The organism is Corynebacterium sp. UMB4614 (assembly GCF_030217065.1).
Lineage (GTDB): Bacteria > Actinomycetota > Actinomycetes > Mycobacteriales > Mycobacteriaceae > Corynebacterium.
In genome coordinates, this window is sequence record NZ_JASONC010000004.1 from 57,672 (window position 1) to 115,342 (window position 57,671).

Here is a 57,671-nt window from a genome sequence, read left to right on the forward strand (position 1 = left end):
ACACCGTGCCCTCGCGCCCAGCGTGGCGGAACTAGTCCTTCTTCTCCTGCAGGGCAGCCGCGAGGCGTGCAACCTGGGACGCAGGAGCGTTGAACAGTCCAGCAGCCTTTGCCAAGGAACCCTGGAGAGCACCGGCCAGCTTGGCCAGGGTGGTCTCGCGGTTGTCCAGGTCGGCGATAGCCATGACCTGCTCAGCGGACAGCGAAGCGCCGTCCATGTTCCCGCCCTTGACGACGAAAGCATCGTGATCCTTGCCGAAATCCTTCATGGCCTTAGCCGCGTCAACAGCCTCGCCCTTGATGAAAGCAACAGCGGTAGGACCAGTCAGCAGGGATTCGTCAATCTCAACGCCGGCTTCCTTAGCAGCCAGCTTGAGCAGGGTGTTCTTGGCGACGGAGTAGGTGACATCCTGACCCAGCGCGCGACGCAGCTCGGTGGTCTCAACCACGGACAGACCGCGGTATTCGGTCAGCACGGTGGCGTCTGCTTCCTCGAAGCGTGCCTTGAGCTCCTGCAGCGCTGCAGTGTTCTTTGGATTAGCCATACTCTCGCCTCCTTCCTGATGTTCTGGTGTACGTGTGTACGTGCACCGGCGATCGAAACGAAGGAAACACTTTCACAACGACAAAGCGCCCCGTACCCGCAGGGGGCAACGGGGCGCTTCTGGAACCGCAGCTCACTGGCGTAAACCTAGCGGCGCGATACAAAACGTCTCGTGTTACCTGCGTGGGCCGTCATCATGACGATGATCCTTCAACCCGGGAGCGCTCGCACGAGCTTGCTGATCAGATCAGCACGGCTGGAAAGCGTTTTCCCAAGTGACCGACGGTCTTCGGTGAAACTTTGAAACATATCAAAACTTCGCCTGACAGCTTAACGCCCAGCAGCCGAAAGACCAAATCGGCCTAGGCGGCATCGCGGTACTGATCCGCCTGCTCCCCACGGCGCTTCATCTCGTGCCAATACTGACGTGCTGCTTGCTGGGACCGCTGGCTCCACGCACCATCCCAGTCGTGCTCCCCGGTCCCATCGGCAGCCTCGTCGTAATCCTCATTGCGGGAATACAGCCGCTGCCGTTCGCGCGCCCCGTGGGTCAACCGCCGAACCGCGGAGTCCGAATTGAAACTCGACCCCAAGGCCCCGGCGGTCACGCCCATGGATGCAGCGAGCCAGGAAATCCTGGCATACGTCCCCACGGTGACCGGCTCGCCCAAAACCTTCGTCATGAAGTCCGGGGCAATGATCGCACCGGCGCCAGCAAAAATAATGAGGAAAAGGATGGCATACATCCCCAGAACCGCGACCGCGAGGGTGAGAAGCGTCGAACCGTTGTACAGCGCAATGACCCGCTTGAAGGACTGTGCACTGGGCTTATCCCAGAGGCTGTTATCCAGCAGTAGCCACAGAATCATCGCTAGCACCGCGACAATATTGACCACCGCCAGGCGGGTCACGGTGAGGTAATCCGCCATTTCCCAGATCGAGCTATAGAAGATGCCGAAGGCGCCGACCCCAATGCCCGCAGCCAGCGCACCGGACAGCGCACCGATCGAGCGACGCGGTTGATTCGTCGCGATCATGCCGAGCATCGTCTTGAGCTTGCTCTTTCCCTCCCTCACCGACTGCTCCCTTTCGCCCTGGGAGGACGCCAGGTAGTCGCGGTATTCCCCAATCACGCGCGCTATTTCCTGGGCCAGTCCGTCGCGGGCGCCGAGCATCCCGAGCGTGGGGTAGCTGATCACCGCCACATCCTGATTCGGATAAAGCTCACTTCTCAACACGGTGGCACCACTAAAGCGCGGCAGCTCGGTGACGAGCAGCTGCAAATCCGCGGGGCTCCTGCCGCTCGGAACATCCGGCGCGATCAGGGAGCGGTTGGGATCCATGAGCAGCAGTTCGGTGTCGAGGTTAAAGCTGCAATCCACTGGCAAGTCCGCGCTATCAAGAACCTTCGACACTTGGGCAGACACCAGCCCAGGGTCCGCGACGATGCGCACTGAAAGCTGGGAAGTTTTATCGCTTGGGGTGGACTCTGAGATCTGGTGGCCTTCCATAGTCATTACTCCCCAGGCTAGGTCAGAATCGACGCGCCAGCGATGTGGAGCTCGCGGCCAGGGGCAGCTGATACGCTCAAGTCCTTAACCCCTGGCGTCGCGGCTATCACCTTGCTCTCCGCACTCACCCAGAATGTCGCCGCTCGGGGATAACAACGAAGGAAAAGCATGGCACCATTCGACACCGCCGATACGTCCCCAGAGGGCGACGCTGAAAAGCAGACCGGGAGCCAGGAAGAACAGATCCCGGCCTTCATCTCCCAGCCCGACCGGCTGGACAAGTGGATCTGGGTTTACCTGATAGCTGCGACGATCTTCGGCTTCGCGATGATCCCGCTGCGAGTGTGGCTGCTCAACAACCCCGTGCCCTACGCGCTCATGGTGGGCGGCTATACCTCCTCGATCGTGGGCGGGGCAGAGTCCACCACCGGTGGAATCTCGGCGGTCGCCATCGTGCTGATGACCCTGGTCGGTGCGCTGAAGACCGTCCCCCTGTGGTGGCTGGTCGGCAACAAGTGGGGCCTGGAGTACCTGCGTATGTCGGTCGCCCACTCCCCCAGGCTGCAACGCTGGACCGCGCGACTGGAAAACGCGCGCCCCGGCGTGCTGGGAGCTGCGATCGTGCTCTCCTACATCCCCTTCGTGCCCACCATTGTCATCGCCAACCTGCTGGCCGGCATCCGGCGAATGGGATTCTGGACGGTGTTGGGACTCAACGCCTTCGGCGTGCTGGTCACCAACGCCTTCTTCGCCTACCTAGGCGTAACCTACGGCGAACAGGTGATCTCCATCGTGGAGCAGGTCAACCGCTACGCCATGTGGATCACGATCGCGCTGCTGGTGTTCATGTTCTGGAGCATCTCGAAGCAGAACAAGAAGGCTGCCTAAACCCAGCGCTTCTGCGGCGGGCACCATCCCCCGGCGACCGGCGCGCTTGCGCAACGCATAGAGGCCCGGCCCCTGAATGGGGCCGAGCCTCTTTACGGTCTTAAGCTACTGCTCCAGCTTGCCGGTGGGGGTGCTGCCACCGGTCTGGATCTCGATGAGACGCACCGCGATCGCCTTCAGGTCTTCGGGCAGGCTCCGGTTCGCGACGAAGGGCTCCAACTCGATCCAGTCGAAGCGCGACGGCGGGCGCCGCACCTCGTTTTCGATCAGCGAGGTGAGTTGCTCCTTGCGCGTACGGTCCGCGGTGGATGCCCAGCGGTCACCCAGATCCCCGTTCATGGAGATCCCCATCGCTGATTCGATATACGAGCGCGCGGCATTGAAGGCTTGCTTGTTTCGCCGCTGGTAGTCAGACAGCTGGGCTTCGAAATGCTGATTCCATCCGTCGACGCGAGCCTGATTCTCCGCCACCTGCTTATTGACGGCCGCGACGTACGCATCGTCCACGGCTTCGGCCTTGCCTTCCCGCCGGTAGGCCCAGAAAACGATCGCGCCTGCGCCGAGAACACCACTGAGCAGGCTCCCGGCGATCACGATTTTGGGGCCGGTGTTCATAGTCTTGTTGATCTTTTCCAGGGACTGGCAGAAGCCATCGAAGTCGAGGTCCCCGACGTTCACTCCCTCTGCCTGTGCACGCAGTTCGCCAGGGTTGCAGGAGTAATTCTTACCGCCCGACGCGGCGAGTTCTTCGTCCAGGAACCGGAAATCCTTTTCCTCTGCTTGCTCGATCGCCTCGGGGCCAATCTGCTCGAACATGTTCTGCTTCAGCGATTGGCCTTCGGACTCCGCACGCCAGGACATCGCACCGAGGAGGATCGCGCCGACCCCGATGATGCCGACGAAGAACATGATCCCGGCGAGGATCCACACCAGGAAGCTCGGCGGCACGAAGGGCGTCTTCGGCTTCGGCGGCAGATCCTGGATCTCTGGTGGCTGCTCCACCACAGGGGGAGCCACGAAGACCCCGGTGCGCAACGCATCGTCCGCCCAATCCGACTTCTTCCACCGCGGGTAGTCCGCGATGATGCCCGCGAAACGATCGGCCAGCACCTGAAGCCACATGCGGCTGATATTGGAGTAATCGTCCAGGTGCTTCACCGCCTGCGGGCGGTACTTGTAGAAGTAATCGGCCCCCACGCCATCGCGCCAGTTCGCGAACGTCCCGTGCTTGATGTCGTCGAGGTCAGTGTGCAGCTGGTCCCCGATGCTGGTGATCGTCTGGTCCAGCTGGTAGAAGCCCTGCACCACTTCCCGGTGCTGTGCAGCGCTCTGCCGAATGGCCTCCTGCTGCAGCGCGATGGATTCCCTCTGGTTGGCCAGCGACTTGCCGAGCAGGCCGTGGGTCTTCTTCGCATCCGCGTGGGCGACGATCGCGGCCGTCGCGTTAATCATGTTGCCCAGGCGCTGCTGGGAAACCATCTCGCGCTGCATCGCGGTGGACTGGTTCACCGCACTCGTCATGTCGGCATAACGGCGCGACATTTATTCTCTCGTTGTGATGGCTCGCTCCTTAAAAACTTTCCTCGACCAGCGATGCGGTGGAAACCAGTTTTAATCAGGAGCATTTTAACAAGCGCTCAGGGTCCCCTCCCCCGCTCCCTCGCGTTTTACCCCCACAACGCAAAGCTGCCCCGACCCTTGCGGGATCGGGGCAGCTACGTCAGTGACGCTGGGGCTTAAGCCTCAGCCTCGTCTGCGTAGTTCTTCTGGATGGTCTCGTCGACCGGGACACCCGGACCATTGGTGGAGGACAGGGTGACCTTCTTGATGTACTTACCCTTCGAGGAGGACGGCTTGATGCGCAGCAGCTCGTCAATCAGGGCACCGTAGTTCTCGGCCAGCTTCTTCTCGTCGAAGGAAGCCTTACCGATCAGGGCGTGCAGGTTGGACGCCTTGTCCACGCGGAAGGAGATCTTGCCACCCTTGATCTCGGAGACAGCCTTAGCAACGTCGGTGGTGACGGTGCCGGTCTTCGGGTTCGGCATCAGACCACGTGGGCCCAGCACGCGAGCAACGCGGCCAACCTTAGCCATCTGGTCCGGGGTAGCGATCGCAGCGTCGAAGTCGGTCCAGCCGCCCTGGATCTTCTCGATCAGCTCAGCGGAGCCAACGAAGTCTGCGCCTGCCTCCTCGGCAGCGGTAGCGTTCGGGCCCTCGGCGAAGACGACCACGCGGACGTCCTTACCGGTGCCGTTCGGCAGTGCGACGGTGCCGCGGACCAGCTGGTCAGCCTTGCGCGGGTCAACGCCCAGGCGGATCGCAACGTCGATGGTTGCGTCGTAGTTCTTGGAGGACGTCGCCTTGGCCAGCTTCGCAGCCTGCAGCGGGGTGTACTTGTTATCGCGATCGACCTTAGCGGCCGCTTCGCGGTAAGCCTTAGAAACCTTGCTCATGAAAATTCCAATCTGGGTTTAGGTGTTGGAGTTGTGGTCTAGTGGGTCAGCAAGCGACCCTGCCACGCGATGAAACCCCGGCGGCAAACCCACCGGGGTGGCGCACTTAAGCGGACGGGCGACCCTCGACGTCGATACCCATCGAGCGAGCGGTACCGGCGATGATGGCCGCGCCAGCCTCGATGTCGTTCGCGTTCAGGTCCGGCTCCTTGGTCTTTGCAATTTCCTTGCACTGATCCCAGGTGACCTTACCGACCTTGTCGGTGTGCGGGACGCCGGAGCCCTTCTGCAGGCCAGCGGCCTTCAGCAGCAGCTTGGAAGCCGGCGGGGTCTTCAGCTTGAAGTCGAAGGAGCGGTCCTCGTAGACCGTGATCTCGACCGGCACGATGTTGCCGCGCTGGGACTCGGTTGCAGCGTTGTAGGCCTTGGTGAACTCAACGATGTTCACACCGTGAGCACCCAGTGCCGGACCAACCGGCGGAGCTGGGGTTGCTGCACCAGCCTGGATCTGCAGCTTGATGAGCGCCTGGACCTTCTTCTTCTTGGCCATCGCTATACCTCTTTCTGTTATCAGGAAGCGGGCGTACCGCTCCCCGACCGGATGCCGGTTCTTAGCCAGCCACCGGAGATGAATAGTTCCACTGCCACCCGGGCACGCCGAAGGCGCGCCACTGAATAGCAGACAGAGTTACATTAATCGAGCTTCGCGACCTGATCAAATTCCAGCTCAACCGGGGTCTCACGGCCGAAGATGGAGACCATTGCCTTGAGGCGATTCTGGACGGTATCGATCTCGGAGATGGTCGCGGCAACGGATGCGAACGGGCCGGAGAGGATGGTGACGGACTCGCCCACCTCGTAGTCCACCTCGACGGTCTCGGAGGCCGGCTTCGGCGGGACAGCCACGCCGGTCGCGGAGACGTCGACGTCGGCAGCGTCCTGGCCCTGGTCCTCCGCCGCAGCGGTTGCGGTCTCCGGTGGCAGCAGGAACTTCGCGACCTCGCGGATCTTCACCGGGGTCGGCTTGCCTTCGTTACCCACGAAGGAGGTCACACCCGGGGTGTCGCGGACGACGGACCAGGAGGCGTCGTCAAGCTCGATGCGGACGAGGACGTAGCCCGGCAGCAGCTTGCGCTTGACCTGCTTGCGCTTGCCGTCCTTCAGCTCGGTGACTTCCTCGATCGGGACGACGACCTCGTGGATCTGCTCGTCCACGCCCAGGGTCTGGGCGCGCATCTCGAGGTTGGTCTTCACCTTGTTCTCGTAGCCGGAGTAGCACTGGATGATGTACCACTCGCCCGGCAGCTTCTTCAGGGCGCGCATGAACTCGCGCAGGCGGGTCTTGTAGGCCTCCATCGCGGCCTCTTCGGCGGTCTTCTCCGGCTGCTCAGCCTCGGAAGCCTCCGGGGCGGCCTCGGTGCCCTCCGCCAGCTCCGCGGCGGTGTCCTCTGCCGCGTCGCCCAGGGCTGCCGCGGCCTGGTCGGCCTCGGACTCCTTGTGGGCTGCGACTTCCTGGTGGATGTCCTCCTGTGCAGCGGCGGCGAGGTCCGCTGCGCTGAGGTTCTTATCTGCGCTCATGTGATGCTCCTTGTCGGGTGAGCCTGGGTCGTTTTAGGCACGATCGGCAATAAAAATCCGCCCCTACCGTTGGTCGGCGAGGCGGGATGTTTTCTGTTGACGAGTTTAGCACGCGGGCAGGATTTATGGCCATGAGCAGGCCGGTGCGGCGAGAGGAGACGCAAAAAAGCCCTCCACGAGGGAGGGCTTGGAGCATACCGCTGTGCTTGGGGGAACCAGCTAAAGCTAGACGCCGAAGACCCAGCGAACACCGAGGCCAGTGACGTAGTCCACGCCAGCAACCAGAGCGGTCATCAGGACGAGGAAGACCAGCACGACGATGGAGTAGGTCACCATCTCGCGGCCGGTCGGCCAGATGACCTTGCGCATCTCGGAGATCACGCCGCGGATGTAGTCCGCGATGGCAGTGAAGGGGTTGCTCCGGGTTTCGACAACCTCGGGGGTGGTCGAAGCGCTGGTCGCGCGAGCCGTGGTGGCCTGGCCAGCGACCTGGCGCTTACCGCTGGGGCGCATGGAGCCTCCGGAAGCGTTCGCTCCGGAGCCTTCGGCCCTGTTGCTATCTTCGCTCACGTGGTTACTCCTTCGGGCGCCCGCGGGGGCGGGCGTACTTTGCAGGGGTGACAGGACTTGAACCCGCAACCTACGGTTTTGGAGACCGTTGCTCTACCAATTGAGCTACACCCCTAAAACTGTGGCAACGCCGGGTTGATGGCCGCGATTTTACCCGCAGACAACGCACCATGCGTGCAACACGGGAGTAGCCTAGCAACTTTCCATTCAGTTAGACAACTTGCCACGTTTTCCGCAGCACTCCACCACTCGAAGTGGGGTGAACACGGGAGGCTGGGCGCGCAATAGCCTCACCCGGTGGCCTCGCTCCCCGGTGGGACATGCTCAGGGCTGGCATGACTTGCGGCAGGACCACCCGGTGAACCCACTCCCCTGTGGGACGCGGCGAGCCAAGGCGGCGGTGAGGGCGGTGGCGTCGTCAATAAAAAAATAGACCCCGCGGAAAAACCACGGGGTCCTGAAATAGTAGCGGTGCCGGGACTCGATCCCGGGACCTCACGATTATGAGTCGTGCGCTCTAACCAGCTGAGCTACACCGCCACAGCCACTTACACGACCAGCCACGGCCAGCGTAAACAGGTCACGTGACGGCCACATAAAATGACAGAGCCCCCTGACGGAATCGAACCGTCGACCTTTTCCTTACCATGGAAACGCTCTGCCGACTGAGCTAAGGGGGCGCAACTTAAATCGACCGAACCTAGCGAAGTAATTCGCTGTGGCCCGTTGATCGAAGCCTGAAGTAGCATAACCAGTTTCCAATAAGAAGCACAAATCTGCACGTCGTCGCTGGTTTCCGCGGTCGGTATGGCTGCGTCTTGGGTGGCATTAGGCGGTGGATCGCGCGATTGCCTCTTCCGCTGGGCGGGCCAGCTGTTTTATAGTTTCTAGTTGCGCCGTTATCGGGTATTAAGGGGCGTCCTGGGGTTTTAATTCAGGCGCTTTCCGGATGATGCACCGTCCGGCGCATGGCACACCCCTCACGGGGCAAGGAGGTTCGAGTCCTCTCACCATTTTATTCCGCGCCGCCCGGGAGCCCTTCGCTTGCGGCCTGCGGCCCGGCCCCGACGAGCGCCTGCGAGCGTTCCGACGCGCCGACGCCCCGCCGTCTGCGAATCCCACGCGGCGCGGAATTTTCAACTTCACGTTCGCCTGCACCTTGCATGCTGGCGATTCAGGTGGTGACACATGTTTTTCAATCGCAACCGCGACTTTGGCTCCTGGATGGAGTACGTCGAGGCCGACGCGCCGCTGTCGTGGCGACCATCCTTCCCACGCAGCCCGATCCCGCTGCCCGGGCACGTTGTGCTGCGCTCCCGCGACGGCGAGGTGACCGCGCTGTCCCGTCCGGGGTTTGCGCTGCCCACCGACCGTTTCGCGCAGGTTGATCAGCGTCGCCGCCAGCTTTCCTTCGCCCCGCAGCGGATCCCCACCGCCGAGGGGCAGGACGTCACCCTGACCTTCGTGCTGACCGTGCGGGTCAGTGATCCGGTGGCTTTCCTCACCGCCGCTGATGAGCCGGATCGGGAGGTCTACCTGGCCGCCCAAATCGCCCTGCGAGAACTGGTGGCGACGAAGCCGCTAGCCGAGTTCATCGGGCAGCGCATCGACCTCTCCCCCGTCGCGGAGGCTGCGCGGGAGGCCGGCGCGGCGGTCGGTGTTGAGGTGCTGGGCGATGTTCACCTCAAGGACCTCTCCCTGCCGCACGGCGTGGCCGAGGCACTGAGCCAGGCGGAGGTGGATAAGCTCACCGCAGCTAGCGAGCTGGAGCGGGCACGCACCGAGGTGAAGATCACCCGCGCTCGCATGGGCACGGCGAAGGTGCTGGAGCAGAACCCGCTGCTGGCGAAGATCCGTCTGCTGGAGGCCCTGCCGCCGGGCACCACCCTGGAGCTGCGCGACCGGTCACTGGAGTCGCCCGATCAGCCCCGGGAACCACGGGACCGGGGCGAGCTCGACAGCTAGCTGCCCCTAGCTGCTCGCGGGGACCGCCCCGCTATCCCGTATCCCGGTGAATTCTTCTCGCCCCAAAAGAAAAAGGAGCCGAGCCCCATGTGGGACTCGGCTGCCGATTCAGCAGGTTTTAGTGCTGCCCCTCGGCGAACTCCTCAACCAGCTTCGCGTTGAAGGCCTCAAGGTCGGCCGGAGTGCGGGAAGAGACCAGGCCGTTGTCCACGTGGACCTCCTCATCGACCCACGTTGCCCCAGCGTTCTGAAGGTCAGTCTTCAACGACGGGTACGAGGTCAGGGTGCGGCCGCGGAGGACGTCCGCGTCGGTCAGAATCCACGCACCGTGGCAGATCACCGCCAGCGGCTTTCCAGCCTCGACGTGCTTCTTCACGATCTCGACCGCTGCCTCGTCCATGCGCAGTTGGTCGGCGTTTCCGGTACCGCCCGGAAGGATAATCCCGTCGAACTCAGCGTCACGGGAATTCTCGGTCGAGGCATCTGCCTCGGCGGTAGAACCGTTCTTGCCCTCAATCTTCTCGCCACCAGGGCTGAGGACAGTCACTGCGCCGCCTGCCTGGCGGACAGCCTCAATCGGGGAGCTGAACTCACTGTCCTCGAACCCATTCGTCGCGAGAACACCAATGCGCTTGCCATCTAGCTTTGCCATGTCTGCTCCTTTCTCAAGAACGTATGCCCCCATGGTGCCAGCGAAACCCGGCGAGCAACACCCTCACTTCCCCGAACACCAGGGCACCCTGGCGAGGAAATCTAGAGCGCGAAGGCAGAAATTCCAGATTGAACCACCCCATGACATCTACGTTTGTATCATCTAGGGTGATACATACGTAGTTCATATGTCACCTGAGTGAGGGAGGTAGGCGTTATGTCATCGACTAAAACTCTCGAGCTGCTCGAATCCCTAGCCGCAGACCAGTGGGGCATCATCACCACGGCCCAAGCCAAAAGCGAAGGAATTAGCCGCCTACAGCTGAGCCGACTCTCCGAACGAGGTGTACTCACGCGCACTCGGCAGGGCCTCTACCACCTCCCCTCCGCATCATTTGGCCCCCTCACCGATATTCGCGAAGCCTGGGTAGCGCTTCGCCCTAGCTTCTTCCCCGGGGAGCGACTGAGCGAAGAAAATGACGTGTTTGTCTCTCACGAATCAGCAGCGATCATCCATCAAATTGGTGACCTCATCCCTCACAAGCACACATTTTCTACGCGCGCGCGAAAGCAAACGCGACATGAGGACATTCTGATCTACAACTATCGCAACGCGAACGAGGAGGACGTCCTCCTCGTCGATGGTCTACCCGTAACGTCGATAGAACGCACCATCGCAGACCTTGCCGACGAGAAGATTGAGTTCAACTACCTCGCAGTCATCGTGACGGATGCCTTAAGAAAAGAAGGTGTTCGCATAGCAGCATTGGCTGAATGCCTCGACGCAAGCGCACCTGCCTATGGCTATGCGAATGGCCAAGCGTTCATTGAGGCGTGCCAGGCGGAAGCCCGGTCAGATGAAGATCGTGAAGAAATTGCGCACCGCTTTGCAACCAGCCTCGCTGTCGACCTGGGGTTCAAGGGAATCTCAACCACGCTCGCCGAGACACTTGAAGCCTTGAACAAGAGAGCAGGCTCCCTCGCCGGCGGCTCCGTTCTTCAAGAGGCACACGCCACGCAGACTGAACAGATCAATAAACAAATCAGGAAGGTTTTCCTCCAGTACCCCGGTATTGCGAATCTTCTCCCCTCAGCCGACCTACCGCCTAGCAATCCCGCCGCAAAAGCACTCAGGGAGCTTGACTTGACGGCATCTGCGATAACTCCTAAAGCTCAGGCAACACCCGAGACAGAGGGCCACCAAGAGTCGAAAGGGGCACAGCAGCGATGAATCAACCGCTCACCACGAGGGAGGCCCGAAATCTCCAGAAGAGCCTCAACATGCGCATTTCCAACGAAGCGAAGACCCAGGGCAGATCGAGGGACAGTATCCGGTTCCAGCTGGTTTTCGAAAGCATGCTCAGGCTCATCTTCCGCAATCCTTCCCCTGGGTGGACGCTCAAGGGAGGGACCGCACTTCTCATGCGTAACGGGAAGGGGCGCTTCACCAGGGATCTGGATCTGGCGCGTTCAAAACGCTGGGACTCCGGCGAAGAACTCACTAACGACCTGAAAGAACTCGTCCAGGGCACAAATGGCGACCCCTTCACCTTCGAAGTGAAAGATATCCACTCTCGAGACAACACGGCCCGTGGAGAGTACGCCACCCCGACCGCCACTGTATCGATCGAAGCTCGACTCGGAACACTACAGTTTCACACCTTTAAAATTGATGTATCCCTCTCGCGCCACACACAGGCACCACCTGAGCACGTTGAGGTAGATCCCCTACTCAATACGTTGCAGCAGGACAGGCTCTACGAATCCTTCACCGTCCTCGTCACACCTATCGAAGCGCATCTAGCCGACAAGATCTGTGCGATGCGGGAAACCCACCGCGGCAGATCCGGGGAACGCCAACGCAAAATGCTCGAGTGGTACCTGCACTCGAAAACGCAACTGCCTGACGACCCACTAAAGATCGCCAGGCAGTGCAATTACGGACAAGATCAACTCGCCAAAGTCAACGACCTTGTCCCAGAAGACCACAACAAAGCCGACCACGAAACAGGACGACCAGCCTTCTACGACAACGCTATCCCAACCGAATACCAACACAACATAGGAATCCGGAAAGGGCCCATGAGATAAAAAGGGCCCACCCGGCGACACGCCGAGCAGACACACTTTTTGCTACTTAACCCCGAATCAGCGCCACACCCCACCAACGCAAAAACTCCGCCAGGGTTTTCCCTGACGGAGTTCGTCTGTGCCAGATGTTGGATTTGAACCAACGAAGGCATAAGCCGGCGGATTTACAGTCCGCTTCCTTTGGCCGCTCGGACAATCTGGCGTACACCATCTGGTGCGCTCAATACCCTACTACGCACCTCGAAGATTCCCTAAACGCGCTGCTCAGGCCAGGTATTGACGTCCTTAAAAGGAAGGCGGAACAACCGGGAAACGGTGGGTAACCGCCCAACCGCAACCGAACTAGCCCAGCCGGTCCAGAGAGAAGGCCAGCAGGTGGCGCAGCGCCTCCGTGACCTCGTTGGCCGGCAGCTTCGCCAGCTCAGCCTCAGCCAAGCCGCGGTAGTGCTCCACGTCCCGCTCCGCGAGCTCACGGCCGTTGGAACGCTGGATAAGCTCCAGGCACTCCTCAACCACCGCATCGTCGGTCACCGGGCCGGTCAGCAGCTCGCGCAGGCGCGCGCCGACCTCGTCCTCCTGACGCATCGCGTGCAGCACCGGCAGGGTGAACACGCCCTCCCGCAGATCCGTGCCCGGCGTCTTGCCGGACTCCTCCGGATCGGCCCAGATGTCGATGATGTCGTCCACGATCTGGAAGATCTGCCCCATGTGGCGGCCGAACTGCGCCAGCGCGTCCACGTGCTCCTGCTCCGCGCCGGAATGCAGCGCGCCCAGGTAACCCGCGGAGGCGATCAGCACGCCGGTCTTCTCCTGGATGACCTTCATGTAGTGCTCGATCGCATCCTCGCCATCAGCCGCACCCACGGTCTCGCGCATCTGGCCGGTGACCAGCTCGCCGAAGGTGTCCGCGAAGTGGCGAACCGTCTGGGAACCCAGCCCGGAGAGGATCTCCGAGGCCACCGCGAACAGGTAATCGCCGGCGAGGATCGCCATCGAGTTGCCCCAGCGCGCATTCGCGGACTCCGCACCACGGCGGCGGTCGGCCTCGTCCATGACGTCGTCGTGGTAGAGCGTCGCGAGATGCGTCAGCTCCACGACCACGGCGGCGTCGCGCACCTCGCGGGCCGTCGGGTTCTTGCCGTACTGCGCGGCGAGCAGCGCAAACACCACGCGAAAGCGCTTGCCGCCAGCCAGCGCGAGGTGGCTGATCTTATCAGTGATGAAGCTCTCGCCCTGGCTGAGGCGCCAGCGCAGGAAGTCCTCCGCCTCCTGCAGCCCCGCCGTGATGCGGTCGTTGAGCTCGGCATTCCCCAAGTCCGGAGCTACCGGCCTGGCGTTGTCGCGTACTGCCATGTCCCTGCGTCTGCCTCGATCTAGATTGTGATTGTGCGTGAGCTATAGCTAGCCATTCGATAGGTTAGCCGATCTACTCGGGCGCGTAGTAATGGATTCACCCCTCGCCGCGCGGGATTGCTTCCGCGGTGCAGGTTTTCCGGTCGCCGCGTTGCTCGCGGTGGGTCCTCCGGTTCTTTTTAGGACGTCACCCCGGCTAGCCTTGAGCCTCATGAGCCCCTCTTCTTCCACCACGCATGATTCGGCGACGCGAGGCGAGTCCGCCGCCCCGCAACGGGTACCGCAAGATCAGCTGCGCGCCGAGGTGCTGATCATCGGCGGCGGCCCGGCGGGTGCTGCGGCGGCGTACCACGCCGCCCGGGCGGGCTGGGACACCCTGGTGATCGATATGGCGGACCACGCCACCCAGCCGCGCGATAAGACCTGTGGGGACGGCCTGACCCCACGCGCCGTCGGCGCCCTGGAGGCGATGGGGGCAGGCCACCTGCTGGATGGCCACCCACGGATCAAAGGCCTGAAGCTGCACGGCTTCGGCGGGTCGATCACCGCGCCGTGGCCGAAGCACGAGAAGTTCCCGGCCCGTGGGTCCGCGATCCCGCGTAGTGATTTCGACGCCGCCCTGCTGCGCCACGCCATCGACGCCGGGGCTCGCTTCCACGGCGGGCTCAAGGCCGTGGGGGTCTCGGAAGACGGGCAGACCGTGACCTGCCAGGCCGTCGGTTCGCGCGCTGGAAAGGCGGCGGGGACCAACCGCGAGGTACAGAGTACGGAGATCCGCACGGAGTTCCTCGTCCTCGCCGAGGGCGTGCGCTCCACCATCGCCCGGCAGCTGGGCGTGCAGTGGGAACGCGGCATCGTCCACGGCATCGCCGCCCGCAGCTACGTGGAAACCCCGCACGCCGATGAGCCGTGGATCCACTCCCACCTGGAGCTGCGGGACCACGAGGGCACCGCGCAGCCCGGCTACGGCTGGATCTTCCCCCTCGGCACCCCCACGACTGGCGGGCAGGCGGGCAACGGGGCTGACCCCTCCCCGACCCCGCAGGTGAACCTGGGCTGCGGGGCGCTGACCACCACGCAACGTCCCGCGAAGGTGAACACCAAGAAGCTGCTCGTCCACTACGCAGACCAGGTGCGCGAGGAGTGGGAACTCGGCACCCCGCAGCGCATCACCAGCGCCCTGCTGCCGATGGGCGGGGCCGTCACGCGGGTGGCAGGCCGGAACTGGGCGGTCATCGGTGACTCCGCAGCCCTGGTCAACCCACTGAACGGCGAGGGCATCGACTACGGGCTGGAATCCGCCCGCTTCCTCGTGGAGCTGCTGGACGACGCCCGCCGCAACCCCGACGGCCTGCGCTACGCCTGGCCCGCCCGGCTGCGCCAGGAGTACGGCGACGCCTTCGCCCTGGCCCGCCGCCTCGGCATGCTACTCACCATGCCTGGCCTGCTGGCCGCCATCGGCCCGGTGGGCATGCGCGGGCCTTTGGCGCACACGGTGATGAACTCCGCAGCCCGGCTGATGGGCAACCTCGTCACCCCGCAGGACCGGGACCTGACGGCGAAGCTGTGGCTCGGCGCGGGCAAGCTATCCCGCGGGGTGGATAAACTCCTCGCCGCGGATTCGCGGCCCCTCTTCGGCCGCCAATAACCCGGAGAGCACGAAAGCCCACGGTTTCCCGTGGGCTTTCGTTGTCTCCGGCGCAAAAACGCCAACGAGCTAGTCCAGCGGCTTGGTCCCGCTGTGCAGCGCAACGATGCCGCCGGTGAGGTTCTGCCAGCCGACGTTCTCCCATCCATTGGCACGGATCTCGCGGGCCAGCTCCTCCTGATCCGGCCACGCGCGGATGGATTCTGCGAGGTAGACATAAGACTCCGGATTGGAGCTGACCACCTTCGCCACCGCGGGCAGCGCGCGCATCAGGTACTCCTTGTACACGGTCGCGAAACCGGGGATGACCGGCGTCGAAAACTCCGCGATCGCGAGCTTGCCACCCGGCTTCGTCACCCGGGCCATCTCCCGCAACCCGGCGCGGAAGTCCACCAGATTACGCAGACCGTAACTGATCGTCACAGCGTCGAAAGTATTATCCGCGAACGGCAGATTCAGGCCATCGGCGCAGATCATCGGCACGTCCCGGTGCGAACCCGCCCGCAGCATCCCCAGCGAGAAGTCCGCGGCCACGCAGTACGCGCCGGACTCCGCCAGCTCCTCGGTGGACACGCCCGTGCCCGCGGCAAGGTCCAGCACCTTATCCCCCGGCGCGAGATCCAGGCGGCGGCGCGTGCGCTTACGCCACAGCCGGTCCTGGCCGAAGCTCAGCACCGTATTCGTGATGTCGTAGTTCTTCCCCACGGCATCGAACATCGTGGCCACTTCGCGCGGATCTTTTTCCAGACTTGCCCTAGACATAAATTCTCATGCTACCCGGCGCACCGGCCAGCACCATCACGCAGTAATGGCCTGCTGGTAGTAGCCCATCAGCTGCTCGCACAGCGCGGGCCAGGTCTTGCCCTGCACACGGGTCAGCGCTGCGGCGGCGAACTGTTCGAGCGCGCCCTCCGCGATGATGTTCCCCACGGCTCCGGGCAGCTGCTCGGCGAAGCGTTCCGGGTCGAGCAGGAAGCCACTCACCCCGTCCTCGACGAGGTCCACCGGCCCGCCGGCCCGTGGCGCGACCACCGGCAGGCCCGAGGCCTGCGCCTCCTGGATCGCCTGGCAGAAGGTCTCGAAGCGCCCCGGGTGGACGAACACGTCCAGGGACGCGAAGGCCACGGCCAGCTCCTCCCCATAGAGCGCGCCGGTGAACACCGCGGTCGGCATGAGCTTTTCCAGCTCCTCGCGTTCCGGCCCGTCGCCGACGATCACCAGCTGCACGTCTTCACGGTCGTTTAAGGACGCCAGGTTCGCCACATCCTTCTCCGCGGCCAGGCGGCCCACGAAGCCCACCAGCTTGCGTGGCTCGGCTGGGGCGGCGGTGCTGCGCTTGGCCTGGCCTTCCTCCCACCACTGGCCGCGCAGCTCCGCGCTGCGCTTGGCGGGATGGAAGCGCTGCGTATCCACGCCCCGGCCCCAGTGGTGCACCCGCTGCACGCCGTGGTCGCGCAGCTGCTCGATCGTCGGCGAGCTCGGCGCGAGGGTCAGGCAAGAGTTGTTGTGCATCGCGCGCACCCAGCGCCAGGACATGTTCAGCAGGAAGGTGAGCTTGTAGTGCTCCGTGAAGCCAGGCACGTCCGTCTGATAGACCGCCACCTGTGGCACCTTCAGCGCCTTCGCGGCGAATACGCCCGCCCCGCCGAGGACGAATGGGCTGGCCAGGTGCACCACATCCGGCTGGAACTGCTTCAGCAGCTTATAGACCCTCGGCAGGGGCACGCCGATGGGCAGGGAGTTGATGGGCGGGAGGTTCACCGCGGGCACCCGGTGGATCGGAAAGCCCGCATAGGTATCGCCGGGACCTGGTTCGCTGGTGCTGGTTACGGACGCATCCCCGGCGGGAGCATCACCGGCCGGTGGTTGCCAGCCCGGCGGGCGCGGCGCGATGACCATCGCATCGTGCCCTTCCCGCCGCAGGTGCTCCAGCACCCGCAACACCGAATTGGAAACCCCATTGACGATGGGGATGAAGCTCTCCGCGATGATCGCAACTCTCATTGTTCTCCCTGCTGCGCCTTCCATGAGTTTTCCCGCCACCGGACCAGCAGCCACAGACCCCCGCTCAGCACCATCGCCACGACGAGCGAGGAGAGCGCAGGTATCCAGGTCAAGGTCCAGCCACGGCCTTGCACCTTCACATTGCGGGGCTCGGACTTCTGATACTCCACCCGCACCCGCTGGCCCGCCTCCAGGCCGATCGGGTACAGCAAGCCCCGGTCCGGCTGGTGGTAGACCCCGTACTCGTCCGGGAAGCGCACGGTGGTCCGCAGTACCCCGACGTTGACGACGTCCGCCGTGGCGAACGCCTGGTCCCGACCGATGCGGTAGTCGTTCAGCGCGGCGGTCGCCACCATCCCCAGGCAGACGGCCGCAGCGAAGGCCGTAAAGGCCGCGACGAGTTGTTTGCCGCGCCGGAAGCGGGTCGGGGTCGGCTGCTCAGCGGCCGGTTCCTTCCCCACCGCTGACTGTTCCGTGGCCTGCTCGGTGGCCTGCTCGGCGGCCACGGGCTGCTCTACGTTCGCCGGACCCGCCGCGCCCGTTGGCGCGGCCTCCTGCTCGCGGTCCACCGGCTTACTCACCCGGGGTCACCTTGCCCCGGATCAACTTCTCCAGCGCCACGCGCGCACCCCGGTCCACGAAGGCCTCCACAACCAGCACCCCGCCGCCCCGGCGACCCGGCACCAGGCCCAGCTTCTCGCCGGCTTCGCCGTCCAGGTCGTCGTGTTCCAGCGCGTCCAGCACCTCGGCGAACTCCGCCGGGTTGTGCACCCCCACCCAGTCCACGCCAGCGGACTCGCACAGCCCAGCCAGCTTCGCGCCCGTGCCGGTGCCGAAGACCCGCTCGAAGGCCGGGGTGCCGTCGTCGAAGCTCCGCAGGCTATCCCCACCCGGCTCGAGGGTCTCGAAGATCGCGCCGCCGTCGTCGTTGGCGACCACAATCACCAGGTTTTCCGGGCTGGGCTCGTCCGGACCAAAGTGCAGCCCGTTGACGTCATGAAGAAAGGAAAGGTCCCCCAGCAGGGCAAACGTCCGCGGGGCGCGGATCGCCGTCGGATCGGCGGAGGCATGCGCCAGGGCCGTACCCACCGCGGTGGACACCAGGCCGTCGATGCCCGCGGCACCACGGTTCGCGACCGTGCGCACCCCGTCGAAGGGCAGGCCCACCCGGGCAATATCGCGGATCGGCGAAGAAGCGCCGACGAACAGCGCGTCCCCGTCGCGCAGGGAATCCGCCAGCACCGCGGCCACGTGCAGCCCAGTGAACGCCCCGTCCTCGGTGGCCTGAGCGATGCCGTCGCGCACCGCCTCCGCACCCAGCTCGGAGACACCGCGGCAGACCTGCAGCCAGGACTGCGGCGACTCGCCGGTCACGCGCACCGTGCTCGCAACCCGGTCGGCGGTCAGCGCCACGTCGGTGGGCTGTTCGACCTCGGTGAGCACGGTGATGGAAATGTCTTCACTGGCCAGCAGCTGGGTCACCGGGCGGTGCAGGGTCGGCCGACCAAGCACGATGACCTGCTCCGGTCGCGTGGCCGCGGAATACTCCCCGTGGGAAACCAGGCCGGTGGTGAACATCGCGGCCGCCGCCGGGTGCACCGGGAAGTCCGGGGCGGGGCTGGTGGGCTCGGCCAGAACGGGCAGGTCACCGAGCTCCTCCAGCTGCTCGCGGGCCCACGCCCGATCGCTGACCGAACCCGCGATGATGAGGGTCCGCTTGGACGCGTCCACCGTCACCTCACCGTAGGGCAGGCGCGCGGCCTGCTTCGGTAGGACGTAGGTTCGGGCCGGCGCGGTCGGCTGCTCGGCCGCCGTTGCGCGGGCGGGCCCCTCGGCGAGCTGGCGGGCCAGGAGGGTCAGCTGGGTGCTGGACTCCGGGACCAGTGGTTCCCGCAGCGGGATGTCGAGGTGCGCCCCACCGCCCCGGGTGGGGTGGGTGGCGGCGCGGACCAGCTCGTCGACCTTAACCCGGACGCGGCGGACCAGCGGGTTCGTGGTGTCCAGGGCGGCGGCTGGGCCTGCCTCGTCGGCACCGGCCGCGGTGTTGGCGCTGGCGGACGGCGCAGCGGCGCTGGCAGTCACGGCATCGATCGCGGCGTCCAACTCCAGGGTGGCGACCGCGTGGGCGCCGAAGATCTCGCGCTGCTGGATGGTCTGATTAGCCCCCGTCCCCACCATCGACCACGGCCGGTTGGCAGAAAGGATCAGCAACGGGACGTTCGTGGCCGTGGCCTCCACCATGGCGGGCAGGCAGTTAGCCACCGCCGTGCCGGAGGTCATCACGACCGGCACCGGAGTGTCCGAGTACTTCGCCAGGCCCAGGGCCAGGAAGGCCGCGGAGCGCTCGTCGGTGCGCACGTGCAGCCGCAGCCGCCCGGCGCGGCTGGCCTCCGCAAACACCAAGGCCAGCGGAGCCGAGCGCGAGCCCGGGCACACCACGGCCTCCCGAACCCCGTTGCGAATCAGCTCGTCAACCAGTACCGCGCCAAGCAGTACTGCGGGTGAGGGCTGATCAAGGGTCTCGGGCGTGCTCTGGGAGATGCTGTTTTTCACACCCCATAACCTACGTGACCATGCCCCGGCGGGGCGACGAGCCTGGCTCGGCCTAATCATTGTTCATTAATGCTGAACGTTCAGTTTTAGTGAACACGTGTTTCCAACCCCTTTAGCCTCAGAAGGGCTCACGTCCATCCAAAAACATGGAGAACACGCGACTTAACCATCGAAGGCCTCGCATATTCCCTTCAAGAGGGCTTCGACCTGCTCCTTTCGCGCTTCAAACGGAGTCGGGTGCTCCCCCTCGGCAATAAGATGCTCTGCAAGACCAATCCCCCTATCACCCTCTTCAGCGAAACGATTAACCAATACGCTCGCTTCTCTTATCCCGAGCACCTGAGCGACATCGCTGCCGAGTAGCTGGGCAGCCATGTTAAGAATTAGCCCTTCGCGCTCAACTTCATCTGGCGGGTTTTCAACTGCCCCAAACGGCACCAAGTCAATGTCAAAGCCACTGACCTTGATCGCTTGCCAAGCTCTCCCCGGATAAGCGAAATGCTCCTTGAGGCGATCGAAATCCGCCCAGCTGCGAAGCGCTACCGCAAAATCGATGTCCCGCGTCGCCCGAGCTGGCGGGCCTGGCCGGTATTTTTCTTGATGAATATCCCTACACCGCGCCCCCACCAGCATGATCTGATCTAGGTCGATATACCGTCCAAGCGCAGCAAGAATCTCAGCAATATCCTCATTGCCCTCCGACCATTTCATTACCCCACCCCCGGAAGTTCTAGAAATTGATTGTCGATCTTAGCTCTTGCGCGACTTCCAGCAGGCGGGGTTCGTGGGTACCCACGAGATCCGCATAGATTACTGGCCACGGCGCACATGGCCATTCGCCAAGCACGGTCGCATGATCACTCTGATCCGTCTGATTCGCATCACGGCTTCCTTGGCCAGCGCTCCAAAACGCCGTGCGCACGATGACATTGCCATTGTCTGATCGGCGAATCCGACCGCTCCTCAACAGCTCTCTAAGTTCAGCCGAGTCGCGCAAATAAAGATGAACGGTAGTTCCGCCTCGGACCAAGTGCGGCACAGCCTGCTCGCCGCTTACCCAGCCCATGGGGTCCATGGCCCCAAATCTGTCAAGATCCGCCTCTCCTCGGAAGATTTCCAGATCAGCACCAAGCCCAGTGGCATAGGACTGCGCCCACGCATCCAGGAGCGCCTTCGGTCGCTCGAAGTAATACCTTCCCCCGAAGCCCGACTTATTGAGGTACCCAGCTTGCGTCAGCAGTTCTAGCGTCTGCGCAGCGCTACCAACGGAGACCCCCGCCTGTCTCGCAACCTCTCGGACAGGAGAGTCAAGCAGTTCCGGGCGATCCAAAATAACCGCGCTCACCTGCGCTCGGCGTGGCGTAAACAAGGAACCGGTAGGCGCCTTAACTTGCGATGCAGCACCCCTTGCTGGCTTTCGTAATCGCCGAGCAGCTTTATCCTGTGGACTTGCCGAAGTTGCTTGCTCCCCTCTTTTCAGCGAAACGCTACCGCCTTGTTCAACCGGAGAACCCTTCACCCTGCCACGGATATCTAGGTACATCCCGGGAAAGGAGATAAAACAATTTCCTCGCTCATCTGCGAACATAACCCCCGCCCCCCGTAGGAAATCAGCCACCTTAGGCGTAACCCTCGGAGCGAGAAGCAGCGTTGGGAGGTCGCTCTCGTCGGCAGTTTTTTCCGCCACCAAAGCCCGTAACCCTTGTGGATCATTCGTCTCAACTTGGCGGGCCATACACTTCGCGGAGGCGTCACCGTGACGCACGAACAGTCCCCCATCCCCGACGCCCTCCTGACCTAGCTCCACGAACTCGAGAGGCACCTCTACAAGGTTGAATATGTCGTTCCAGCGACTGATTTCTTCCCCGTTCATACCGCCACTTTAGCTGATGTCCAGCAATAATGAACGTTCATTAATACTGAACGTTCATTATTAGTGAACACGCTTGTCAGCCTCCGGCCGAAAGCATCAGCATCGTTAGGGTGAGGTTATGGAGCTATCTTCCCTGGATCGGAGCCACTTCCGCGCGCTCATTATCGGTGCAGGCCAGGCCGGGCTCGCCGTCACCGCTACCGGGACAGGCATCGCGAAGGCCACGATCACCACGGACGTCCTCCTCAACGCCACCGGTACCTGGAACAACCCGCACGTGCCACACGTCCCCGGCATCGAGACATTCCGGGGCCGCCAGCTGCACACAAAGGATTACACCCGCAAGGAGGACTTCGCGGGCCTGCGCACCCTCGTCGTCGGTGGCGGACTGTCGGCCGTTCAGTTCCTCCTGGAGCTCCAGGAAGTGAGCGAAACCATCTGGGCCAACCCCCGGGCACCGAGGTGGATGCCGACGTCATCTTCTGGAACACCGGATTCCGTCACTCCCTGCGCCACCTCGCCCCACTGAAGCTGCGGGGACCGGGCGGAGGAATCCTCATGGACGGCGAAGTGCGCGTAGCCAAGGACCCGCGGGTGCTGCTGGTCGGCTATGGCTCCACCGCCTCGACGGTGGGCGCGACTCGCGCCGGCAGGCGCGCCGGTCAGGCCGCCGTCCGCTATCTCGAGTCCCGGTAGCCCGGCGTTCGCTTCAGGACGTCAACCTGATGCTGCGATTGGCATTGCTGCGAGGTGTTGCCGGGTTGTTACTAGTTGTTCCGGAGTTGTTTTCCGGCACGCCGAAACAACTTTGAAACAACTTACGAACAACTATTGTGGCCAGCCCGACCCTTCATCTCATTATTCCCCCAGGTCACGAAGCCTACGGAAGTTGTTTCAAAGTTGTTTTTATTGTTCCAGGATTGTTGCCAAGCTATTTACTCCGACGCCCCAATCCAGCGTGTGTTTGACCCACGCTGCGGGCCGGCCGGGTCAATACGCGCCACCCCGCGCTCCCGCAGTTTCCGCAAGATCTTCGTCACTTCGGAGCGCTCTATACCCAAAATCTCGGCGGCTTCTGCTGCGCGTACCGTGCCAGTTCGCAGCTGCTCTTCCAACCACTCTTCTGTAGGCATCGTCGCAGCACTAGCAAACTGGGGCTGGGCACCACCCGAAGAAGCTGTCCCCTGCTGAACCGCCCTTCCCAAAACCCATTCATCCGCCCCCTGGAGCCGCGCTACCACCCCAATGTCTTGGAGCGACTCCATCAGCTCGGCGGCTTCCATTGAAGAAATTTGCGCAAGCCGTTCAACCTGATTCTTCGTGATCCGAGGCGCGCTCCACAGCTGCTTTAAGACAATGAGAGTGCCCACGCTCCTCACGGCCTCGCCATCAGGTAGCTTCTCCAGTTCATGAAGCATCTTGATAAAACCCACATCGGGCTTACCTGCTGAAAGAATCACCTCAACGAAGGTTTCCTCAGCACGCACTTCCGGAACTTCCCGACCTGTTCCAATCATTGCGGACCACATGCGGTCAAAACCGCGCGACGATTCCTCAGCCAGGCCGAGCCCACGCATTACCGCCATAAGGCGACTATTCCGCGGCACCGATTGAGTCGTCAGCAAGTGATCCCGATCAACCCCCGGCGGCAGAGGACCCGGGGACCAAATCTTCAGAGTACGAGGCGTCTGGTCAACAACCACGGGGCGACTGATTTGCCAGTCCCTATGAATGAAGGCATTCGTGACGGCCTCGTCAATCGCCTGGGCAGGGAAGCGTGGGATCGCGGTTTCCTGCCCATCATCAAACTGCACTCTTTCAATTTCTTGACTTGCGCGCTCCCTGATTAGGCGGCGCAGCCGGGGAAGCGCAGTCAACAGCGGTTCACTGATCTCGCTCACTTCAGGATCGGCCCCCACGATGGGTCTCCAGAAATACTGAACCGTCAGGGCGGGCTTGTCCGGTGGCAGCATGAGGATCTCTGCCGCCCTCTTGAGCGAACCATCATGGCCCACGAGCCCCAGTTCGCGAAGGAGTCCGTTGGCACCTTTCGGCACATAATCCGACCCGTCTTCCCTGGACCGTTTCCCCCTCAACAGTCGGCGAGCCTCTTCCAGGACTGGCAGCTCGATGTCCTGAACCTGGAGCCTCGAGCTCCCGTTTGAATAATCGGGGTTCGCCCTTTCCCGAACCAACGCTTGCCGTTCTGCCTCCAGCAGCGGCTCACAACTCGTGCCCCGCCGCCGCTTCGCCTGGCCTTGGGTGCGGGTATACATGGTCAATGCTTCTGGGATACGGATCACAACAAGGCGACTACCGTGATACTCAAGTTCAGATGCTTCAACCCTCAGTTGCTGCTGCGTACCATGAAGAATCTTTCTCTCAATGGTTAAGGTATCCAAGTCCGTCCCCGTAAACGCTTCAGGTCCGGTCAGCTTGTCACTGATACCCACGATGATGTGCCCCATAGCGGACTCCCCATTAGCCAGGCACACCGCCTCATCAATGAGCTTTTCTACAAGTTGTGCCCGATGCTTATCGGCCTTCGAAGGCGCATACTGAACCCGGGCAGGGTCCTCTTTGATCTCTAGGGTCTCCGATTCGACATTGCCAGCCGAATCTCCGTTCCAAATAGCTTCTAGAGCCTCTGCAACATCCTCAGGCAGCCACGGTGTCGCATCGTCAATCATGGGGGATTCCATATGTGAAGTATACATTTCCCCAGGAAGTTGTTTTAGAGACGCCACCCACCCCAGCGAAACAACTTTGAAACAACTTACGAACAACTATTGTGGCCAGCCCGACCCTTCATCTCATTATTCCCCCAGGTCAAGAAGCCTCCGGCGGTTGTTTCAAAGTTGTTTCTAGTTGTTTTGGGATGCTCCCCTAGCGGGCGTCACGATCCCAGTTGAACGGCTGCAGCCTCCATCCTGCGAACCCACCACTGCCGACGCTCCGCGTCCACCGCGTAGCGCTCCAGCACCGCCGGATCGGGCTGGGTCGCGCCCGTGAGCATCGCGCCATCCCTGATCTCCCGCGCCCCCACGTCCGCGGTGAACAGTGAGCCCGTCGCCAAGCCCGCCGCATTCGGGCCAGCCTGGCCGAACACCCCGGCGTCGTTGCCCACCTGAGCCACCAGGGCTGCGGCCTGCAGACCCGCGCCAATACCCACCGCGGTATCCAGCGCGGAGCTGAGCGTCAGGCTCACCCCGTGTGCGGCCACCTGGCGCGCGACCGCCACGACCTGGTCGATTCCACCCAGCGGGGCGACCTTCACCACGGCCACATCGCACGCCCCGGCCTCCACCACAGCCAGCGGATCCGAGGCCTTACGGATCAGCTCGTCGGCGGCGATCCGCACCGGGGAACCACCCGGCGCGACCCCCTCATCGGCCAACCGCTGCCGAAGTTCCGCGAGCTCCGCCACCGTCGCGCAGGGCTGCTCCACGTAATCCAGGTCCTCCCCCGCCACATCTTCGGCCGCCAACTGCGAGATCACCGCCAGCGCCTGTTCCACCGACCAGCCCGCGTTCGCATCCACTCTGATCCGGGGCCGGGCGACCCCGTGCTCGGCGAACCAGGCCCGCACGGCACGCACGCGCGCCACATCCTGATCCATCGCAACCTCAAAGCCCTGCTCCCGCAGCACGGCCGGCTCAGCGACCTTCACCTTCGCCGTCGTGCACCCCGGGTAACGGGCCATCAGCTCCCCCACCTGCTGCGGATTCGCCTGCGCATCCACCGCGGGCATCGTGGCGTTCACCGGCACCGCGACCCCCGCCGGGACCTGCAACGCGGCATGATCCGCTAAGGCACCCTGCGGCCGGGCGGTGGCGTCGTTGCCCAAAAGAAGGGAATGGACCACCGCACTGCGCAACCAGCGGGAAGACTCCGCGGGGCCATATTCCAGGAAGGGCGCGAACTCCACCCACCCGCCGGCGGTGGGCACGAGCATCGCCTCGCGGGTATCGATGCCGCGGAAGCGCGTGCGCATCGGCAGGGCCACCACGTGCGCGTGCTCGCGGGCGTGACGAAGGAACTGGTCGAGCTGCTGCTGAGTGATATTCACGCCACCCACCCTAGGCGAGCGACCAGACACCTAATATAGGCAGGCATGAGCGAAAACAAGGTTTCCGAGATCTTCGCCCCCACCGCCTGGCGCGAGGTTGAGGGATTCGACTTCACCGACATCACCTACCACCGCCACACCGGCGAGGGCCGCGCCAACGGCATCGTCCGCATCGCCTTCGACCGGCCGGAGGTGCGCAACGCCTTCCGCCCGCACACCGTCGACGAGCTGTACCGCGCACTCGACCACGCGCGCCGCACCCCGGACGTCGGCACCATCCTGCTGACCGGCAACGGCCCGTCCCCGAAAGACGGCGGCTGGGCGTTCTGCTCCGGCGGTGACCAGCGCATCCGCGGCCGTTCCGGTTATCAGTACGCCACCAGCCACGATTCGGACGTCGCCGCCGCTGGTGCCGAGGGCGTGGACGAGGCCCGTGCGAAGGTCGAGGGCGGTCGCCTGCACATCCTGGAGGTCCAGCGGCTGATCCGCACCATGCCGAAGGTCGTGATCTGCCTAGTCAACGGCTGGGCCGCCGGTGGCGGGCACAGCCTGCACGTGGTCTGCGACCTGACCCTGGCTTCCCGCGAGCACGCGAAGTTCAAGCAGACGGACGCGGACGTCGGCTCCTTCGACGCCGGCTATGGTTCCGCGTACCTGGCCAAGCAGGTGGGCCAGAAGTTCGCCCGCGAGATCTTCTTCCTCGGCGAGGCCATCGACGCCGAGACGATGCACCAGATGGGTGCCGTGAACCGCGTGGTGGACCACGCCGACCTGGAGACCACCGCGATCGAGTGGGCGCGGAAGATCAACACGAAGTCCCCGACAGCGCAGCGCATGCTGAAGTTCGCCTTCAACCTGACCGACGATGGCCTGATGGGCCAGCAAGTTTTCGCTGGCGAGGCCACCCGCCTGGCCTACATGACCGACGAGGCCGTGGAGGGCCGCGACTCTTTCCTGGAGAAGCGCGAGCCGAACTGGGACGAGTTCCCGTACTACTACTAGATTTTGTGGCCGGTCGGCGCTAGCCGCGCAGCTTATTCCACGCCGGGGGCATCGGGGCCTGCACATCCAGCTCCTCGCCACTCGACAGCGGGATCACCAGTCGGGAGGCGTGCAGCATCAGCATCCGCACGCCTTTCTCCGCGGCCGCCTGGTTCACGGCCTTATCCCCGTAGCGGGAATCCCCAATGATCGGGTGGCCCAAGTGCTGCAGATGCACGCGGATCTGGTGCTTCCGGCCGGTCAGTAGTTGAGCCTCCACGAGCGTTCCCGCACGCCCCCAGGGCTTCTTCACCCACAGCTTCGTCTCCGCGGCTTGCCCGGCGCGGCGATCCACCACCGTGGCCGCCCCCGTCTTCCGCAGCGGGGCATCAATCCGTCGCGCCTGCTTGCCCGACTTTTTCACGGTGCCACTGACCACCGCCAGGTAATAGCGCTGGATATCCTCCCCACCCTCGCGCAGGAAGGACTGCAGGTGGCGCAACATCTTCGAATTCTTCGCCACGATCAGCAGGCCAGAGGTCTCCTTATCCAGCCGGTGCGCCAGCTCCAGCTCCTTATCCTCCGGCCGCAACACGCGCAGCGCCTCGATCACCCCGGCCCTGACCCCACTGCCCACGTGCACGGCGATGTTGGCGGGCTTATTCACGATGAGCAGATCATCGTCCTCAAAAACAATGTGCCGGGACAGCCTGCGGGCCAGCTGCTCCGCGGCCTTACGATCCCCCGCGGGCTTCGGCTTCGCCTCAGCGACCTCGAGGGCGGGCAGGTGGACCTTATCGCCGGCGACAGTGCGCTGGTCGGGCTTGCACTTCGCGCCGTTGACCGTGATCTGCTTGGTGCGCATCATGCGGAACAGCACCGTGGCGGGCACGCCCTTGACCTGCGAACGGATGTATTTGTCCAGGCGGCGATCCGCCTGGGAGTCGCTCACGATCAGGGTCTGAGGTTCGGAATGCTTCATGGTGGCTCTGGGCTCTATCTGTAGCAGATCGGGCGGGCGGCCCCACCCGCCTGCTCATAGTCGCAGCGCCAGCCCGCGGCCCGCGGCTAGAGCTCGAAGCGCTCCCACACCCGCTGCGCGGCCGGATCGCGGTTCCCCAGGACCTTGTCGAGCAGCTTCCACAGGCCGTGCCCGAAGAGCTTAACCAGACCCCGGCGCTCGCTGGCAGGAACCGGGCGCACCGCCTGCTCTGGCTGGCCCAGGTAATTGCCGATCTCGCGGGTCAGGTCCGCGGTGATCCAGTCATCCACCCGCACCCCGTCGATCGTGGTGAACGCCCGGGATTCACCTCGGTAGACGAAGTGGCGGTCGAACATCCCGAGTGCCTGAGGGACGGTCGCCGCGACCGCGGGGTCTAAGGCCAGGCGCACCAGCCCGATCGTCGTGTCCACGGCGGTGCTGCCCGTCGCCCCCGGCTCGTGGGTGGCGAAGCCCTTCGCCTTCAGGTAGCTCAGCATGTCCTGCACCTCGTGGGCGGCGAGGCTCATCGTGTTGCGCTGGGCCTGGTTCAGCCGGGGGTTCCCCGCCGCTGCCCGCAGCGCATCGCCGACGCCACGTGGGTCGCTGTGCCCCAGGGCGACCGCCAGCCGCGGGGCCACCGGTGCCACCGCGATCAGGAAGCTGCCGTCGGTGAGCATGGAATCCATCGCCACCACCGGGGTGACCTCGTAGGGCTCCGGGTCGGCCTGCTGCGCCCACTGCCCGACCGTGGCAAGCAGCCCGCCCGGCGGGATGTCACAAGCCGGATCCCCCTGGCTGCAGATGCTGCGCACCTTGCCCTCGTAGCGGTCAAAGGTCCCCGCCGGGCGGGAGCCCAACAGGCCCGTGTGCTGCTCCGAGATCGGCCCGTGGTTCGTGGTGATGAGGGTGGCGCCATCCTTGCTGCCACGGCGCGGATCCGCCAGCAGGTACGCCGCGATCACCTTCTCCGCCTGCTCCGGGGAAAGATGCATCAACACATCACCAGCGACGTGCGCGCCCTGGGAGAATCCCGCGAGCGCGAACGCGGTATCCGGGCACGCGGCCGAGACGTCATCGATCCGCGCCCGTACTTTCTCGACGCCATCCGCCGCAGAGGCCGCGTAGTTCGGGAACCTCGGCAGGCCGATCTTCTCGTTGCTGCCCACGATGCCTGCGCTGCCGTAATAGGGCAGCTGCCAGCTCCGCACGCCCTCGAAGCGCTGCTCGGCAAGCTTGCTGAAATTCGTGCCCACCACGAAGCCCCGCGGGATATTCGAGTCATCGCCCGGGTGGGCGTCCCCAGACCCAGCAGCGGTGATGACCTCCACGGCAGGGCAGGACACGATCGGCGTGGGGGTGACGTCCTGAATAGGGCCCGCACTTGCCTGCGGGACCGCAACAGCAGCAGCAACGAGCGGGAGGGAGAGAAGGCAAGACACAAGGCGACGCATGGGCAATAGTGTATTGCGCACGCTCCGGCGCTCAACGGTGAGCCCCGGCAGTACACCGCTGGTCAGCGCGGCGACACCTCGCAGGCGGGAGACCCCCGCCACGCAGCCAAGTAGAGTCGGACGGGTGAGTACTAATAATGAGACGCAAGAACTAGGCCGCTTCGGCGACCGCGGGGACGGACACTCGAAGTTCATTTACCCCGCGAAGATCGACGACGGCACCGGCATGGCAACGCTCGAGGCCTTTGAGGTCTCTGCGACAAACCTCAAGGCCGCGCGCGGCATGCTCTCCCAGGTGCTGGACGGGCGCAGCTCGATCCTTCCGGTCCCCGCCGCCGACTCCCCGGACGCGGGTGCCAGCGAAGAGCTGAAGAAGGTCATGCGGGCAGGCGAGCCGGTCGAGGCCGGCACCCTCGTGGCCACCACCTCCGGGTCCACGGGCACCCCGAAGGGCGCGCTACTCTCCGCCGCGAACCTGCGCTCCTCCGCCCGCGCCACCGAGCAGGTGCTGCGCAAGAAGCTGAAGGTGGAGCCGGGCCCGTGGCTGCTGGCGCTGCCGGCCCACCACATCGCGGGCCTGCAGGTGATTCTGCGTGGCATGATGGCCGGTTTCACCCCGGTCGCGACCACCGCGCTGATCGAGGGCACGGGCTTTAGCGTGTCCGGTTTCGCAGCCGACGCCGCCGCGCTGAAGAAGCGCTTCCCGCACGAGGATCTGCACACCTCGCTGGTCCCACCACAGGTGCACTCCCTGCTGGAGTCCGAGGAAGGTATCGAGGCGCTGAAGCTCTTCGGCGCGGTCCTCATCGGTGGTGCGGCGCTGGGCGATAAGGCCCGCGGCCAGCTGGACGAGGCGGGTGTGAACTACGTCCTCACCTACGGTTCCAGCGAGACCAGCGGGGGGATGGTCTACGACGGCCAGGCGCTGCCGGGCGCGACCGTGCGCATCGAGGACGCGGACGCCAACGGCGCCGGCCGCATCGTCCTGGAAGGCCCGATGGTCGCCCGCGGTTACCGCAATAAGGACGAGGACTGCTTCCCCGAGCTCGGGGTGTACCGCACCAGCGACATCGGCGCCCTGGACGGGGACACGCTGCGGGTGCTGGGCCGCGCCGACGGCGCGATCAACACCGGTGGCGTGAAGGTGCTTCCCGAGCAGTCGGAGAACGCCACCCGCTCCCACGCGGTCGTGGACGGCGAGGCAGTCTCCGAGGTCTGTGTTTCTGGTGTTTCCGACGAGCACTGGGGCGAGGCCGTGGTCGCCGTGCTGCGCACCGCTGGTGCTGAAGCTTCCGGCGAGCCGGTGGAGGTCACCGACGCCGTGCGCTCCTCCATGCGGGAGGCCGGTTGCGCGGATTACCTCATCCCGCGCCGCGCATTCGCTGTCGCGGAGCTGCCGAAGACCGGCCCGGGCAAGCTGGATCGTATCGCGATCGCGGAGCTCGCCCGCCAGGCCGTCGCCGCGAACTAGCGGTTTTCCGTCACCACCCGCAGCGCGGAGACTGCCGCGCCGTCCGTCTCCTGCAGCATCAGCGGGTCGGTGCGCGGCATGGGGGAAATCGTCATATCCGCGCGCATGTCCTGCAGCGGGATGCCGACCATGTGCACCCGCGGATCAACCTGCCCGTCCTCGTGAATCAAGCGGCTCGTCGCCAGCTCGACCTCCGGGGCGCGGGAGGTAGAGCCATCACCTCGCAGCCAGGTGCGCATGCGGCCGGCATCCTTGAGTTGCTGGCTCAGCGGATCGGCGGTGCTGCGCACGTCCGGCTTGTGCAGCCACGCATCCACCAGGGTGCGGGACTCCACTGGCTCCTCCCGGGTCACCGGGGAGGTCATGACGAACGCGGGTGTTTCGGGGTCGATCACCATCGTCGGGTGCGCGCCCAGGAAGCGAACGTAACCGGCGTCCACCAGGCACAGCAGCTCGGCGGTGCGGAAGGCCGGCGGCCCGGAGCCCACCATCTGGCCCACACGCTTGAGCTCCGCATAGGCACCCCGGCGGGACTCGGTGGTGAACCGGCTGGGCTCGTCCACGACGGCAGCGGGCTTGCGGGCCGAGCCGATGACCTGCAGGCCCATCTTCACCGCCGAATCGCGAGCGGACTGTGCCTCGGCGAGGTCCGCGGCCAAGCCATCGGCAATGCGCGCGGTGAGCTCGTCGATGCTCTGGCCCGCCTCCCCGGCCTGCTCCGCGAAACGCGCGACGGGGTCTGCGTGATACGGCAGGTTGAAGCGGTTTTCCTTGAGCACCAGACCGTCCAGGCGGGCGTCCTCGTGCAGCCGCCACGGGTCGGTGTCCGGGTCGTCGATGATCTCACCGACCTTCTTTAGGACGTCAGGTTCGGCCGCCAGCAGGACCCGGTAGTAGGCCCCTTGTGCGTCCCGCAGGATCGCCGGCCACAGGGTCTCGCCGAAGTCCAGGCTGTTCGCCGGGATCTGTGCGAGATCCAGCTCCGCGACGGCGGCCTTGAAGCGGGGCAACCAGGCCGCTGGCGGCAGGGAGCCGAAGACCGGCTTCGGCTGATACGGGTAGCCGTGGTGGGAGGAGACCACAAGCTTCGGCTCGCGGCCCGAAGGCTCGTAGTGCAGACCCGAGCGGGCCTCGGCGTCCGGGATAAAGCGCCCACCGCGGTCGATGGTGAGCATGGCCATGAGGTCGAAGAAGCCCATGCCCAGGCCGCGGACCAGCACCTCCTCCTGGGATTCTTCCCAGGAGGGGATCTGGCTGATCTGCTGGTCGGCGGGATTGCCGGGGCGAACCCAGGTGAGGGCTGGGTGCATATCCACGGCGGATGCGGTGAAGCTCTCCATCGCATCGGGGGTGGTGTCGGCCCAGCCGATGGCCAGCACGGTGGCGTCCGCGAGGATCGTGGTGCCGTTGTCCAGAGTGATGCGGTCGCGGGCTGATTGGCCTTCGGCGTCGCCGTTCCCGGCGCCTGCCCCGGTTGCGGAGCCCGCCGGCACCTCCTCGATCTCGGTGGCGCGGGCGAGGTGCTGATGCACTGAAATCCCCTCCGGGAGCAAGCCCAGCACCACGCTGAACACCCAGCGCAGGTACTCGCCGTAGAGCGCACGGCTGGGGTGCGATTCGGGCCGGGTATCGGCGATCTCCGCGGCGTATTCCGCCAGGGACCACCCCGTACCCACGGTGGGGGCGGATTCTCCGGTCCCTGCCGTCCCGTCCGACAGGCGCTCCGCAGCCTGGGCTCCATCGTTATTCGAGGTCAGCGAGGCGTGTTCGCCCCCGACGCTCAGTGGGAGGCGAGTGAACAGATCTGTCTTTTTTCCGCGCGGATCCCGCTCCGACCCGAGCTCTTCGCCGCGAATGAGCATGATCCACTCGTGCATGGTCGGCCCCTCCAGCACGGGCGCGGTGACGGTAGCTCCGGGCTCGGTGAAGAGGGTGACCGCATCGGCCAGAGTGTTCATGCACAGGGTCTTGGTCTGGTCGGTGCGCCAGACTTTCCCCTCCCCCGGCCGCACCTCGTCAACCACGTGAATATCCAGGTGATTGGGGGTTTTACTCGGATCGAGCTGGCGGTAATCGGCGGCGAGGCGCTCCAGGATGGAAATACCTCGCGGGCCACCTCCGATGATCGCGATGGTGGGCGTTGAATCGGTCATGGTCCTTGGGCTGGTCATGCAGGCCATCTTATCGTGCAGGTTTTTCCGTGGTACCCTTGCCCTCACCCCTTATAGACAGATCTGTTCATTTTTATCCATAGGAGGGAATACTTATGTCCCCCGGCTTGCCCCGCACCGAGGGCACGTCCAGGCGCCGTACCCGGCGCCCCATCAGATCGGTGATCACCCTGCTCACCGCCGTCGTCCTCGGTGTTGGCGGACTCACCGCCTGCAGCAATGCAGGTGGTTCCGAGGAGAACCCCGCCGAGCTGACCTACCTCGACTCCCTCCCCTTCAACAACCTCTACCCACCGACCGCGGGCTTCTACCCCAACGGCGGCGTGGTTAACAACATCACCGACCGGCTGCTGTGGCAGGACCCGGACACCCTCGAGCTCCACCCGTGGATCGCCACCGACCTGCCGGAGGTCAACGAGGACGCCACCGAGTTCACCTTCCACCTGCGCGACGGGGTCACCTACTCCGACGGCACCCCGCTGGACGCGGAGAACGTCGTCAAGAACTTCGACCTCTTCGGCCTCGGGAACACGGAGAACAAGCTCACCGCCTCCGAACAGATCAGCTCCTACGAGCGCGGCGAGGTCATCGACGATTCCACCGTCCGCTTTCACTTCAGCGAGCCCGAACCCGGCTTCCCACAGGCCGCCAGCTCCATCAACGCCGGGCTGCTGGCCAACTCCTCCCTGGAGATGACCGACGAGGGCTTCGCCCCAGGTTCGGCCCGCAAGGTCATTGGCTCCGGCCCCTTCGTCATCACCGGCGAGAAGCGCAACCGCGAACTGACCTTGAGCGCCCGGGAGGACTACGACTGGGCCCCACCGGTCTTCGCCGAGCGGGGACTGAACACCGGGCGCCCGGAGCTGGACACCGTGCGCGTCGTTGTCGCCAAGGAGGACAGCGTCCGCGTCGGTGGGCTGAAGGCCGGGCAGGCGGACATCGCCCGCCAGATCGAAGCCCCGGAGGAAAAGCACCTCTCCAAGGCCGGAATCAACATCCACGCAGCACCGACCAGTGGCGTGAATAACGGCCTGGCCTTCCGCTTCCGCCACCCGCTGCTGCAGGACATCCGGGTGCGCCAGGCGATCATCGCCGGCGTGGACCGCGAGAAGATCCTGCGCACCCTGTTCTCCGACTCCTACCCGCTGGCCACCTCCACCCTCGCCCACACCGCGCAGGGCTACGAGGAGCAGAAGGGCGCCTACGAGTTCAACCCGGATAAGGCCCGCCAGCTCCTCGACGAGGCCGGCTGGACCGTCGGTAGGGACGGCATCCGCACCAAGGACGGCAAGCGCCTGCGCCTCGTCGTCAACGACGCCCCACAGCAACCCCGCACCCGGGAGGTCGTCACGATGCTGCAGCAACAACTGCGTGCCGTCGGCATCGACGCGCAGCTGCACCCCGGCGACGTCGCCGCCCAAAAGGCAGCCCAGACGGACGAAAACCAGGTGCAGCTCAACCTCACGATGGTGGGCCGCGCCGACTACGACGTCATTAAAAGCCAGTACTACTCCGAGAACCGGAACGCGCTGCTGAACATGCACCCCGACGAGTCCATCGGCGACGAGAGACTCCAGCAGCTCCTGCTCGACGTCGCCCAGTCGCCCACCGAGGCAGAGCGTGCCAAGGCCTCCAAGGCGGTGCAGAAGCACCTGACCGATAACGCCTACGTCCTGCCCTTCTTCGAGGAACCGCAGGTCTTCGGCGTGCACCCACACGTCCACGGCTTTCGCGCCGAGAGCATCGGCCGACCCTGGTTCTACCTGACCCGAAAGGAGGCCCAGCCATGACCGGCCGCCAGATCCTCGCCCGCATCGGCCAGGCGATCCTCGTGCTGTGGGCCACCTTCACCCTCGCATTCATCCTGCTCACCGCACTTCCTGGGGACGCCGTGGCCACCCGCTACGCCGACCCCGAGCTCGGGCTCTCCCCGGCGCAGATCCAGCAGATGCGCGATGTGTACGGCGCCGACGAGCCCATCCTCGTGCGCTACATCAACTCCCTGACCGGGGCGCTGCGCGGGGACTTCGGTAACTCCCTAATGAACGGCGAGTCCGTGACCAGCGCCCTGGGCGCTGCCCTGCCAAACACGCTGGCGCTGGCGTTCGTGGCCTTCGTGCTCGCCAGCCTGATCGCCCTGGCCCTGGCCACGCTCGCCGCCCCGGGCCGCAACAACCGTGTCAGCCGCTGGCTGGCCAATGCCCTGGCGAGCGTCCCCTCCCTGCTGATCGCACTGCCCCCGTTCTGGCTGGGCATCATCCTGATCCAGGTGTTCAGCTTCACGCTGGGGTGGATCCCCGTCATCGACGCCTCCCCGACCCAGTCGATCATCCTGCCCGCCATCGCCATCGCCCTGCCGCTGTCCGCGCCGATGGCCCAGGTGTTGCTCCGCGGGATTCAGGACGCCTCGGCCCAGCCCTTCGTCACCGTGGTGCGGGCCCGTGGGGCCAGCCACCACTGGGTGCTGTGGCGCAACGTCCTGCGCAACGCGATGCTTCCCGCACTGACCATCGCCGGGCTGACCTTCGGTGAGCTCATCGGCGGCGCTGTGGTCACCGAGGCCGTGTTCAGCCGCGCTGGCATCGGCGCGATGACCGTGGACGCCGTATCTAACCGCGATACCCCGGTGCTCATGGCCGTCGTCGTCATCAGCGCCGCGGTCTACGTGCTGGTCAACCTGGCCGTCGATCTGCTGTACCCGGTGCTCGACCCCCGGCTGCGCAGCCGGAGCGCACAACCCGCCACCACGAATGGGAGGGGCTAAACCATGACAACCACACTGACCTCTAAGTCCCCACTGCGCTCCCGGCTAACCGGTCGCAACCTTCCCCGCCCGCGGAAGGCGAGTTGGGGCGCGGTCGTCTCCGGGCTCATCGTTGTCATCGCACTGGCCTGGGCACTCGTGCCGGGGCTGTTCGCCTCGGGCGACCCCGTGAACTCCGGTAGCACCGCCCCACTGCTGCCGCCCAGCACCGAGCACTGGTTCGGCACCGACGCCGTCGGCCGCGACCTCTACACCCGCGTGGTGTGGGGCACCCGGCAGTCCCTGCTCGGGGCGCTCGTCGCGGTTCTGCTCGGCATGATCATCGGCACCCTGCTGGGTGTCATCGCCGGGTCTTCCCGCGCCCGGCGCGGCTCCAGCACAGGGGGTAAGGGCAGCTGGGTGGACACGCTGATCATGCGCATCGTGGACGTTCTGCTCGCCATCCCGGCCCTGCTGCTTAGCCTCTCGGTGATCATCGTGCTGGGTTACGGCTCGATCAACGCGGCCATCGCCGTGGGTATCACCAACGTCGCGATGTTCGCCCGGCTCGCCCGCTCCGAGGTGCTGGGCGTGGCGTCCTCCGATTATGTCGAGGCCGCCTACGCCTCCGGCGGCACCCGTGCCTCCGTGCTGTGGCGGCACGTCCTGCCGAACTCGCTGACCCCGGTGCTCGCGCTGGCGGCCCTCCAGTTCGGCAGCGCCATCCTGCAGCTGTCCACCCTGAGCTTCCTGGGCTACGGTGCTCCGCCACCGACGCCCGAGTGGGGCCTGATCATCGCCGAGGGCCGGGACTTCATCGCCACGTCCTGGTGGCTGACCGTCCTTCCGGGCCTGGCCATCGTCCTCGTCGTCCTGGCGACCAACCACCTCAGCACCGTCCTCCGCGACCGGGAAGGAGCCCGCTCATGACCACCCCATTGCTGAAGGTCACCGACCTCGCGGTCACGTACAACTCCGCCCACGGCCCCGTGCACGCGGTGACGGATGTGTCCTTCTCCGTCGCCCCCGGTCGGGTCACCGCCATCGTGGGAGAATCCGGTTCCGGAAAATCCACCTCCGCCATGGCGACGATGGGGTTGCTGCCTGCCAACGCGGCGGCGTCCGGAAAAATCGAGCTCAATGGGCAGGACCTAAACCGCATCACGCAGCAGCAGTGGCGCGACGTCCGCGGCCTGAAGATCGGGCTCATCCCGCAGGACCCCGGAACCTCGCTGAACCCCGTGAAGACCATCGGCGACTCGGTGGGCGAGGTGCTGCGCATCCACCGCCAGGCGCTGGGTAATCCCAGCACACAGGAGCGCCGCGCAACCGTCATCGAGCTCCTGGACGCCGTGGGCATCGATCAGCCCGAGCTGCGCTATGACCAGTATCCGCACGAGCTCTCCGGCGGCATGCGGCAGCGCGCCCTCATCGCCGCCGCGCTGGCTACCGAACCGGACCTCATCATCGCCGACGAGCCCACCAGCGCCCTGGACGTCACGGTGCAGCAGACGATCCTGGACCTCATCGACCAGCTGCGGGAGGACCGCGGCATCGGCGTGTTGCTCATCACGCACGACCTCGCCGTGGCCAGCGACCGGGCCGACGAACTGGTGGTAATGCAGTCCGGCCAGGTCAAGGAGGCCGGGCTCACCGGCCGCATCCTCGGCGATCCGCGGCACCCCTACACCCGCCGACTGCTCGATGACGCCCCTGGGCTGACGAGCCCGGTGCATCAGCCGGCGCGGGCCCGGAAGCATGCGGGAGCCAGCACCCCTGGGACCGCTGGCCCCGAGACCGGTGCTCCCGGCAGCGAGGTGGAGCCCGAGGGCAAGAGCCCCGCCACCCGCGCGGCACGCGGCTCCAAGGAGCCCACTCCCCCGCTGCTGCGCGTCAGCTCGATGAGCAAGCGGTTCCACCCCGCCCGCAGCCAAGAGGCATTCACCGCCGTCGACGGTGTGAGCTTCTCCGTCGCCCGCGGCACCACGCACGCGATCGTCGGGCAATCGGGTTCCGGCAAATCCACCCTCGCCCGCATGATCTGTGCCTTCGAGGAACCCAGCGCGGGCACCGCCTACCTCGAGGGGGCTGCCATCAGCGAGCTCGCGGAGAAGGATCCGCGCCAGCTGCGCCGCAGGGTGCAGATGGTCTACCAGAACCCCTATGGTTCGCTCGACCCGCGCCAGTCCATCGGTTCGGCGATCGCCGAGCCGCTGCGAAACCTCAGCTCGCTCTCACGGACCCAGATCCGCACGAAGGTCGCCGAGGTGCTGGACCAGGTCAGCCTGCCCGAGGCGTTGGCCAACCGGCGTGCCGGGGAGCTCTCCGGCGGGCAACGCCAGCGCGTGGCCATCGCCCGCGCGATGGTCCTGGAACCGGAGCTATTGGTTCTCGACGAGGCCGTGTCCGCGCTGGACGTCACCGTCCAGGCCCGCATCCTGGAACTGCTCGACGAGCTGCAGGAGGAGCTGGACCTGACCTACCTGTTCATCTCCCACGACCTCGCCGTCGTCCGGGAGATCAGCGACACGGTCAGCGTGATGAGCAAGGGCCGCCAGGTCGAGCTGGGCTTCACCGAGGAGATCTTCAACGATCCGCAGCACGACTTCACCCGTCAGCTGCTGCGGGCCATCCCGGGCCAGCGTTACCGCGAGGGCGTGTTCAACCTGGGGCTTTAGGGTCGCGAACGCTGGCGCTCCCCTCCGTGCGCCCCGTCCACCTGCCACAGCGGATCCGCCCCGCGCCCTAGCGGGACATTGCGATCCGCAGCGCGGAGCGGGCGGCGGCGTCCGTCTCCTGGAAGATCACCGGGTCCTCCCCCACCTTCGGGGAGTTCGTCATGTCAGCCCGCACCTCCCGCAGCGGCACGCCCAGCATGTGCACCCGCGGATCGCGCTGACCCGACTGGCCAATAAGCAGGCCCGTCTCCCGATTCACCTCCGGGGAACCAGACGAGGAGCCATCGCCCCAAGCCCAGGCACGCATCCGGGACTCTGCCAGCAACTGCCTGCTCAGCGGGCAGGCCGTGTGCCGCACATCCGGGTCGTGGATCAGCGCCTCGATCAGCACAGGCGCGCACACCTCCTCCCCCGTCGTCGCGGAACTAACCCGGAACGCCGGGGCCTCCTCGTCCACGGTGAGCTCCGGTTTTGCGCCAAGGAAGCGCACCAGCCCGGCGTCGATGAGCGCGAGCAGCTCGGCGGTGCGGAAGGCCGGCGGGCCCACGCTCACCATCTGGGCGATGCTGCCGAAGAGCGCGTATTCCTCCTCGCGGGAGGCCTGCGTGAACCGCCCCGGCTCGTCGACCAGGGCGATCCGCTTCATCGCCGCCCCGAAGCTGAATAGCCCCATCTTCACCGGGGATTCCTCGCCGCGCTGCGCCTCCCGCCAGTCGCCGAGGAGGTGTTCGAACAGGCTCCGGGTAAAGGAGTCGATGCTCAGCTCCTCGCCCGCTGCCTCCGCCTTGTCCTCAAGACGAGCGACCGGGTCGTTCTCCCAGGGGATGTTGAATCGCTTTTCCGGGTCCACCAGCCCGTCCAGGCGGGTGTCCTCGTGCATGTTCAGCGGGTCGGTGGCCGGGTCGTCGATGACCTCGGTGACCTTCGTCAGGACGTCAGGTTCGGCCGCCAGCAGAACCCGGTAGTAGGCATCTTGTGCGTCGCGCAGCAGTGCTGGCCACAGCGTGTCCCCGAAGTCCAGGCTATTGGGGTCCAGCGGAATATCGAGCTGGGCGATCGCCTCGTCCAGGCGGCGCAGCTCCGCGCGCGGCGGCATTCCCGAGAACTCCGGGCGGGGCTGATGCGGGTAGCCACGGCCCGCCATAGCCAGGATCCGCGGTTCCCGCCCGGAAGGTTGGTAGCGCAATCCCGCTGGCGCGGTGGCGTCCGGTATGAAGGCCCCGCCACGGCCGAGCGTGAGCATGGACATGGCGTCGAAAAATCCCATGCCCAAGCCCCGGATCAGGATCTCCTGGCCGGACTCCTCCCAGCTGGGGATGGCAGAGAAGTCCTGATCAGCCGGGTTATTCGGCGCAACCCACTCCAGCTGCTCGTGTTTGTCTGCAGCTACCGCGAGTTCCTGCTCCTCCGGGGCCAGCTCCGTATCCAACCAGCCCAGGGCGAGCACCGTCGCGTGCGCATGCAGGCGGGTGCCGTCCGCGAGTTCGATGGTGTCCGTGCCGTCTGCCGCTGCTTCGATGCCCACCGCCTTCGAGCGGTGCACCGTCACCTCGATGGCCTCGGGTACCATGCCCAGCACCGCGGAGAAGACCCAACGCAGGTACTCGCCGTACAGGCCCCGCGGCGGGTGCGTATTCGGTTCGGCCTGCTGGATGTTCTGCGCCCGGTGGTCCAGGGGCTGGACCGGGTGGCGGGAAAACAGCGCTGCCTTCGCCCCACGCGGGTCGCGCTGCTCCCCCAGCTCCTCGCCGCGAAGCAGCATGATCCACTCGTACATGGTCGGGCCTTCGAAAACCGGGGATGCCACGCTGGAGCCCGGCTCCGGGAACAAGGTCACCGCGTCGGCCAGCGTGTTCATGCACAGGTCGAAGTTCTGGTCAGTGCGCCAGATGCGTCCCGCACCGGGCTGGACGTCGTCCACCACGGCCACGGCCAGGCGCTCGGGTGCCGCCCCCTGCTCCGCCAGCTCCCGGTAGGTGGCCACAATCCGCTCCAGCACGGAAATTCCGCGCGGCCCGGCCCCGATGATCGCGATCCTGCGCTCAATACTGCTCATGGCCCCACCCTACGGATGATCCCGATCACGGCGAGGCAGCGCCATACTAAGCGAGATAATAAAAGCCCTGGCCACACGGGCCAGGGCTATGAGGAAACGGAGTACAGAGTTTTAACGGGGGCGACGCTCGCAGCCGACGCCGTCGTTGTCACGGTCAAGGTGGGAAGCGTAGCCCGCCTCGCCGCGGCGGATCGGGCGGCCCAAGTCGTTCCATACTGCACGGCAGTTCTGGTAGTAGCGGGACTGTGCCGGACGCGGCGCAGGTTTCGGCGCAGTTCGCTTCGGCGCTGGCTTTGGGGCAGCGCGCTGTGGTACCGGCTTCGGCTTTGCCGCCTGCTTCGGGGCCTGTTTAGCGGCTGGCTTCGCAGCCGGCTTTGGGGCAGGCTTCGGCGCCGGTGCCGGGCCCGGGATGATGCCAGGCAGCGGGTTGGGCACCATGCCAGCCTGGATCGCCCACAGGCCGCCGCCGATAACCGCAGCGATGGCCGCGATGCTGCCGATGACGATGCCCGCGATCGCGCCCTTGGAGAGCCCTTCCTTCTCCTCATCCTCGGAGGAGGATCCCCCGGACCCGGTGGTGGTGTCGTCGGTGTTGCCCTGGCTCGAGGAGGAGCCGAACAGACCGGACTGGCCCTCGGTGTTGTTAGTGTTCGTCGAGTCTTCATTGGCTTGAATGAGAGCCGCAGGCGAAGCAGGAGCCGCCTGGGCGACTGGGGTGAGGCCGCCGGTCAGCACGGCAAGCGCCGCTGCCAGCGAAATGACAGTTTTTCTCATGGCATAACAATCACCCATTTGTATTTGGGACACAACTTACCCGTGGAAAACCTCTCCCCGAGGGCCTTTTCACCTACCCCCGTCACCCCCTTTCCCACCGTAAAGGGCGAAATAACCACCGATTCCCCCCCACGTCACGCGCCCGTCCCGCGTGCTGAAGCAGCCCCGACATAGCCCCCGCGCCCAAGCGAGTAGAGTAAACAGTTTGCATCCGCCCCCTGCCCGAAGGAAGGTTTTTCACCGCGTATGTCTGCCACCAACACCGCCACCGCCGCCGATTGGCTCGAGGGCGCCCGCCCGCACACCTGGGCTAACGCCATCGCCCCGGTGCTGGCCGGAACAGCAGCCGCGGTGACCACCGGCGGGGCGTCCTTCCCGCGGGCGCTACTCGCCCTCGTTGTCGCGCTCGCGCTGATCATCGGCGTGAACTACGCGAACGACTACTCCGACGGCATCCGCGGCACCGACGACGACCGCTCCGGTCCCCTGCGCCTCACCGGCTCCGGCCTGGTGGAGCCGAAGCTCGTGAAGTACGCCGCCTTCGCCTGCTTCGGCGTGGCCGGGGTCGCCGGAATCCTACTCAGCCTGCTGAGCGCCTGGTGGCTGATCCTCGTCGGCGCGGCCTGCATCGCCGGCGCCTGGTTCTACACCGGCGGTGAAAACCCCTATGGCTACCGGGGTCTGGGCGAGGTCGCGGTGTTCATCTTCTTCGGCCTGGTCGCGGTGCTGGGCACGGAGTTCACGCAGTCCGGGCAGATCACCTGGCGCGGGCTTGGCCTGGCTGTGACGATCGGCGCGCTCTCCTCGTCCGTGAACCTAGCCAATAACCTCCGTGACATCCCCACCGACTCGGTCACCGGCAAGATCACCCTCGCCGTGCGCCTGGGGGACGCGGGCACCCGCGCGCTGTGGCTGAGCCTGGTCGGCGGTTCCGTGGTGCTCACCATCGCGCTGGCACTCGGTCAGCTCGCTGCCCTGCTGGGCCTGCTGGCAGTGCCGCTGTGGGTGCTGGCCTCCGGGCCGGTGCGCAAGGGCGCGCAGGGCAAGGGCCTGATCCCGGTACTGGGGCTCACCGGCCGCGGCATGTTGCTGTGGTCGGTGATGATGCTGGTCGCAGCGTTTATCTAACCATCTAGTTCACGCCGACGCTGCTCCCCCGCTGCGCACTCACCTGCGCAGCTCCAGCCGTAGCACATGTCCCTCGGCCGCCCCCGCTGATTCTCGCCGCTCTAGTCGTGCAGACGGTCCTGCAGCTGCTCCTGCAGCTGGCGCTTATGCTCGCGCCGCGCGGAATCCCACTCCGCCATCTGCGCGGTCACGCGCAGCCGCAGATTCTTAAACATCATCATGGACAGCGGCAGCGCGAGGATGAGCGCCAGCAGCGCGCTCATCAGCAGCGGGAAGAAGTTCGCCATCCCCAGCAGGATCACGATCGAGTGGATCACGAACGTCAGCACCAGGAACAGCACCAGCCGCAGGAATCCGTATAGCAAAACATCCCGCCAGGCCTTCGCGCCGAGCTTCGGCTTCTGCCCGGGTGGCCCCGGCAGCGCTGGTTCAACCTGGGATGGGTCTTGCGGATTCTGCTTATTAGTCACGCCGTCCAGCCTACGGTCACTGCTTCGCTGGGCACCAATTGCGCTTTATTTTTAGGACGTCACCCCGGTCCGCCACCGTATTCCCGCCACTTTTCTCCTACCCACCGAGCCCGTGAGGTGGCTAGAGTCGAGGGGAGAAACTACGCCGATTTTTATGCCTTGAAGGAGAATCGCACCCTTGGGTCGCCTCATTATCCTGATCCTGGTCATCATCACGCTCGTGATGTTGTGGAAGGCCTTCGGGCCGGGCAGCGGCAATTCTTCCTCAGTGGGCCAGTTGGGCCGCCGGCAGAATAAGCAGCTCGATCAGCAGCCGCGGGCGAAGGGCCCGGACGACGACCCGGACTTCCTGTGGAATATCGAGAAGGAACGCTTCAAGAAGCGCCGTGAGCAGGAACGCCTAGCCGAGGAAGAGGCCGAGCGCGAGAAGCGGGAGCGCCTCCGCCGCCAGCGGGACGAGGACCAGCAGGACCCGCCTGCCCAGGACTAGGCCCGGCCGCGTTAAATCTCCACCCGCGGGGAGCGCCCCGTGCGGTAGTGGTCGATGAGCAGGAACAGGTTATCCCAGCGCTTGTAGAGCTTCGCCCGCTCCAGCAGGTCCTCATCCTCGAAGACCACCTGCGGGTCTGCCACGTCCTCCGCGGCCACCCCGGCGTGGTCGAAGATCCGCTTCGTCAGCCCCGGCGCGATCGTCTCGAAGTGGGCGTAGTCCAGCGCCGGGTCCCCCACGGTCATATCGGAGAAGTCCAGCACGCCCACGCCCTGGTCGGGCAGCCACAGCAGGTGTTCCCGCGAGAGGTCACCGTGGGTCAAGCAGCGCCGCAGGTCCGTGCGGGCTAGCATGTCGTCCACCTCGGCCATGATGCCTTCGGCGCGGGCGTACTCCGCCGCGGAGAGCTCGGGTTTCAGCACCTCGACCATGCGGTGGCGCATCACCTCGTGCTTGCCCGGCAGGGTTCGCTCCGTGTAGTTCAGCCCGTGCTGCGCCCCCTCGGTGGCCGGGCTGATCGGCACCCCGCCGACCTCGTGGACGCCCGTCGCGTCACTCTGCCCCGGGCCGTCGGCCCACCAGCTCTCCAGGTTGCTGGCCGGCGGGAGGCTGGAGTTCATCGTGTGCATCGCCGCCAGCAGGCTGCCCAGCTGTTCGATGACGAGTTCCTGCTGCTCCGCGTTCATCTGCTGCCAGACATTCGCGTCCAACGGGGTGCCGTCGATGACGGAGAGCAGAGTCACCCGGATACGCCGCTGGTTGCCAGTGAAGCGGCGCGGCACGTGGGCCTGGCGCACCGTCTGCGGCAGGCGGGCGTTGGAGCGGTGCCCCAGCGCCGCGATCACCCCGGACTCCCGGGAGGCCTGCAGGCGGTAGGCCTCGGTGTAGGGTGCGCGGACGATGACGCGGTTCGGGACCATGTCCGCGAACTCTCCCTCGTCGCTGCGTACCCCCTCCAGCAAGATGACGGCGTGGTCCATGCCCTGCTTCGGCAGGAGGATGTTCTCCCAGGCCAGGTCCTGCCAGATCAGCTTGATGAAGATCGGCAGGGTCTCCGGGCGCAGGTCCTCGCGGCTGTAGTCGTGCGCCACGTCCGCCCGGTCGATGTTGCCGGTGCGGATGTCCTTCGCGCTCAGCTTGCCGATGGGCTGGAAGTTCCCAGAAGAAAAGCCGTCCTGCTGCTCTGTCACTCTCGTTGCCTCACTTTTCCCATTCCGCCTGAGCGCACAATTGCCTCAGGTATTGACCATAGGGGCTGGCCCCATGCGCGTCGGCATTATCCCGCAACTGCTCGTCGCTGATCAGCCCCATGCGCCACGCGACCTCCTCTGGGCAGCCGACCTTCAAGCCCTGCCGCTTCTCGATCGCGCCGACGAAGTCGCTGGCGCCGTTGAGGTCGTCGATCGTGCCGGTGTCCAGCCAGGCCGTGCCGCGGGGCAGCACCTCCACGTGCAGGCGGCCTTGCTCCAGATAGGCCTGGTTGATGCCGGTGATCTCCAACTCACCGCGCTCGGAGGGCTGAAGTTGCTTGGCGATCTCCACCACGTCCGGGCCATAGAAGTACAGCCCCGGCACCGCATATGGGGAGCGCGGCTTGGCCGGCTTCTCCTCGATGGAGATGGCCTTCCCGGTCTCGTCGAAATCCACCACCCCGTAGGCGGTTGGATCGGCGACGGCGTAGCCGAAGATCACCCCGCCGTCGGGCTCGTTAAAGCGGCGCAGCTGGGTGCCCAGGCCGGAGCCGTAGAAGATATTGTCGCCCAGCACCAGCGCGACCGGTTCGTCGCCGATGAACTCCTCACCGATGATGAAGGCTTCCGCCAACCCGCGTGGGGCTTCCTGCGTGGCGTACTCGATACTCACGCCGAAGCGGCTGCCATCCCCCAGCAGCTCCTGGAAGGCCCGCTCGTCGCGCTCCGTGGTGATCACGAGAATCTCGGTGATCCCCGCAAGGATCAGGGTGGACAGCGGATAGTAGATCATCGGCTTGTCGTAGACCGGCACCAGCTGCTTGGACACACTGAAGGTGATGGGCCACAGCCGCGAACCGGTGCCACCGGCCAGAATGATTCCGCGCATGATTATCTAGCCCTCCCCGTGCTCGCCGTAGCTATCGGCGAAATCGAGAGCCTCGGACCACTCCCGGCGCAGCTGCTGCTCCCAGCCACGTGCCTCCTGCCAATCAGCCAGGCGCGCGTGAACCTCTGCGAGGGCCGGGGCGGAGGCGTCCTTATCGGAAAGAACCGCATCGGTACGCTCCACACCCCAGTCGATGCCCAACTCCGGGTCGAAGGGATCCACCCCGAACTCTCGATCCGGGTTATAGGCCTCGGTGACCAGGTAATTCAGCACCGCGGTCTCGGAGCGGGCGGCGAAGCCGTGACCCACCCCGATCGGCACGTGCACCGCGTAGTTATTCTCCTCGCTGAGGGTGATCTTGACGTGCTTGCCGAAGGTCGGGGAACCGACCCGCAGGTCCACCAGCACGTCCACAACCTCCCCGGCCAGGCAGCTGACGAACTTCGCCTGCCCCGGTGGCACCTCGGCCAGGTGGATGCCCCGCACCACGTCCCGGCTGCTGCGGGAGACATTCGCCTGCGCGACGTCGAAGGGGTAGCCCAGGTGCTCGGTGAACTGCGCGGCGCGGAAGCCCTCGTGGAAACTGCCGCGAGCGTCCCCGAAAACCCGCGGTGCGAAGAGCCAGGCGCCGGCGATCGGAAGGTCGACGATGGCTGGCTCGGTGGCCGAGTCCAGGGGACGCAAGTCAACAGGCAGCTCTGCGGTACTCATAGCCCATACTTTAGCGTCCAGCCCGGACAGACAGCCGGTGCGGTGCGCGCCAAGCAGCGCCCCCGGGTTGTCGCACGCGCGAATTTTTCCATAACCTCTCCGAAGTGTTTAGCCTTTGCTAACTTTCAGCGCATGGATTCTCCCAACCGTTCAGAAGACCGGCGCATTCTTGGCGCCACCCTCGTCGGCACGACGATCGAGTGGTACGACTTCTTCATCTACGCTCAAGCCGCCGGCCTCGTGTTCGGTACGCAGTTCTTCGCCCCCGCGAGCAGCGATAACCCCAGCCTCGCGCAGGTTTTCGCCTGGGCATCGCTGGGCATCAGCTTCCTCTTCCGCCCGCTCGGCGCCGCCATCGCGGGCCACCTGGGCGATCGCATCGGGCGCAAGAAGGTGCTCGCGGGCACCCTGATCCTCATGGGTATGGCCACCACCCTGATCGGTGTGCTGCCGACCTACGCCGCCATCGGCATCGCCGCTCCCCTGCTGCTCGTCTTCCTGCGCATCCTGCAGGGCCTGTCCGCGGGCGGCGAGTGGGGCGGGGCCGCGCTGCTCGCCGTGGAGCACGCACCGAAGGGCCGCCGCGGCCATTTCGGCGCCTACCCGCAGATCGGCGTGCCCACCGGCCTGGCGCTATCCACCGTGGTGCTGCTGGCCATCACCGCGATCATTGGGCAGGAAGCCTACCTCGACTGGGGTTGGCGCATCCCATTCCTGCTGAGCTTCGTGCTGGTCATCGTGGGCGTCATCGTGCGCGCCAAGGTCGCCGAATCCCCGGTGTTCCAGGAAATGCGGGAGCGTGCCGCCGAGTCCAGCGCCCCGTTGGGTGTGCTGCTGCGCGACCACTGGCGTCTCGTGATCCGCGCGGCGCTGATCTTCTCCGGTAACAACGCCTCCGGCTATATGATCATCGCCTTCATGGGCTCCTATGCCACGAAGGAGCTAGGCCACGATCAGGTCAGCGTGTTCCTCTGGGTGGTCGTCGCCGCCCTGGCGTGGATCGTGCTGACGATGTACTCCGGCGGGCTCTCCGACCGCATCGGCCGGGTGCAGACCTTCCTCTGGGGCTACGGCATGCTCATCGTGATCGCGGTGCCGGTGTGGTTCCTCATCGACTCCGGCTCGCTGTGGATCTTCGGCATCGGCATGCTGCTGTTCATCCCGGGCCTAGCGCTGTCCTACGGCCCGCAGTCCGCCCTCTACGCGGAAATGTTCCCCCGCGAAGTGCGCTTCTCCGGTGTGTCCGTGGCCTATGCCCTGGGCTCCATCCTGGGTGGTGCCTTCGCACCGATGATCTCCCAGATGCTCTTCAACCGCACCGGGATGATCTGGACGGTCGGCATCTACCTGATGGTGATCTGCCTGATCTCCGTGATCGCGCTGCTGCGCACCCCCCGTAACCTCGCGGACGCCGAGCTCTAAAGCGCACCGGCTACCTGCCCCGCAAGCTCGTGGCTTGCGGGGTTTTTCTATCCCAGCAGCTTTTCCGTTTGGCCGTAGCGGCGTTCCGCCGCCGTGCGGGTGTCCTCCCACCACTGCTGGTTCTCGCGGTACCAATCGATCGTCGCCGCCAGGCCCGCGGCGAAGTCGGTATACCGCGGCTGCCAGCCCAGACCTCGCATCGAGGACGGGTCGATCGCATAGCGGCGGTCGTGCCCGGGGCGGTCGCTCACCCAGTCGAAGTCATCCGGCTCCCGGCCGAAGGCCGCCAAAAGGTCCCGCACGACCTGCAGGTTATTGCGCTCCCCGTCCGCGCCGATCAGGTACGTCTGCCCCAGCTCGCCGCGGTCCATAATCGCCCAGACCGCGTCGTTGTGGTCGTCGACGTGGATCCAGTCGCGGACGTTATCCCCCTTGCCATACAGCCGCGGCCGCTGCCCCTGCAACAGGCCGGTGATCTGACGCGGGATGAACTTCTCCGGGTGCTGGCGCGGACCGTAGTTATTCGAGCAGTTACTGATCGTGGCCTTCAGCCCCAGGCTGCGGACGAAGGCGCGCACCATGTGGTCAGCCGCCGCCTTGGACGCCGAGTAGGGCGAGGAGGGCTGGTACGGGGTCGTCGGGGTGAAGCGTTGCGGATCGTCCAGTGCCAGGTCCCCGAAGACCTCATCAGTGGAGACGTGGTGCAGGTAGACACCGTGACGCACCGCAGCCTCGGCGAGGTGCACCGTCCCATCCACGTTGCTGCGCACGAACAGCGCCGGATCCAGCAGGGAATTATCGTTGTGCGACTCCGCCGCGAAGTGGACGATGGCCAGCGCGTCGGCGTCCGGAACCTCGGCGGCGACCTCGTCGACCAGGGCGAGCACCGCATCCCGGTCCGCGAGGTCCAGCTGCGTGAATCGGAAACGCCCCGGATAGGCATCCTCCAACGGGGTACCGTCCGTGGTGCGCAGGTTCAGCGGATTGGCGGCATAAGTCATCGCGTCCACGACGTGCACGTGCACATCCGGGCGGGTGGCCAGCGTGCGGTGGACGAAGTTCGCCCCAATAAAACCGGCACCGCCGGTGACCAGCACGTGGGTCAACCGGCGGTGGGGCGCTGCCGCTTGGTCAGCGGTTTGAGCGGTCACGAGGAAGCGTCACACTCCAAGCGTGGTTTCTAGGCGGTGGTTTAGTTCAGGCCAGCGTAGGAGTGCAGGCCGGAGACCACCATGTTGATGAAGAAGAGGTTGAAGACCATCGTCGCGAAAGCGATGACGTTGATCCAGGCAGCCTTGGTGCCACGCCAGCCCGGGGTTGCGCGGGCGTGCAGGTACGCGGCGTAGAGGATCCAGGTGATGAAGGAGACCGTCTCCTTCGGGTCCCAGCCCCAGAAGCGGCCCCAGGCGGCGTCCGCCCAGATCGCGCCGAAGATGATGCCCAGACCGAAGATCGGCAGGGTCCAGATCGCGCTTCGGTAGGCCAGGGCGTCCAGCTTGGAGGCATCCGGCAGCGGGGAGGCGATGGCACCGAAGAAGCCCTTCTCCTGGCCCTTCGGGTGCCAGCGGCGCAGCAGGTACATCAGGGAAGCCATGCCGGAGAGCAGGCCGATGCCACCACCGATGGAGACGGTGGAGACGTGGATGACGAACCAGTTGGACTGCAGGGCCGGGACGACCGGGGCGGTCTCCGCGTAGAGCTTCGTGCCACCGTAGAACAGCAGCAGGGTCACCGGGGTCAGCACCCACGGCCACATCACGCGCATCGAGCGGCGGTTGATCACCACGGCCGCGGCCACCATGGCGAACAGGGTGACGACCGCGACGTACTCGAAGAGGTTGCCCCACGGGAAGCGGTTCGCGGACATGCCACGCAGCACCAGGAATGCGGCGTGCACGGCGATGGCCAGCCACACCAGCGCCTGGGTGATCCCGCCGAAGGTGTCCGCGCGCTTCACGCGCTGCAGGATTGTCTCGGCGCTCAAGCTATCCGGCAGGTCCGCCTCGTCCAGGGAGGAGGTCGCGATACCGGACACGTCGGCCACGCCGTCGTCCCCCACCTCATTGGCAGCGACGTCGGTGGCGTCCGCACCGGATGCGCCAGCACCCACCGCCACCTTCTGGCGACGCTTCGACTCTTGCGGCGTGGCCTCGTTCTTCAGCACCCGGGCGCGCTCGCGGCGGGCGTCGTTCGCCAGGCGGACCAGCCCGTAGTAGAACAGGGACACCGCCAGGGCGAGCAGGTACAGCACCACCGTGGTCTTGTACGCCAGGTCAGAAAACTGCGCGAGATCTTGATTAATCTGCATGGATTATTTTCGATTCCTCAACGGACTAAAGGCATGCGCCGACCAAGGCGCATCTCTTGCACATCTAAGATTATCCCCGGCTAGCGGGAAATCCAACACTCCAGCGGCGCCGGATAGTGGCAGCGACCAGCAAAAACGATTTAGCGATCGCGGAGCTGTTCGTCAAGTCCGTCGCCGAAATCCTCCTCCCAGCTACCGCTGGAAACGCTGTGCTCATCGTCCAGGTCCTCCTCCTCGAGGCCCAGGATGCGCTCCGCGGTGCGGTTGAATTCCGTACCCCAACCGGCGGAGTCGGTGCGCGCCAGGCCCGCGATCTCGACCACGGTCCCCGGCTGGCCGTCCTCCCGCGGCGCCAGGCGCACCCACAGGCGGCGGCGCTTAATCGCCAGGGACACCACCAGGGATCCCAGCATCAGCATGGAGAAGATGAATACCCAGTACAGGCTCGGGTCGTGGGCGACCTGGATGTTGATGAACTCCTTGGCGCCGTCGAAGGTGATCTCGGTGCCGTCGTCCAGGGTGACCTTCTCGCCGACGCGCAGGTTCACGCGGTCCAGCTTCTCCAGAAGGCCATTGTGCATCTGCTCCGGGTGCAGGGAGAAGATGGACTGCGCGGTGCCGGCGTCCAGGCCCGTCTGGCCGCGGTAGACGTCGATGGCCACCGCCGGGTCCGTCATCGCCGGGTAGCGAGAGGTCAGCAGCGCACCCTTCTCACCGGTGAACTCCGCAGTGGGCGCGAACAGGCCCTGGATGGCGACCTGGTTATTGCGCCGCTCCAGCTCCGTGTCGAACATGTCCGCCGGCGGGTCCCAGCGCATCGCTCCAGAGGAGAGGAAGTTGATCTGGTCGTCCGGACGGAACTGGGTGGTTTCCGTCACCGTCTCGCCGTTCGGCCACTTGATGGTGAACGTCGGCGCGTAGCCGTGGCCCTGCAGGTAGATGCGGTCACCTTCCAGGCGCAGCGGGTGGTTGACCTTCAGGGTGGTCTTCTCCCACTCCTCGTGCGGCTCGTATGCGGCGTCATCGACGGCGTAATCAATGTCCGACTGGAAGTCCACTGCCTGCCCGTTGGGCAGGTACTCCGCCTTAAAGTTCTTGACGTTGATGCAGTACGGGTGCAGGCCGGTGCCGTCGAAGAGCTGCCCGTGACGGAAGGAGTCGAAGTTACCGACCGCGGAGTTACAGAACTCGGAGTTCTCCGTATCGGCGATGACGATCGCCTGGCCCTCGTAGTAGGTGAGACGGCCAACACCCACGGCCACGAGGATGCCCACCAGGGCGAGGTGGAAGACGAGGTTCGCGAACTCGCGCAGGTAGCCGCGCTCCGCCGAGATGGACCAGCGCCCCGCGCGGTCGTCCTCAGCGGACGTCTCCGCGATGTGCCAGCCCTTGAACTCGCGGCGCAGCAGCTGCTTCATCGCCTCCGGCTCGGTGTCCACGGTGCCGGAGATGTGATTCGGCATCCGCTTGAGCACCTTCGGCGCCCGTGGCGGGGTGGAGCGCAGCGCCTGGTAGTGATCCCAGCTGCGTGGCAGGATGCAGCCCACCAGCGAGATGAACAGCAGCACGTAGATCGCCATGAACCACGAGGAGCTGAAAACGTCGAATAGGCCCAGCTTGTCGAAGACCTCTGCGGTCTTGCCATTGGCGGCGATGTAGTCGGCCACCTTGTCCTGGTTCAGCGAGCGCTGCGGCAGCAGGGCGCCGGGGATCGCGGCGAGGGCGAGCAGGAAGAGCAGCACCAGCGCCGTCTTCATCTTGGTGAGCCACTGCCAGGCACGTTTGGGCAAAGCCAGGATCAGCCGAGCGGGGTTCTTCCCGCCGCCTGGCTTCGTACCGGCCTTGTGCTCAGTCATGAAAATGCCCTTTCACATTGTTCGCGCACACGCTCTACGCACCCGTTAGATCGGCAGCGTTGTATCACTGATGAACGCGTCCCGGATCCACTCCACAAATATTGCCCACTGCCCGGTGAGCAGCAAAATCCCAACAATCACCAGCAAGATGCCGCCGACCACCTGGATGCGGCGCGAATGGCGGCGCAGGAAGCCAACACCTGCCAGCGCCCGGCGCGACCCCAGAGCCAGCAAGATGAAAGGCAGCCCCAGGCCGATGCAGTAGGCGATGATCAGCAGCACCCCGCGCGCGGCGGTCGTGCCCTCGGTACCCGTGGAGACGGAGATGATCGCCGCGAGCGTCGGGCCCAGGCAGGGCGTCCAACCCAACGCGAAGATTCCGCCGAGCAGCGGGGCACCCGCCAGGGTCGTCCAACGCTTCGGCGCCATGCGAGTGTCGGCCTGCAGCGGGGTGATGAAGCCCATGAAGACCACGCCCATGAGGATCGTCACCGCGCCACCGATGCGCATGAGCAGCTGCTGGTTGATCATCAGGGTGCTGATCAGGCCAAAGACCGTCACCGCGGCGAGCAGGAAGATCACGGTAAAACCGGCGACGAACAGCAGCGCCGCAGCGCCCACGCGTCCCCTCTTATTCGCGACCTTCGTGCCCTGCTCGGTGAACTCGGTGTCCGCGCCGACCACGCCAGCGAGATAAGAGATATAGCCCGGCACCAGCGGAATCACACACGGCGAAGCAAAGGAGACCAGGCCCGCCAGCGCGGCCGCCAGCATCGCAAGAACCAGCGGACCGGCGGAGACCGTATCCGCGAAACGCTGGCCGATATCCCCCGCAGCGAGGGTCAACACAGCCTGCTCCGGGCTCAGCACTTAAGCACCCTCCCCGTCCCCGGCGCCGTCTTCCTCGTCGAGGATGGGCTCCAAGACATTCCACAGCTCATCGTCGGTGACTTCCTTGAGGAAGATGTGCGCCGGACGGTGCTGCTTATCCAGCACGATCGTCGTCGGGATGACGGACGCCGGGATACCGCCCAGCCGCAGCGCGGACTTGAACGGTGGGTCGTAAATGGACGGGTAGGTGATGCCGTAGGTGCGCACGAAGTTCTTCGGCTTCTCCCGCGACGGATCGCGGACGTTGATGCCCAGGACGGTGCCGTCGCCGCGCTTGACCAGCTTCTCGTGGACGCGCTCCAGGTCATCTGCCTCGGAGCGGCACGGTCCGCACCACTGGCCCCAGGTGTTCAGGACGACGGCCTTGCCGGCGTAGTCCTCCAGGTTGATCTGCTCGCCTTCCTCCATGAGGGACTCGCCGGTGAGGTTGGCGACTTCCTTGCGCTCCTCCTGCGGGTAGCTGATGGAGGTCTGCCCGCCTGGGGAGACGAATTCGAAGGTGCCACCGACCGCGACGGCGTCGTCGCCGGTCGCGCCCTCCCCGCAGGCGGTGAGCCCGCCGAGGGAGATGGCGGCGGCGAGCAGCGCGGCCAGTGCGGCGCGGCTGCGCGAGCGGAGATTGGGACGGGTGCTCCTCAGATGGGCGCCTCGTCGCGACATGGGGCCTACCTTTCTGCTGCTATTCGCTCGGGTTGCGACCCGTTAAATATCGGCTGCGGGCTCGGAATAGATCATGTCCACCAGCTCCTTGCCCTCGAAGATCAGGGAGGTCACGCTGGCGAGGTTGCACTGGCGGGCGGCCGGGTTGTGGGCCAGCTTCTGGCCGCGCACATCGCGCTGGATCATCACGATCGGCAGCTGGTGGCTCACGATCACGGCCTCGGAGCCGCGGGCGGCAGCGCGGGCGGATTCCACGGCCTCCCACATGCGGTCGCGGATCTCGGTATAGGGCTCACCCCAACTCGGCTCGGCCGGGCGGCGCAGCATGTGCCAGCGCTTGGGGTTCCACAGCGCGGAGCGCACCCCCTTGATATGCAGACCTTCGAGGTCGTTACCCGCCTCGATGACCCGCTCATCGGTCTGGATCTCCAGGCCGAGTTTCTCGGCGAAGGGCCGGGCCGTCTCCTGTGCGCGCTGCAGCGGGGAGGCCACCAGGTGGGTGACGTGGTGGTCGGCCAGGTCGGCGGCCGTGGCATGAGCCATGTTCTCGCCCCGGGCGGAAAGCCGGTAGCCGGGGAGGCGACCGTAGAGGATCCGATCTGGGTTGTGGACCTCGCCGTGGCGAACCAAATGCACGATGGTTGTCATGCTTGTCGAGCTTACCGGCCGACCCGGCCTGCGCCTAAGCCTCCGCGGCGGCGGCTGCCTTCGCGGCTGGCACGAGGGCGGCCTCGAAACGCTCGAAGTTCGCGTCCGTCAGCGCGGTGGAGACGAACCAGGTCTCGAACACGCTCGGCGGGGCGAAGATGCCGTTGTCCAGCAGCTCGTGGAAGAAGGCCGGGTAGCGGAAAGTCTCCGCGGCCTTCATCTCCTCGAAGTTCGTGCCCTCGCCGTCCGCGAAGCGCACGGAGAACATCGTCCCAGCGCGCTGGATGTGGTGCTCAACCGACTCGCGGTCCAGCGCCTCGGTAATCAGCCCGATCAGGCGCTCAGCGTTGGCGTCCAGGGTGCGGTAGGCCTCCTCGTCCGCCAGCTTCAACGACGCCAGCCCGCTGGCCATCGCGACCGGGTTACCGGAGAGGGTGCCCGCCTGGTACACCGGGCCGACCGGGGCCAGGTGGTCCATGATCTCGGCGCGGCCACCGAAGGCGGCGGCGGGCAGGCCACCTGAGACGACCTTGCCGAAGGTCGTGAGGTCGCCGGCCACGCCGTCCTTGCCGAACCAGCCCTGGTAGCCCACGCGGAAGCCGGTCATGACCTCGTCGACGATGAGCAGCGCGCCGTTGGCGTGCGCAATCTCCTTGAGCTGGGCGTTGAAGCTGGTGCCGTCCGCGGTGATGGAGGAAACGGTGCCCATGTTGCCCGGGGTGGCCTCAGTGATGATGGCGGCGATCTGGCCCTCGTTCTCCGCAAATGCCTTCTTGACGGCCTCGATGTCGCGGTACGGCACCACAACGGTGTCGCTGGCTGCAGCCTTGGTGATGCCCGGGGAGTCCGGCAGGCCGAAGGTGGCCACGCCAGAGCCGGCGGCGACGAGCAGGGAGTCCACGTGGCCGTGGTAGCAGCCCTCGAACTTCAGGATCTTGTCGCGACCGGTGAAGCCACGGGCCAGGCGCACGGCGGACATGGTGGCTTCGGTGCCGGAGTTGACCAGGCGGACCTTCTCCACGCTCGTGCGGTTGACGATCTCCTCAGCCAGGTCGACCTCCAGGGAGGTCGGGGCGCCGAAGGACAGGCCGCGGGAGGCGGTCGACTTCACGGCCTCGACGATCTCCGGGTGGGCGTGCCCGTGGATCATCGGCCCCCAGGAGCACACCAGGTCCACGTAGCTGAGGCCATCGGCATCCTGCAGCTGGGAGCCGGAGGCGGAGGTGATGAAGGGGGAGGTTCCACCGACCGAGCCGAAGGCACGCACCGGGGAGTTCACACCCCCTGGGATGAAGCGGCGTGCCCGCTCCATCGCCGCCGCACTCTCGTGGTGGCGCTCCTCGGCTGCCGCGTTGACGTTGGTGTTGGTCGAAGCCATCGCCTACATCGCCCTTTCTTTAAAGATCCTCGTGGGTTTCATGCACTATGCCCCTCATCCTACCGATGGCCCCGGACACCCCTGCCGGCCCGTGGGCCCGGCTGGCGAGCAGGCCTCTGGCCTAGCAAGCCGACTGCGCCGGGCGTGGCCGTTCACCCCGGCGCGCGAATATCTCGACCCCTAGCGACCGGCGACGCCGGGACCGGTGATGTGCTCCTGCAGCTCCCGGCCATCCTCCGTGGCGTTCAGGCGTGCGCTCTCCACGAACTGCTCCCGCTGCTCCGCGCGACGGCGGCGCTCCCGGCGGCTGCGCAGCCGCTCGACCCAGCCCTGCCAGGTGTGCGTGTGCCGCATCGTGGCGGCGTTGTAGTTGTGCCGCAGGATGCGGGAGCTGCGCCACTCGATGACGGTGGAGCTCAGCAGCATGACCACCGTGGCGGCCATCGGGTTCATCACGCCCGCCACAGCCAGGGTGATCGCGATAGCGTTATACGCCCAGGCCAGCCACACATTCCAGTCCACGGTGTTGCGCACGTGGCGGACGAAGTTAATCAGGGTGGGGATCGCCATGACGTCGTCCCGAAGCAGGACCACGTCCGCGCTATCGGCCTCCGTCCGGCTCGGGGAGCCCATGAGGATGCCCACATCCGCCACCCGCAGCGCGCCGATCGAATCCTGGTCGCCGACCATCGCCACCCGGTGCCCACGGGCATGCACGCCGCGCACGGCCTTGGCCTTCTTACCCGGCACCACGCCGGCCAGCACGGTAGACGCCCCGATGGAATCCGCCAGGTGGCGGGCAACCGGGTACATGTCGCGGGACATCATCAGCGTCTCCACACCCATCGATTCCAGCTCCTCGATCGCGAGGGCGGCGTCGTCCTTAAAAGCATCGGCGACGTTGATGACGCCGCGGTCCTTACCCTTCCAGGACACGACGACGGGGCTGCCACCGGACAGCGCCGCGGAGGCCAGGTGCGGGTCGCGCACCTCGCCCAGGTCCTTTGGTCGCCAGACCCGGGCGGTGACGCGACGGACGTTCTCGTCATCCGTCAGCTCCGGGGAGGCCGGCAGCTCGTGCCGGTCGCGGCGCACCACGTCCTTATAGTTCTTCCCCTTCGGCGGAACCGGGACGTCGATGGAGCCCACAAACGTGCCCTCGGCATTCACCTTTACCTCGCCGGTTTCCAGCCACACGGGGATGGTGTCGAAGCCGGAGTTCGCGTCGCGGGTCTCGCGGTCCGCGCGGACGATCGCCTTGGAGACCGCGTGCTCGGACTCCATCATCAGCGAGGCCGCGACGCGCAGCACCAGCTCCGGGTGCTCCCCGTGCGCGACCGTCAGGTTCACCACGTTCATCGGTGCCCGGGTGAGCGTGCCCAGCCGGTTGAAGATGATCGAGTCCACGCCGGAGAGCCGATGGATCGTCGCGCTATCGCGCAGCAACATGCCGTAATTCGCCGCCCGAGCCAGGCCCAGACGCAGGGCCAGAGGCGCGGAGAGGGCCAGCGCCACCGGCCCCACCGCCGCGAGGACAGAAAGACTGGTCGCCACGGCCGCGTCCAGGGAGCCGTTGAAGATCAGCCACATGCAGAAGTTCACCACCGCGATGGCAAAAGCCCACGGCACCAGCAGGCCGGCCGAACGGTTGGTGATCTGCGCCATCCGGTTCTCGTCCTGCGCGGCGTGGGTGAACCAGCGCCCCATCGCGGCCAGGCGGGTGTGCGAGCCAGTGGCGTAGGCGCGCACCTTGAGCGTCTGCCCGTGATTCGTCGCCCCGGCGTAAATCCGGTCGCCGACCACGAGCTCCTTCTTGCGGTCCACTCCTCCGACCGGCCCCATGTCCACGACGCCGCGGCCGCTGATGACCTCGCCGTCCACCGGGCACGTCATTCCCGTTTCCAGCAGGACGTCGTCGCCGCGCCTGATCTCCGCGGTGGAGATGACCTTCTTCTCCGACTTGTTCTTCCGAATGACGGTGATCGGCTCGTTCTTCGGCGGTTGCAGCACCGCCAGCACGGCCCGGGTGCGGATCTGGTTCCGCCGGGAAAGGAGGCGACCGAAGAGCAGCAGGATCGTCACGCCGCACGCGACGTCGAAAAAGATCGCACCCTCGAAACTCGGATCCGACCAGGTGCGGGCCAGCCACACGGTGTTGGCCCGCCACGTCGGGTCGGAGGCGGAGGTCGTGATCAGGGAGAGCACGGAGAAGCCGTAGGCCAGCAGGATCGCTAGGCTGCTCGCTCCGTCGAGGGCGGACATGCTGCGGCGCACACCGGCGACCATCGCGCGGTGGAAGGGCCAGGCCGACCAGCCGACGACGACCGTGGACAGCGCCAGGCACACCCACTGCCACCAGTCGAACTGCAGGGAGGGGATCATCTGCATCGCCACGACAGGCAGGCCGAAGACGACCGCGATGATGAGCCGCCAGGCGGTCACCAGCTCGCGGGCGGTGTGCAGCACCTCACCGGCGCGGGCCTCCCCACGGCGGCGCGCCCCCGCACCCTCCTTGCGGCGCCGGGCGGCCATGATGGCACGCTCGCGGGCGGATTCGCGGCGGGACCGGATGC

The 57,671-nt window shown here is 65.6% G+C and carries 47 protein-coding genes, 4 tRNA genes and 3 pseudogenes (1 of these 54 only partly in view); 16 read left to right on the top strand and 38 right to left on the bottom strand.

Translation table 11 applies throughout. From position 1 onward, the window contains the following. Window positions 1-31: 31 nt before the first annotated feature. Both rplJ and QP413_RS02955 read right to left on the bottom strand, forming a co-directional pair. Complete coding sequence (gene rplJ, locus QP413_RS02950; protein WP_284780527.1) at window positions 32-544, bottom strand: 50S ribosomal protein L10; 513 nt, start codon at window positions 542-544, stop codon at window positions 32-34. 361 nt (window positions 545-905) lie between these two features. Beyond that, window positions 906-2,060 (bottom strand): hypothetical protein, encoded by a 1,155-nt coding sequence (locus tag QP413_RS02955; protein ID WP_284780528.1) that lies wholly within the window; start codon window positions 2,058-2,060, stop codon window positions 906-908. A 162-nt stretch (window positions 2,061-2,222) separates the two neighbouring features. On the opposite strand from QP413_RS02955, the gene QP413_RS02960 reads away from it, so the two are divergent. Next, window positions 2,223-2,942, top strand: a complete 720-nt coding sequence (locus QP413_RS02960; RefSeq protein ID WP_284780529.1) for a VTT domain-containing protein — start codon at window positions 2,223-2,225, stop codon at window positions 2,940-2,942. A gap of 105 nt (window positions 2,943-3,047) precedes the next feature. On the opposite strand, the gene QP413_RS02965 is transcribed toward QP413_RS02960, so the two are convergent. The 8 genes from QP413_RS02965 to QP413_RS03000 form a co-directional block, all read right to left on the bottom strand. Continuing rightward, the gene (locus tag QP413_RS02965; protein ID WP_284780530.1) at window positions 3,048-4,484 is read right to left on the bottom strand and encodes a hypothetical protein; all 1,437 of its coding nucleotides are present in this window, start codon (window positions 4,482-4,484) and stop codon (window positions 3,048-3,050) included. A 194-nt stretch (window positions 4,485-4,678) separates the two neighbouring features. Beyond that, window positions 4,679-5,395, bottom strand: coding sequence for a 50S ribosomal protein L1 (rplA, locus tag QP413_RS02970; RefSeq protein ID WP_070759795.1), 717 nt, complete (start codon window positions 5,393-5,395; stop codon window positions 4,679-4,681). A 106-nt stretch (window positions 5,396-5,501) separates the two neighbouring features. Beyond that, on the bottom strand, window positions 5,502-5,945 hold the full coding sequence (rplK, locus tag QP413_RS02975; RefSeq protein WP_012359548.1) for a 50S ribosomal protein L11: 444 nt from the start codon (window positions 5,943-5,945) through the stop codon (window positions 5,502-5,504). A 143-nt stretch (window positions 5,946-6,088) separates the two neighbouring features. Beyond that, complete coding sequence (nusG, locus tag QP413_RS02980; RefSeq protein ID WP_284780531.1) at window positions 6,089-6,973, bottom strand: transcription termination/antitermination protein NusG; 885 nt, start codon at window positions 6,971-6,973, stop codon at window positions 6,089-6,091. 225 nt (window positions 6,974-7,198) lie between these two features. After that, complete coding sequence (gene secE, locus QP413_RS02985; protein WP_256374215.1) at window positions 7,199-7,543, bottom strand: preprotein translocase subunit SecE; 345 nt, start codon at window positions 7,541-7,543, stop codon at window positions 7,199-7,201. A gap of 42 nt (window positions 7,544-7,585) precedes the next feature. Then, a tRNA-Trp gene (locus QP413_RS02990) sits at window positions 7,586-7,658 on the bottom strand. A gap of 351 nt (window positions 7,659-8,009) precedes the next feature. After that, window positions 8,010-8,083 (bottom strand) — tRNA-Met (locus tag QP413_RS02995). A gap of 67 nt (window positions 8,084-8,150) precedes the next feature. Beyond that, window positions 8,151-8,223 (bottom strand) — tRNA-Thr (locus QP413_RS03000). Window positions 8,224-8,731: 508 nt separating this feature from the next. Here QP413_RS03000 and QP413_RS03005 point away from each other — a divergent pair. Then, a complete protein-coding gene (locus QP413_RS03005) occupies window positions 8,732-9,508 on the top strand; it encodes an SPFH domain-containing protein (protein ID WP_284780534.1) in 777 nt (258 codons plus the stop codon). Between the two features lie 118 nt (window positions 9,509-9,626). On the opposite strand, the gene QP413_RS03010 is transcribed toward QP413_RS03005, so the two are convergent. Then, window positions 9,627-10,160: a type 1 glutamine amidotransferase domain-containing protein gene (locus QP413_RS03010; protein WP_284780536.1), complete on the bottom strand. Its 534-nt coding sequence runs from the start codon at window positions 10,158-10,160 to the stop codon at window positions 9,627-9,629. Window positions 10,161-10,376: 216 nt separating this feature from the next. On the opposite strand from QP413_RS03010, the gene QP413_RS03015 reads away from it, so the two are divergent. From QP413_RS03015 to QP413_RS03025, 3 genes and pseudogenes are all read left to right on the top strand, one after another. Continuing rightward, window positions 10,377-11,390, top strand: coding sequence for a type IV toxin-antitoxin system AbiEi family antitoxin domain-containing protein (locus tag QP413_RS03015; protein ID WP_284780537.1), 1,014 nt, complete (start codon window positions 10,377-10,379; stop codon window positions 11,388-11,390). 125 nt (window positions 11,391-11,515) lie between these two features. Beyond that, window positions 11,516-11,992: pseudogene (locus QP413_RS03020) on the top strand (nucleotidyl transferase AbiEii/AbiGii toxin family protein); the annotation flags it as partial. Next, window positions 11,993-12,250 (top strand): annotated as a pseudogene (locus tag QP413_RS03025) (IS256 family transposase); the annotation flags it as partial. 119 nt (window positions 12,251-12,369) lie between these two features. Here QP413_RS03025 and QP413_RS03030 read toward each other — a convergent pair. Together QP413_RS03030 and QP413_RS03035 are read right to left on the bottom strand one after the other, a co-directional pair. Then, window positions 12,370-12,452: transfer RNA gene (locus QP413_RS03030), tRNA-Tyr, on the bottom strand. A 140-nt stretch (window positions 12,453-12,592) separates the two neighbouring features. After that, window positions 12,593-13,603, bottom strand: a complete 1,011-nt coding sequence (locus QP413_RS03035) for a polyprenyl synthetase family protein (protein WP_284780539.1) — start codon at window positions 13,601-13,603, stop codon at window positions 12,593-12,595. 211 nt (window positions 13,604-13,814) lie between these two features. On the opposite strand from QP413_RS03035, the gene QP413_RS03040 reads away from it, so the two are divergent. Beyond that, window positions 13,815-15,251, top strand: a complete 1,437-nt coding sequence (locus QP413_RS03040; protein WP_284780541.1) for a geranylgeranyl reductase family protein — start codon at window positions 13,815-13,817, stop codon at window positions 15,249-15,251. 69 nt (window positions 15,252-15,320) lie between these two features. Here the strand turns inward: QP413_RS03040 and QP413_RS03045 are convergent, their stop codons facing one another. The 6 genes from QP413_RS03045 to QP413_RS03070 form a co-directional block, all read right to left on the bottom strand. Beyond that, window positions 15,321-16,013 (bottom strand): demethylmenaquinone methyltransferase, encoded by a 693-nt coding sequence (locus QP413_RS03045; protein WP_012359529.1) that lies wholly within the window; start codon window positions 16,011-16,013, stop codon window positions 15,321-15,323. Between the two features lie 36 nt (window positions 16,014-16,049). Beyond that, window positions 16,050-17,255: a glycosyltransferase family 1 protein gene (locus QP413_RS03050; RefSeq protein ID WP_284780544.1), complete on the bottom strand. Its 1,206-nt coding sequence runs from the start codon at window positions 17,253-17,255 to the stop codon at window positions 16,050-16,052. Next, window positions 17,252-17,836 carry a hypothetical protein gene (locus tag QP413_RS03055; RefSeq protein ID WP_284780545.1) on the bottom strand — a complete coding sequence of 195 codons (585 nt, stop codon included), beginning with the start codon at window positions 17,834-17,836 and terminating at the stop codon, window positions 17,252-17,254. The genes QP413_RS03050 and QP413_RS03055 overlap by 4 nt, the downstream gene beginning before the upstream one ends. Continuing rightward, complete coding sequence (gene menD, locus QP413_RS03060) at window positions 17,829-19,808, bottom strand: 2-succinyl-5-enolpyruvyl-6-hydroxy-3-cyclohexene-1-carboxylate synthase (protein WP_284780546.1); 1,980 nt, start codon at window positions 19,806-19,808, stop codon at window positions 17,829-17,831. Before menD ends, QP413_RS03055 begins: the two co-directional genes overlap by 8 nt. A gap of 162 nt (window positions 19,809-19,970) precedes the next feature. Then, window positions 19,971-20,519 carry a hypothetical protein gene (locus QP413_RS03065; RefSeq protein WP_284780547.1) on the bottom strand — a complete coding sequence of 183 codons (549 nt, stop codon included), beginning with the start codon at window positions 20,517-20,519 and terminating at the stop codon, window positions 19,971-19,973. A 19-nt stretch (window positions 20,520-20,538) separates the two neighbouring features. Next, on the bottom strand, window positions 20,539-21,396 hold the full coding sequence (locus tag QP413_RS03070; RefSeq protein WP_284780548.1) for a type IV toxin-antitoxin system AbiEi family antitoxin: 858 nt from the start codon (window positions 21,394-21,396) through the stop codon (window positions 20,539-20,541). A gap of 523 nt (window positions 21,397-21,919) precedes the next feature. On the opposite strand from QP413_RS03070, the pseudogene QP413_RS03075 reads away from it, so the two are divergent. Next, window positions 21,920-22,377: pseudogene (locus QP413_RS03075) on the top strand (pyridine nucleotide-disulfide oxidoreductase); the annotation flags it as partial. Between the two features lie 239 nt (window positions 22,378-22,616). On the opposite strand, the gene QP413_RS03080 reads toward QP413_RS03075, so the two are convergent. Further along, entirely contained in the window at window positions 22,617-24,371 is a 1,755-nt protein-coding gene (locus tag QP413_RS03080) for an ATP-binding protein (RefSeq protein ID WP_168167051.1), read from the bottom strand. A gap of 206 nt (window positions 24,372-24,577) precedes the next feature. Then, on the bottom strand, window positions 24,578-25,750 hold the full coding sequence (locus QP413_RS03085; protein ID WP_284780550.1) for an o-succinylbenzoate synthase: 1,173 nt from the start codon (window positions 25,748-25,750) through the stop codon (window positions 24,578-24,580). 45 nt (window positions 25,751-25,795) lie between these two features. On the opposite strand from QP413_RS03085, the gene QP413_RS03090 reads away from it, so the two are divergent. After that, window positions 25,796-26,752, top strand: coding sequence for a 1,4-dihydroxy-2-naphthoyl-CoA synthase (locus tag QP413_RS03090; RefSeq protein ID WP_284780552.1), 957 nt, complete (start codon window positions 25,796-25,798; stop codon window positions 26,750-26,752). A 19-nt stretch (window positions 26,753-26,771) separates the two neighbouring features. On the opposite strand, the gene QP413_RS03095 is transcribed toward QP413_RS03090, so the two are convergent. Both QP413_RS03095 and QP413_RS03100 read right to left on the bottom strand, forming a co-directional pair. Beyond that, window positions 26,772-27,713 (bottom strand): RluA family pseudouridine synthase, encoded by a 942-nt coding sequence (locus tag QP413_RS03095; protein WP_284780553.1) that lies wholly within the window; start codon window positions 27,711-27,713, stop codon window positions 26,772-26,774. 86 nt (window positions 27,714-27,799) lie between these two features. Next, window positions 27,800-29,266, bottom strand: coding sequence for a cutinase family protein (locus QP413_RS03100; RefSeq protein WP_284780554.1), 1,467 nt, complete (start codon window positions 29,264-29,266; stop codon window positions 27,800-27,802). Between the two features lie 22 nt (window positions 29,267-29,288). On the opposite strand from QP413_RS03100, the gene QP413_RS03105 reads away from it, so the two are divergent. After that, window positions 29,289-30,635 (top strand): AMP-binding protein, encoded by a 1,347-nt coding sequence (locus tag QP413_RS03105; protein WP_284780556.1) that lies wholly within the window; start codon window positions 29,289-29,291, stop codon window positions 30,633-30,635. Here the strand turns inward: QP413_RS03105 and QP413_RS03110 are convergent. Next, window positions 30,632-32,788, bottom strand: coding sequence for an FAD/NAD(P)-binding protein (locus QP413_RS03110; protein WP_284780558.1), 2,157 nt, complete (start codon window positions 32,786-32,788; stop codon window positions 30,632-30,634). The two genes, QP413_RS03105 and QP413_RS03110, sit on opposite strands and share 4 nt — an antisense overlap. 113 nt (window positions 32,789-32,901) lie before the next feature. On the opposite strand from QP413_RS03110, the gene QP413_RS03115 reads away from it, so the two are divergent. From QP413_RS03115 to QP413_RS03130, 4 genes are read left to right on the top strand one after another with little or no spacing between them, the layout of a single operon-like run. After that, window positions 32,902-34,596, top strand: a complete 1,695-nt coding sequence (locus tag QP413_RS03115; protein WP_284780561.1) for a TIGR04028 family ABC transporter substrate-binding protein — start codon at window positions 32,902-32,904, stop codon at window positions 34,594-34,596. Next, complete coding sequence (locus QP413_RS03120) at window positions 34,593-35,570, top strand: ABC transporter permease (protein ID WP_284780562.1); 978 nt, start codon at window positions 34,593-34,595, stop codon at window positions 35,568-35,570. Before QP413_RS03115 ends, QP413_RS03120 begins: the two co-directional genes overlap by 4 nt. A 3-nt stretch (window positions 35,571-35,573) precedes the next feature. Continuing rightward, a complete protein-coding gene (locus QP413_RS03125) occupies window positions 35,574-36,479 on the top strand; it encodes an ABC transporter permease (protein WP_284780563.1) in 906 nt (301 codons plus the stop codon). Next, on the top strand, window positions 36,476-38,227 hold the full coding sequence (locus QP413_RS03130) for an ABC transporter ATP-binding protein (protein WP_284780564.1): 1,752 nt from the start codon (window positions 36,476-36,478) through the stop codon (window positions 38,225-38,227). The genes QP413_RS03125 and QP413_RS03130 overlap by 4 nt, the downstream gene beginning before the upstream one ends. Before the next feature lie 67 nt (window positions 38,228-38,294). Here the strand turns inward: QP413_RS03130 and QP413_RS03135 are convergent, their stop codons facing one another. Beyond that, entirely contained in the window at window positions 38,295-40,283 is a 1,989-nt protein-coding gene (locus tag QP413_RS03135) for an FAD/NAD(P)-binding protein (protein WP_284780565.1), read from the bottom strand. A 111-nt stretch (window positions 40,284-40,394) separates the two neighbouring features. After that, window positions 40,395-41,057: an excalibur calcium-binding domain-containing protein gene (locus tag QP413_RS03140; protein WP_148811588.1), complete on the bottom strand. Its 663-nt coding sequence runs from the start codon at window positions 41,055-41,057 to the stop codon at window positions 40,395-40,397. 246 nt (window positions 41,058-41,303) lie between these two features. Between QP413_RS03140 and QP413_RS03145 the strand changes: the two genes are divergently transcribed. Beyond that, the gene (locus QP413_RS03145; protein WP_284780567.1) at window positions 41,304-42,185 is read left to right on the top strand and encodes a 1,4-dihydroxy-2-naphthoate polyprenyltransferase; all 882 of its coding nucleotides are present in this window, start codon (window positions 41,304-41,306) and stop codon (window positions 42,183-42,185) included. 101 nt (window positions 42,186-42,286) lie between these two features. Here the strand turns inward: QP413_RS03145 and QP413_RS03150 are convergent, their stop codons facing one another. Beyond that, window positions 42,287-42,655 (bottom strand): DUF4229 domain-containing protein, encoded by a 369-nt coding sequence (locus QP413_RS03150; protein ID WP_284780568.1) that lies wholly within the window; start codon window positions 42,653-42,655, stop codon window positions 42,287-42,289. A gap of 178 nt (window positions 42,656-42,833) precedes the next feature. On the opposite strand from QP413_RS03150, the gene QP413_RS03155 reads away from it, so the two are divergent. Continuing rightward, entirely contained in the window at window positions 42,834-43,145 is a 312-nt protein-coding gene (locus tag QP413_RS03155; RefSeq protein ID WP_070761105.1) for a hypothetical protein, read from the top strand. 11 nt (window positions 43,146-43,156) lie between these two features. Here the strand turns inward: QP413_RS03155 and QP413_RS03160 are convergent, their stop codons facing one another. The 3 genes from QP413_RS03160 to rfbC are packed head-to-tail and all read right to left on the bottom strand — an operon-like array spanning window position 43,157 to window position 45,935. After that, complete coding sequence (locus QP413_RS03160) at window positions 43,157-44,335, bottom strand: phosphotransferase family protein (protein WP_070761107.1); 1,179 nt, start codon at window positions 44,333-44,335, stop codon at window positions 43,157-43,159. A gap of 10 nt (window positions 44,336-44,345) precedes the next feature. After that, window positions 44,346-45,224, bottom strand: a complete 879-nt coding sequence (gene rfbA / locus QP413_RS03165) for a glucose-1-phosphate thymidylyltransferase RfbA (protein WP_070761109.1) — start codon at window positions 45,222-45,224, stop codon at window positions 44,346-44,348. A gap of 6 nt (window positions 45,225-45,230) precedes the next feature. After that, window positions 45,231-45,935 (bottom strand): dTDP-4-dehydrorhamnose 3,5-epimerase, encoded by a 705-nt coding sequence (gene rfbC, locus QP413_RS03170; protein ID WP_284780570.1) that lies wholly within the window; start codon window positions 45,933-45,935, stop codon window positions 45,231-45,233. Between the two features lie 42 nt (window positions 45,936-45,977). Between rfbC and QP413_RS03175 the strand changes: the two genes are divergently transcribed. After that, the gene (locus QP413_RS03175; protein WP_284780573.1) at window positions 45,978-47,357 is read left to right on the top strand and encodes an MFS transporter; all 1,380 of its coding nucleotides are present in this window, start codon (window positions 45,978-45,980) and stop codon (window positions 47,355-47,357) included. Between the two features lie 47 nt (window positions 47,358-47,404). Here the strand turns inward: QP413_RS03175 and rfbB are convergent, their stop codons facing one another. The 8 genes from rfbB to QP413_RS03215 form a co-directional block, all read right to left on the bottom strand. Next, window positions 47,405-48,508, bottom strand: a complete 1,104-nt coding sequence (rfbB, locus tag QP413_RS03180) for a dTDP-glucose 4,6-dehydratase (protein ID WP_284780575.1) — start codon at window positions 48,506-48,508, stop codon at window positions 47,405-47,407. A 41-nt stretch (window positions 48,509-48,549) separates the two neighbouring features. Further along, window positions 48,550-49,665, bottom strand: a complete 1,116-nt coding sequence (gene ccsB, locus QP413_RS03185) for a c-type cytochrome biogenesis protein CcsB (RefSeq protein ID WP_284780577.1) — start codon at window positions 49,663-49,665, stop codon at window positions 48,550-48,552. A 140-nt stretch (window positions 49,666-49,805) separates the two neighbouring features. Continuing rightward, window positions 49,806-51,521 (bottom strand): cytochrome c biogenesis protein ResB, encoded by a 1,716-nt coding sequence (locus QP413_RS03190; RefSeq protein WP_284780579.1) that lies wholly within the window; start codon window positions 51,519-51,521, stop codon window positions 49,806-49,808. A gap of 45 nt (window positions 51,522-51,566) precedes the next feature. Continuing rightward, window positions 51,567-52,391 (bottom strand): cytochrome c biogenesis CcdA family protein, encoded by an 825-nt coding sequence (locus QP413_RS03195; RefSeq protein ID WP_284780580.1) that lies wholly within the window; start codon window positions 52,389-52,391, stop codon window positions 51,567-51,569. Further along, on the bottom strand, window positions 52,392-53,072 hold the full coding sequence (locus QP413_RS03200) for a TlpA disulfide reductase family protein (protein ID WP_284780581.1): 681 nt from the start codon (window positions 53,070-53,072) through the stop codon (window positions 52,392-52,394). It abuts the gene before it with no gap. Window positions 53,073-53,114: 42 nt separating this feature from the next. Next, the gene (locus QP413_RS03205; RefSeq protein WP_070758566.1) at window positions 53,115-53,720 is read right to left on the bottom strand and encodes a histidine phosphatase family protein; all 606 of its coding nucleotides are present in this window, start codon (window positions 53,718-53,720) and stop codon (window positions 53,115-53,117) included. A 34-nt stretch (window positions 53,721-53,754) separates the two neighbouring features. Beyond that, a complete protein-coding gene (hemL, locus tag QP413_RS03210) occupies window positions 53,755-55,098 on the bottom strand; it encodes a glutamate-1-semialdehyde 2,1-aminomutase (RefSeq protein WP_284780583.1) in 1,344 nt (447 codons plus the stop codon). Between the two features lie 180 nt (window positions 55,099-55,278). Next, window positions 55,279-57,671, bottom strand: partial view of a cation-translocating P-type ATPase gene (locus QP413_RS03215; protein ID WP_148811576.1) — the 3' portion only. It continues 415 nt past the right edge of the window; the window shows 2,393 of its 2,808 coding nt (coding positions 416-2,808); the start codon falls outside the window, past its right edge — the gene reads right to left on this strand; it ends in the stop codon at window positions 55,279-55,281.

Excerpts from the sequence above, each read along its gene's own strand:
- rplJ (WP_284780527.1), bottom strand. The coding sequence starts at position 544 with ATGGCTAATCCAAAGAACACTGCAGCGCTGCAGGAGCTCAAGGCACGC.
- QP413_RS02955 (WP_284780528.1), bottom strand. The coding sequence starts at position 2,060 with ATGACTATGGAAGGCCACCAGATCTCAGAGTCCACCCCAAGCGATAAA.
- QP413_RS02960 (WP_284780529.1), top strand. The coding sequence starts at position 2,223 with ATGGCACCATTCGACACCGCCGATACGTCCCCAGAGGGCGACGCTGAA.
- QP413_RS02965 (WP_284780530.1), bottom strand. The coding sequence starts at position 4,484 with ATGTCGCGCCGTTATGCCGACATGACGAGTGCGGTGAACCAGTCCACC.
- rplA (WP_070759795.1), bottom strand. The coding sequence starts at position 5,395 with ATGAGCAAGGTTTCTAAGGCTTACCGCGAAGCGGCCGCTAAGGTCGAT.
- rplK (WP_012359548.1), bottom strand. The coding sequence starts at position 5,945 with ATGGCCAAGAAGAAGAAGGTCCAGGCGCTCATCAAGCTGCAGATCCAG.
- nusG (WP_284780531.1), bottom strand. The coding sequence starts at position 6,973 with ATGAGCGCAGATAAGAACCTCAGCGCAGCGGACCTCGCCGCCGCTGCA.
- QP413_RS03005 (WP_284780534.1), top strand. The coding sequence starts at position 8,732 with ATGTTTTTCAATCGCAACCGCGACTTTGGCTCCTGGATGGAGTACGTC.
- QP413_RS03010 (WP_284780536.1), bottom strand. The coding sequence starts at position 10,160 with ATGGCAAAGCTAGATGGCAAGCGCATTGGTGTTCTCGCGACGAATGGG.
- QP413_RS03015 (WP_284780537.1), top strand. The coding sequence starts at position 10,377 with ATGTCATCGACTAAAACTCTCGAGCTGCTCGAATCCCTAGCCGCAGAC.
- QP413_RS03035 (WP_284780539.1), bottom strand. The coding sequence starts at position 13,603 with ATGGCAGTACGCGACAACGCCAGGCCGGTAGCTCCGGACTTGGGGAAT.
- QP413_RS03040 (WP_284780541.1), top strand. The coding sequence starts at position 13,815 with ATGAGCCCCTCTTCTTCCACCACGCATGATTCGGCGACGCGAGGCGAG.
- QP413_RS03045 (WP_012359529.1), bottom strand. The coding sequence starts at position 16,013 with ATGTCTAGGGCAAGTCTGGAAAAAGATCCGCGCGAAGTGGCCACGATG.
- QP413_RS03050 (WP_284780544.1), bottom strand. The coding sequence starts at position 17,255 with ATGAGAGTTGCGATCATCGCGGAGAGCTTCATCCCCATCGTCAATGGG.
- QP413_RS03065 (WP_284780547.1), bottom strand. The coding sequence starts at position 20,519 with ATGAAATGGTCGGAGGGCAATGAGGATATTGCTGAGATTCTTGCTGCG.
- QP413_RS03070 (WP_284780548.1), bottom strand. The coding sequence starts at position 21,396 with ATGTTCGCAGATGAGCGAGGAAATTGTTTTATCTCCTTTCCCGGGATG.
- QP413_RS03080 (WP_168167051.1), bottom strand. The coding sequence starts at position 24,371 with ATGATTGACGATGCGACACCGTGGCTGCCTGAGGATGTTGCAGAGGCT.
- QP413_RS03090 (WP_284780552.1), top strand. The coding sequence starts at position 25,796 with ATGAGCGAAAACAAGGTTTCCGAGATCTTCGCCCCCACCGCCTGGCGC.
- QP413_RS03095 (WP_284780553.1), bottom strand. The coding sequence starts at position 27,713 with ATGAAGCATTCCGAACCTCAGACCCTGATCGTGAGCGACTCCCAGGCG.
- QP413_RS03110 (WP_284780558.1), bottom strand. The coding sequence starts at position 32,788 with ATGACCGATTCAACGCCCACCATCGCGATCATCGGAGGTGGCCCGCGA.
- QP413_RS03115 (WP_284780561.1), top strand. The coding sequence starts at position 32,902 with ATGTCCCCCGGCTTGCCCCGCACCGAGGGCACGTCCAGGCGCCGTACC.
- QP413_RS03120 (WP_284780562.1), top strand. The coding sequence starts at position 34,593 with ATGACCGGCCGCCAGATCCTCGCCCGCATCGGCCAGGCGATCCTCGTG.
- QP413_RS03125 (WP_284780563.1), top strand. The coding sequence starts at position 35,574 with ATGACAACCACACTGACCTCTAAGTCCCCACTGCGCTCCCGGCTAACC.
- QP413_RS03130 (WP_284780564.1), top strand. The coding sequence starts at position 36,476 with ATGACCACCCCATTGCTGAAGGTCACCGACCTCGCGGTCACGTACAAC.
- QP413_RS03135 (WP_284780565.1), bottom strand. The coding sequence starts at position 40,283 with ATGAGCAGTATTGAGCGCAGGATCGCGATCATCGGGGCCGGGCCGCGC.
- QP413_RS03140 (WP_148811588.1), bottom strand. The coding sequence starts at position 41,057 with ATGAGAAAAACTGTCATTTCGCTGGCAGCGGCGCTTGCCGTGCTGACC.
- QP413_RS03145 (WP_284780567.1), top strand. The coding sequence starts at position 41,304 with ATGTCTGCCACCAACACCGCCACCGCCGCCGATTGGCTCGAGGGCGCC.
- rfbA (WP_070761109.1), bottom strand. The coding sequence starts at position 45,224 with ATGCGCGGAATCATTCTGGCCGGTGGCACCGGTTCGCGGCTGTGGCCC.
- rfbC (WP_284780570.1), bottom strand. The coding sequence starts at position 45,935 with ATGAGTACCGCAGAGCTGCCTGTTGACTTGCGTCCCCTGGACTCGGCC.
- ccsB (WP_284780577.1), bottom strand. The coding sequence starts at position 49,665 with ATGCAGATTAATCAAGATCTCGCGCAGTTTTCTGACCTGGCGTACAAG.
- QP413_RS03190 (WP_284780579.1), bottom strand. The coding sequence starts at position 51,521 with ATGACTGAGCACAAGGCCGGTACGAAGCCAGGCGGCGGGAAGAACCCC.
- QP413_RS03200 (WP_284780581.1), bottom strand. The coding sequence starts at position 53,072 with ATGTCGCGACGAGGCGCCCATCTGAGGAGCACCCGTCCCAATCTCCGC.
- QP413_RS03205 (WP_070758566.1), bottom strand. The coding sequence starts at position 53,720 with ATGACAACCATCGTGCATTTGGTTCGCCACGGCGAGGTCCACAACCCA.
- hemL (WP_284780583.1), bottom strand. The coding sequence starts at position 55,098 with ATGGCTTCGACCAACACCAACGTCAACGCGGCAGCCGAGGAGCGCCAC.